This is a genomic window from Streptomyces sp. NPDC056479 (genome assembly GCF_042795335.1).
In the GTDB taxonomy this organism is placed as follows: domain Bacteria; phylum Actinomycetota; class Actinomycetes; order Streptomycetales; family Streptomycetaceae; genus Streptomyces.
Genome location: NZ_JBHTRZ010000015.1, coordinates 1 through 57671, shown reverse-complemented (window position 1 = coordinate 57671; position 57671 = coordinate 1). Strand labels below are relative to the sequence as shown.

Below are 57671 nucleotides of genomic sequence, written 5' to 3'. Positions count from 1 at the left end.
GCAGCTCGGTTGGGGTGGTCAGGTTGGCTCGGGCGGCGGCTCGGGTCAATGCGTCCCCGATGCCCTCGCCAGTGATGCGGCCGGTGGGGTCACCGATGGACCGGCCGTTGCAGTGCATCGGGTGGGCGATGCGGCCGTGCCGGTCTATGCGCAGGGAACAGCGGACTGATCGGCGGGCGGCCGCGGTCGAACAAACACTGACGCCAGGCGCGGAGCGCGCGATCCGGGCAGGTGGCCGGGTTGGAGCCATGCGGAACGCCGAGCGGGGCCGTCATGGTTGACCTTCGGTCGCCAGACGTCGATGGCCAGGCCCTCTTCGGCCTCCGCGACGTCGACCCAGTCCATCAGCTGCAGTTCGTGTCCTCCTACGACGTCGAGCAGGCTCCGGTACGTCTCGGCATCCGCAGCACCGGCGAATCAACGACCCGGGAGGCGCTGGCTTCGGAACGGTTTCAACAGGCCAGCCGGCGACAGCAAAGGGCGCCCATTTCCCGGCCGTTACATGGGAGGCCACGACGTCGTGAGGCGGGGCCGCCGGGATGCCGACAGCCCGCCTCTCTGGAGACCGCGCTGTCGATCGAACTTGTGAAGATCGATCCAACCAGGGAGGCTGCTGAGTACTGTGGCCCAGGTGAGTCGGCTGAGCAACGGGGGCTAGTCGGCACCGAGTTAGAGGGCTAGGCAAAGGCTGCGAGCACGCCGGATCGGTGCGCGGTGGTAGATCGTCGGCAAATGTAGCTGCGTCTGCAGGCATACCGACGCGGCAATAGACTCAACGACCCGGGACGGCCATGGGAAGACGGCAAACAGGATGGTCTTCGGTGCGCTGCGCCGTGGGCTCGGTGCTGGGCGGCACTGCGGTGTTCGTGTTCCTGTTGGCACCTACTGGTCAGACTCCGGTGCCGGCGGTGGAAACCGAAGCAGGGTTCCTTCCGGTCAACTACGCGGTGGCCATGAACGATTCGGCCAGCCTTGCGCCGGAGGACATGAACTCCAAGCGGACCGCGCTGAGCAATGTGTCCTCATCCTCGCAGGTCACGGATTTCGGCTTCGCCGCTACAAAGTCGGGCGACCAGCGGGTGGCGGACCCGATGTGCTCCTACACCACGCTGGACCCGGCGGGCCGTGAGGACGTCGGGAGGTGCGCCGACGAACTGCGCAGCCGCGACAAGGCCGAGGGCACCTACGTCGACGCCAGCGATGACAACCGCACGCACCGCCAGCCCCCGCTCGCGGCGCGGGGTACGACGGAGGGCGGAATCTGGGAGAAGTACTGGTGGACGTTCGTGCCCGGCGCCGTCGTGATCGCGCTGCTGGGTACCGTCGCCTGGGTACGAATGCGCAGGCGACGGCGGGACCCGTACAGGCTGGTGCTGCAGCTGGTCGCCGAGGACGGCACGGTCCTCAGCGAACACAGCGCCGGGCACGGCAACAACAAGCAGTGGTACGAGTTCGCCATCGCCGACGCCCTCCACAGCCCACGCATCGAGCGGCGCGCGCACGGCCCCTACGCCGTCCGGCGCAGCCGCGAGGGCGGAGCGGTGGTGCGCATGGACGGCAGCCGCATCCCGCTGCCCACCCACGGTCAGATCCAGCTGACCGACACGCTGAGCCTCGCGCTCGGCGAAACCCCCTCTCCTTGGCCCGGTGAGCGGGGTCGCCCAGCAGGCGGACTCCCCGGCCCGCCGGGGGCCACCGCCGCCTACGCCGACTTCGGTGACCTAGGGCCCACGGCCGCCGGCCATAGTCCGCCCGGCCCCAGTACCGGCTCCGACGACGACGAGTGGCCCGAGCCGACCAGTGAGTACCCGTGAGTGAGATCGCCAAAGGCGTGCTCGGCGGGGCCTGGGCATTGCTGGTGGGTTGGATCCTGCCAACCGCACTGAACCTGGCAGTGTTCCTGCTCGCTGTCGCCCCCAGCCTCCGTGACATCACGCTCCTGGAGCGGCTGCGCGGCGCGAGCGGTCTCACGGCCAGCCTGGTCCTCGTGACTGCCGCGCTCCTCCTCGGCCTCGTCGCCAATGCCTGCCAGAACGCGCTCTATCGGCTGTTGGAGGGCTACTTGCTGTGGCCGGCCCGAGCCTTCGAAGCGGGTTGCCGGCGTAGCCAGCGGAGGAAAGACTTCATCGCCGACCGGCTGACCGTGCTGCGCTTGGAGCGTCGCGAGAACGAGCAGGGCCCGCTGGGAGCCGAGGATGCGCAGCGGCTCACCCAATTGCTGTCCAACCCCGGCCTCGCCCGTGCCGCCGTCCGGGACCGGCGCCGCAGTGCTGCCCAACGTGCCCTGCTGCGAGAGCTGCTTGCCCGCTTCCCGATCTCTGACGACCAGATCGCTCCGACCCGGCTCGGCAACGCCATCCGCCGCTTCGAAGAGTACGGCTGGGACCGCTACCGGCTCGATACACAGCTACTGTGGAACGAACTCACGGGCTGCGCTCCGGACCAGGTCCGCCGCCAAAGCGAACTCGCCCGGGTCAGCGTCGACTTCTTCGTAGCCTTGCTATTCGGACACGTCGCCGTGGGTGCGGCCGCCACGCTCACCCTGCTGGGCAACCGACCGGACAAGCTGGTCCTGCTCAGCACAATCGTCGTGCTCGCTGCGCTCCTGCCGATTTGGTACCGGTCGGCGGTGGCCGCGACCGACGAGTGGGCAGCCGCCGTGCGCGCCCTGGTCAACACCGGCCGCAAGCCGCTCGCAGCCTCTCTCGGCCTCACCCTGCCGAAATCGTTGGCCGAAGAGCGCGACATGTGGACGATGATCTCGCGGCTGTCCCGCATCCCCTACCACCAGCGAGCGGAGGCCCTCGACCGCTATCGGGCAGAGCCCCCCACCGACCCGCCAGCAGCGGCAATCTAGGCTTGCCAATCGCTGCAGGTAGGCCAGACAGCAGCTGACCGGACTCACCAGAACGACGTCGGCCAAGCACACGGCGGCCGCTGCAGATCGGCAAGTGTGCTATGCCCGACCGCTATTGAGCGCTCCAATGCGAGGCCGGAGCGGACCGCCGACCAGTTCGGTGTACGTCCGGCTCGGGAGCGGGCCCAGGTGGTCGGGGTCAATGCCGTACACGCGGCCGCGCAGCAGCTACTCTTCGTCGCCGTTCATGCCGTCCAGCCGCCACTGACCAAAGACGGCCGCAAGGTCACCACCCCCTCACCCCGGGCAAGCGGCCCGGAAAGCCGGTAGCGCGGTCAGCCGAAGGCCAACATCGCCTCCACGCGGGCCCGCACGGTTTTCATGATCGTCCGGTACTTGGGGTCACTCTTTCGTTGGAGCGAGGGGCAGTTGAAGGTGGAGAACCTCGCAACGGATATTCGCCATTACGGCACAAATCCGGCTGTCTCCGGGATGATGTCGTCATGGGGGTACATCGGGACGCTGCGAAAGACTTCGCGTACTACGCGGATGCCTGGATTTGGCCTGATGACAGGGTCTCGCTGATGAAGACGATGCTCTTGTTTTTCCACGGCATTGCCCTGTCGCTACCCCAAGATCTCGCCGATCGTATGATCGACGGCAGTCCAGAGCTTGCTCAGCCACTGCTGGAACAGGGACTGCTCATCAACCTGGAGCCTGATGCGCATCTCCAGCCCGGCACTGCCTCTGCCCTGGCGCGCGACCTGCAGGCGGTCATCGAACGGTTTGACGGCCTTGATCGCCCCAGTCCAGATGGGTATGAAGATGTTGGCTTCTTCCACTGGGGCGGGATTCGCGCACGACTTGAGGCGGAAGAGCTAACCCGAACGATGGTTGATCGCGGCATCGCCATCCCCCTCAGCGTCAGCAGGGGGCACATTGCCAATGACCTGCACGGTGACGAGCGACTGTACGATGTGGATCCCGCGGTTCGACTGCTGATCCTGAATGCCTACTGCCAGGCTCTCCACAAGGACCTGCGTATGCAGTCCAACGTGATGCTTCAACCCGTAGTTGAGGGCGCTCCCGGGGCGGATGCCAGCGACACGCGGTGGCAGATGCGTCGATCCTTTGCCCACCTCTATGCAGCGGGTACCGCCGACCACGACGCTCGTGGCTACGACGACATCGGTATCGCTGATCGAGGACCTTTGCACGATGCGGTGCGTGTCGTCGCCTCAGATCTGCACGCGGTGTCTGTTGATCTTTCGGCAGTGCCGCTAGACGAAGTGCTGGGCTTCCGGACAGAGCACCACGATGACTTCCTCGCATACGCCCGAGGCCTGCGGGATTTACTCCGTCTCTCCGAGGACCTGAGCACGGATCAGTTCCTGGCAGAGTTGCATGTCCGGCAGGAGCACATCCGCGACGAGGCCGCCGCCCTCAAGAGCGCGGTGCGCAAAGCCTTCGGGAAGGCTGCCCTGGGGGCAGCATTGTCGATCGCCGGAGCCACCTGGACTGCCACAGAAGGCGATCTGGTGGGGGCACTGCTCGCAGCCGCCGGAGCAGGTGTGTCCATCACCCGGCCTCCGCGCCCAGTTACGACCTACTCCTACGTGCTGAAGGTCGACCGAGAGCTGGCTCGCTGACTGCGACACACAAACCCACGGCTCCGTTGCATTAAGTATGTTTGCCAGATCAGCTACGTGGTGATGGGTCAGCGGCTACACATTGAAGCGGAATATCCAGTGCACCGCGGCCACCAGCGGAAACGGCATACAGCGCGGCGCGATCCAGCATCGATCCAGCACGGTGACGGGTTGCCCCGTACGTCAGCCCCCGGCCCCGTCGTGGAGCGTCGCGTAGATCTCGCGGATCTCGGTCAAGAACTCGCCGGCGTGCTCGGAGCGATCGGGTTCCCCAACCACCGGGTCCTGGCCGGTACTCGCTCCCCGCGCATGACCAGGGACGCGGGCCCCACCACCGTGCCAGCCGCCAGCGAGGCACCGGGCAACGCGATGGAGTGCGGCCCCAGCGTGGCTCCCACGTCCACCCGGATCTGGTCCAGCTGCAACACCCGGTCGTGGAAGACGTGCGTCTGCACCACGCAACCGCGGTTGACCGAGGCTCCATCCCCGATACGGACCAGGTCGGTCTCGGGCAGCCAGTGGGTCTCGCACCACACGCCGCGGCCGATCCGGGCTCCGAGCGAGCGCAGCCACAGGTTGAGGAACGGCGTACCGAGCAGCAGCCGGCCGAGCCAGGGCATGGCCAGTTCCTCGACAAAGGTGTCATAGAGCTCGTTCCTCCAGACGAAAGAACTCCATAGTGGGTGGCGGCCTGTCCTGAACCGCCCCACCACAAGCCATTTCGCCGCAGTGGTGGCCAGACAGGCGAGTATGCCCGCGCACAGCAGCACCACTCCCGCCAGGGCCGCGGCCACCAGCAGCCCGTAGCGTACGGCGAGCACCTGAAGTGCTACTGCGACCAGGCTGCCGATGAAGGCCGTACCCATGATCGGTACAAGCCGGCACGCCTCCACGGCTGCCCGGGCGAGCACCAGTCTCCGCGGCGGCGCCCAGGTCCGTCCAGGATCCCCTTTCTCCCGTACCCGGGGCCATGAGAAGCCTGGTCTGCCCAGCCAGGACGATCCGGGTTCGGCATGCGCGGGGACATCTGAGAGCACCCCGACCAGGGCGTCTTGGGGAAGCTCCCGGCCCGGTCTCACGATCCCGGAGTTGCCGACGAAAGCACGCCGCCTGACGCAGGAAAAGCCCAGCCGGAGCCAGCCGCCACGCAGCTCGAACGGCGCCACCAGGGTGTTATCGGCAAGGAACGCCTGGTCGCCTACCCGCATCAGTGCCGGCAGCCCCAGCACGGTGGAAACCTCCGCCAGCCGCCCGACCCTGGCCCCGAGCAGTCGCAGCCACAACGGCGTCAGCAGGCCCGCGTAGAAAGGGAAGAGCGAGGTCCGGGCCATACCCATGAGCCGTGAGACCAACCAGGCGCACCAGGTGACCCTGCCACACGTGGGATGGTACCCGGGAGTCAGAACTCGGCCCGCGAGCCGCACCAGCACGACGGTCAGCGTCGCATAGCAGCCCATCGCCAGCAGGACGAGCAGCGGGGTCAGCAGCAGCAGGTCGAGCATGACGGCGCCGAGGCCATGTTCGTCGCCCACGAAGCGGTTCAGGACCAGCAGCGCCGGTAGGGAGGCCGCCAGTGGCAGCAGCCCCAGGGCCGACAAGGCCGCACTGTAGGCCAGTTCCCAGCGCCGCGAGCGTCGCCGGACCGGCTGCGGCCAGTCGTGGCCCGCCCGCGGGGCACCGGATATCCGCCGTGCCGGTGAGCCGTACCACCGCTCATCCGCAGGCACTTCGCCATCTACACAGCTGCCGGGTGCGACATCCGCCCCGCTGCCCACCTTGGCACCCGGCATCAGCATGCTGCGCGCGCCCACTCGGGCGCCGTCCCCGATCTCGACCCGGCCCAGATGGAGCACATCGCCGTCCAGCCACCAGCCGGCAGCGTCCGCCTCGGGCTCCAGAACACATCCGGAGCCGAAACGGGCCATCCCGGTCACCGGCGGCATGGCGTGCAGATCCACGCTCTGCCCCACCGCGCAGCCCAACGCCTTGGCATAGCGGGCAGCCCAGTGAGTGCCGAGCAGTGAGGCCATACCGAGTACGGTCCCCATTCGTTCAGCCGACCACAGCCGCAGGTGCACCGAGCCGCCACGGGGGTGCGTACCGGGTCGGAACCCGGCGGTGAGCAATCGGCCGACGGCCGCCCCGATCACGACGCGGCCGGGGGCGCTGAACAGAGCCAGCCAGCCCGCAGCGATCAGCCACCATGAGCTCCGTGGGGCCCAGGGCCGCGGACCGAGGAGATTGTCCAGCGCTGCCAGTACGACCAGCAGCCGTATCCCGACCACAGCGCACAGTACGGTCACCACCACGAGCTGCACCGCACCGGTCCAGCGGGGGGTGGGCAGGATCGTGCGCCCGAGCTCGCCGCCGACCTCCAGCTCATCCAGCCGTGCGGCGAGGTCCAACAGCCGGGGACACCGGTAGACATCGGTGACGGAAACCCCGGGGACGCGTTCGCGCAGTGTCGACACCAGCTGCGCGACGGACAGGCTGGTACCGCCGAGAGCGAAGAACTCGCTCTCCTCCTCCGGGCGGAGTCCGAGCAGGCTCTCCCAGAGGTCAGCCAGCCATCCAGCGGTGCCGGTCGGCCGTGGATCCGCCCCCATAGCGGTACCTGCTGACCTGGCATGCTGCTCAAGCAGCGGCCAGGGCAGGGCGTCACGGTCGACCTTGCCGGACGTGCCGGTGGGAAGACCGTCGACGACAGCCAACAGCGGCACCAGCGGCTGGGGCAGCCGGGCGAGCAGCAGGACCCGGGCGGCAGCGGTATCGAAGTACTGGCGGCCGTCCCCCTGCAGGACCAGGTATCCGACCAGGACTTGGCCGCCCGCCCGGGTGGCACGTATGGCGGCCGCGGCGGCACGTACCCCGGGCAGCGACTGGAGCGCGGCATCGATCTCGCCGAGTTCCACACGGCGGCCGGACAGCTTCACCTGCTCGTCCGCCCTCCCGACGTACACCAGTCCCAGAGGGTCGGCGCGAACCAGGTCGCCGCTGCGATAGGCGCGGAGGCTGCGTAGAAAGGGGTGCGGCTGAAACTTCTCGGCGTCCTTGGCAGGGTCCAGGTAACGGGCTGTCCCGACCCCGCCAATCACCAGCTCTCCGATCTCGCCCCAGGCCACGGGCTGGTTGTCCGGGCCCACGACGGCCAGTTCGCAGCCCGCCAACGGCACGCCGATGCGCACGGGCTGACCGGGGACCAGCCGCGCGGCACAGGCCACCACGGTGGTCTCCGTGGGACCGTAGGTGTTCCACAGCTCGCGCTCCGGAGCGGCGAGCCGGTCGACCAGTTCGGCGGGGCACACCTCTCCGCCCAGGACGAGCAGCCGCACTCCCGTGAGGCACTCGGCTGGCCACAGGGCGGCCAGGGTCGGAACAGTGGAGACCACAGTGACCCCGCGCTCCAGCAGCCACGGTCCCAGATCGGCACCGGCTCTGACCAGCGAGCGCGGCGCCGGAACCAGACAGGCGCCGTGGCGCCATGCGAGCCACATCTCCTCGCAGGAGGCATCGAAGGCGACGGACAGTCCGGCCAGCACCCGGTCCCCCGGCCCCAGCGGTCGGTGCCGGAGGAACAACTGTGCCTCGGCGTCCACAAAGGCAGCAGCCGAGCGGTGGGTCACGGCCACGCCCTTGGGACGGCCTGAGGTACCGGAGGTGAAAATGACCCAGGCGTCGTCGGCTGGCCGCGGCTCACACGCCTGGCCGCACGGCACGCGGCCGGGGACCAGACGGACGGTCCCGCTTTCGCCAATGACGGCGCAGACCTCCGCGTCAGCCCAGACGACCGCGGCACGCCGGTCCGGGTCCTCAGCGTCCACAGGGACATAGGACGCGCCCGCGCGGAGCACCGTGAGCACGGCGGTGTAGAGGTCCACGGTTCCGGACGGCACCTGGACTCCGACCCGGTCCCCCACGCCGACACCGAGCACAGCGAGGTCACGTGCCAGCAGGCCGGCCCGGTCCCACAGCTCGCGATAGCTGAGGACCACGCCGTCGGCGTCGAGCGCGGGTGCGTCGGGGTACCCCCATACGGACGCCTCCAGTATGTCGAGCAGGGTATGCGGGGGCATGGCTGGCGCGGCGGCCCAGACCGCGCCCAGCCAGTTCCGCTGGCGCTCCGGGGAGCCCTCCTTGCCGTACCCGTTGGCAGATTGAGATGGCCGTCCGCCCGGGCCGGGCCGCGGATATTCCCGTTGAGTCCAACCCGGCTCCTGAGGCGACTCGGTCATCCAGATTCCTTACGGCGGGGGCTCGATGCGCTCCACGAACACACGCAGCAGGCGCGGGGAGGATGCGGGACTCACGGGCGGAAAGGGCCAGGGGCGGCGCTGCACCGAGCGGGACGGCCCCCAGCCGCGCGGGCACTGCGGCGCGACAGTCCCTCTCAGGTCCAACGGCCCCATATGAACACACGCCTTTCGGGTCCGCATCCAGTGCGCGCGGAGATGGCGGGAGCATGTCCAGTCGGGTGGTGTAACTGGGGATGACCCTCAGCCCCACGCGCGTCCTGGGCAGGTGCATCGTTCGCTTCACGCCCAGCGAGTCTCCGTAGGTCACGAACCCACCGGTCCGACCAGCCCTCGTGTACAGGTCCTGCCAGGGACTTGAACCTGCGGCCAGGCGCATCGTCACCATTTCGCTGTGGTGATCGGACATAGGTCGAGCACCTGGTCTGCCTCGATGGGGCGCGGCAGATTCAGCAGGGCCGCCAACAAGGCTGGTTCGAGGCCCACCGCGGCTCGGGCTCGGGCACGTCTCCTGAGGTCGAGGTCTTCTCGTCGAGGGTCTGCCGGGTGGCACCACGGCGGGATCGGCTTCGCCAGGGCCGACGGCGGGTCCGTGCCGAACGCAGTCGTTGCGGGACTCTTGTGCGTGCGGTCAAGCCGCGTCCTCGTCCACATTCTGGAGACAGGGACACGCCGGAGCGCCACGTCCCTGCGCACGATCTAGACCAGGGATCAGCGTGAATCGGGTGGGAGGGCGCGCTTGAGGAAGTCGAGCCGCCTCACCTGGTCCTCGGCGCCGTGATGTGGACCTCGAATGGGACGAGTGGCCTGCAACACCAGCGCCCAGGTCGGTCAGGTTCCGGCAGCTCATGCAGCGCGTCCTCGACCCGGACCGCCAGGTCCACCTCGTACGGCATGCTCCCCCGTGCGCGTCGTCAGCGAGGCCAGCACCGTACGGGCCCAACCGGCAGTCGTGAGCTGGCCTGTCGACACCCCCCCATGCCGGGCTCCGAGCAACCCATGATTCCTGCCCTGTTGCGGTCGGTCAGCGCCGGAGAGGATGAGTGCCGGGTTTGGGGGCATATTTGGGGTGGGGGTGGTCGATATGCATGGTGTCGGGAAGGTGTTCAACGTCTCGTGCGCAGCGGACGGACGGGAGCGGACTTGAGCCGCGCCAGTCGCCCGATCAGGGACATCTGACTGTGCCCGGGGGACGCCATGTCCAACAGTGACCCGGGCCCGCGGCACGAAGCCTCTGGCGTGAATCAGTGGGCGTGGGCGCGGAAGGGTGGACACGTGCTGCAGGTCGGTGGCGACCTGCACGTGCACGACGGGGGCGGCGCACGGCGAGAGCTGCCCCTGCGTCCGGTGGACATGCTGCCGGCGGCACCGGAGTGCCTGGTGGGCCGTGAGGCACTGGTGGACGATCTGTTGCAGCTGCTTGAGTCGGCGCAAGGATCGGCTTCAGGTGCGGGGGCCGCAGTGGCAGTGGGGATGGCGGGGGTCGGAAAGAGCGCTTTGATCCTGCATGTGGCACACGAGGCAAGGCAACGCGCATGGTTCTCCGTCTGCCTGTTCGTGGCCCTGCACGGATACGTGCCGGGCGAGGCACTGACACCGGGACAGGCATTGGAGTCATTGCTTCGGGGTCTGGGCGTCGAAGGGGCTGAGATGCCGACGGGAGTCGACGATCGGGCGGCGCTGTACCAGGCCGTGCTGGGGCGCTTCGATGACGCGGGGGAACGCGTGCTCGTCGTCGTGGACGACGCTGCGGACGCCGGCGCCATACGTCGTCTGTTGCCCACCCGGCCGCAGCACCGGCTGCTGGCAACGTCGCGTGACCGCCTCGCGTCGCTGCCGGCCCGGCTGGTGAAGATACAGGTGCTGAGCGCGAGCAGCTCGACCTCGCTGGTCACCCGTGCACTGGCACAGGCTGATCCAGCGGACATGCGAGCGGTCAGCGAGGCACGAGCGCTTGCATCGACGGTCGAACGCTGCGGCTTTCTACCCCTGGCACTGCACATCGTCTCCGCTCTGCTTGTCGCCGATCCTGGGCTGCGGATGGAGACCATGGCCGCCGACCTTCGCGACATGACCCGGCGTCTGCGGGCGCTGCGCCATCAGGATGGCGAGGAGATCCTGGCAGTGGAGTCCGCGCTCGAACTCTCATACCGGCGGCTGGAGGCCGGTCCGGCGCAAGCCTTCCGCCGACTCGCACTGAATCCCGGGCCTGATGTGTCAACCGAGGCCGTGGCCGCCTTGACCCAGGTGGGCGAGCGTGAAGCCCGCGCTCACCTGGCCGCTCTGGCAGCGGGCAACCTGCTCGCCGAAGAACCGGTGGGCAGTAGCCGATGGCGCATGCACGACTTGGTGCGGGCGTACGTCATGGGCCTGACGTGCCTGGACGAGGTCGATGAGCGGGCCGACGCCTTCGGTCGGCTTGTGCGCCACTACACCGACTACGCCGAGGACGCGGACTCCTTTCTGCGCACCCTTGGCAACGCCGATGCGGACACGGACGCGGATGCGCCCACACGTTTCTCGGGACGCGTTGCGGCACTAGCGTGGCTGGATGCCGAACACCTCAATCTGGTGGCGATCCTCGGCGTGATCCACCCCGACGATCGGCGGCTCGACGCTGTATGGCTGGCAATGGCCTTGCGGGAGTATCTTCTGACGCAGCGTCACTTCGGTGATGCGGTCCGTGTGCTGGAGCCCATTGTGCCTCTCGCTCGCGCGGCGGGAGGAGTCGCCCAGGCCATAGTGCTCGATTCGCTCGGCAGCGCACTGCACGGACTGGGCCGCTCGGACGAAGCCGTTGATCTCCATGGGCAGGCGGCTACGCTCACGAGCGGCAGGCTGGAACGGGCGACGATCCTCAACAACCTCGGCAACGCTTTACTCGGAGCCCGACGGTTCGCCGAGGCCGCAGACGCCTACCGCCGTGCCGCAGATCTGGCGTCGACCGCAGGCGACTTGGCGTCCGAAGGCAGGGCACTGACCAATCTGGGCCGTGTCCTTGAAATGGCGGGCCTGCACACGGAGGCCGCCGATGTGCTGCGACGTGCCGTCGCGGTCCGCTCAGCAGCCGGCGATCACTACGGCGAGGCCCGGGCGATGGACACCCTGGGCAGCGTGCTGGCCCAGCTCGGGCAGTTGGCCGAAGCCGCCGAACTGTACACGCGGGCCGGTGCGTTCCTCGCGGACTACGGCGATCACGTCAGCCACGTCGTCAGTCTGCAAAACTTTGCCAACAGCCTGTGCGAAGCAGGACAAATACAGCAGGCCATCACCCTCTTCACACGCGCCGTGGAGATCATCACCGCACTCGACGAACCTGACCTCGAAAGCACGGTTCTCAGCAATCTCTCCAGAGCCCTGACCGCAGCAGGTCAGCACGCCGAGGCGATCGCTCGCGCCTCCGAGGCCGTAGAGAAGTCGCAAGGCCACAACTTGCCCGCTACGGAAGGTCGGGCCCTGCACCGGCTCGCCATCGCCCTTGACGGAGCGGGACAGACCGACAAGGCGATCGAAACGCTCGCCGCTGCCGCCGATCGCAGCACCTCATGCGCCGACCGCCACGGCGAGGGCATCGCACTGACCTTGAGAGGTTTCCTACTGGCTCAGGTCGGACGCATCCCCGAGGCCGTGGAGGCCGACGAGCGAGCGGTCGCCGCCCATGCCGCCTGCAACGACCATGCCGAGGAGGCCCGAACCCTGGTCAACCTCTCTCTCGCCCTGGAAGCACTGAACCGCGTCGACGACACGATCGACACGTACGCGCGGGCCGCACACGCCTTCGTCAGGGCAGGCGATCCTGCCGGCCAACAGGTTTCACTTCACATGTTGAGCACAGCACTGCAACAGCAACAGCGGTACGACGAGGCGATCGAAGTCAGGAAGCAAGCCGTCGAGGTGGCCACCTCGCTCGGCGATCAAGAAGATGTTCACCAGCAATGGATGGCGATCGGCTGCTGTCTGGACCAGCAACAGCGCTTTTCCGCTGCAGTCGACGCCTACCGGCAAGCCGTGAGTGCCGCCGACACAGCGGGCCCGACCATGACCACGAACAAGCTCGAAGCACTGAACAGTCTCGGGGTGGCCCTGCTGCGCACGTCACAACATGCAGCCGCCATCAAGGTTTTGAAGCAAGCGGTGACCGTCTCGGACCCAAAGGCGCGGGCGAACGCGCAGAACAATCTGGGAGTTGCGCAACAGACGGCGGGACACCACCGCGAAGCCATCGCCCTCCATCAGCGTGCGCATACCGCCTACCGGCGCCTGGGCGACCTGTCAGGACAAGGCAGCGCACTCAACAACCTCGGTCTCGCGCTGACGGCACAACAGCACTACGCCCAGGCCATGGACGCGTTCACCGAGGCCGCACGCCTGCATGCGATATGCGGCGATCTGACCGAAGCCACCCGGGCCCTCGTCAACCGGACGGCCGCGGAGGCGGCTTTCCGGGGCCAGTTGGAAAAGTGACATGCCCCCATACCCCTGCACCACAAGGCGCTGAGGCGTCGCCTCAGCCGCTCTGCCCAGGCGGCAGATGGACGTCGCCACCGATCTGAATGATGCTGCCGCTGTCGCTGACGGACGCATCCTGGCGTACATAGCGAGGCGGTGTGGGAGTCTCCCCCTGCAAGGGCACCCATTGGTCACCACCCACTTGGGTCACCTGTCCCCGGCCATGGACGCGGGCGTTCTGCACGACACTTCCGACAGCCGCCGACGGCTGACCGCTGGGGCTCCTGCCGATCCATGCCGCGCCCGCAGCGCAGACCGCGCCGGCCGCTGCAGTGGCGAACGCCGTGGCCACCGTCCAGTGATCGGTTCCTGTTCTGGGCAGCCAGCCGAAGAGCGACGTACCCGCCAGCCACAACACGCCGACAAAGGTCACGACGGCAGCAGACACAACCATCACCCAACGCATTCCCACCGACATAGCACCCCCTCATGCCGAATGCACACCCCCACCATGACATCGATCCACGCAGAAGCCGACATTCCACACCATGCGCACTCGGCAGCGGGCACTCTCGGCAGCTCTGCCGGGCCAAGATCAGTCAGCGCGTCCCCGGGAGAGGAACTTGCGGCCACAGGCCGCCGGCGCACGACAGCCGAGCCCCGGGCGCTCAGGTCGCCAACGCCGCCCGGTCCGCCTCCGACCCATCCGCTCAGAGGCCGCCGTGCGCCCGCCGTGGGGGCCAGTCTGCTCAGGCTGCATGCTTGATAAATTCGCCCTACCAGGCACATCCCGACGACCACCCGGTTCAGACTCAGGCCCTGCAGGCCTACCTGGGCTGGCGCAACGCCAACGCCCGCCACCGCGATGTCCTGGCCGCCGAACGCAAGGAACGCGCCCACATCCGCAGCGAGAAGGGCATCCGCTGGGGCGGAAGCCCCCCTCCAAGCAGCCTGAACGAGACCCGGCGGACCTATGCGCTCACAGCATTAGCCAGCCGAACTGACCAGGGTCTCGAAGCCTGAGCTATCGCAGTAGGACACTGCACGCCCCTCAGCCCCAACGTCGCCGCCAACCGCGTTGACGGTGTCATCGAGGATGTGGGCGCCACCGTGTTCCAGGTCTGCCCGGTCAAGCCTCCTTGAGGCCTCGATGACCGCTTGCCCTGCCGATTCGGTGTTATCGAGCTCGGGCGACTGGACACTCTGCCCGTCACTGGTATCGGCGTCTGCTTCGCTGGTTGTTGTGGCGTGCGCCGAATCTTGCCAGGACCCCAGCTTGGTGCAGTAATCCCGTTGCCACTCCTTGGCCTGCGCTGGATCGTCGGACGAACAACCACTCATCAGGACAGCCGCAACGACAACGGCCGCTCCTCGCCTGACTGCTCGCGTAATCCCACAGCTGTGCTGCATGGACATGCCCTCCCCGAAGCTGCCGACACAGAGCATGCATCACGAAGTGTCACCTTGCGCCGACCTCCACGGATCATCAGGACCGGATCGGCAAGGAGTAAGTCCACGGAAAGGGCGCCCGTTGGCCTGTGCGTGCCTACCGGTCTGGACGGCCTTTCGGCGGCACTGTACGCGTGGGGCGAACACACTGCCCTTTCATGCCCGACCTTCGTCCGCTTCGGCCGCCTTGGCGGCTACGGCGGAGCCCTGTGCCAGGGCGCCGGCACGGGCGGCGGCGAGCGTGATCCGCACGGCCTGGTCGGCGGTGCCCTCCCCGATCGGATCAGCACTGACCAACAACCGGAAGTAGATCGGTGCGGCCAGCGTTTTGAGCAACTCGACCGGATCGGTCTCCGCCGGGAGTTCGCCTCGCTCGATGGCGCGTGTGACCACGGGCCCGGCGCGCCGGAACCGGTCGGCGAAGACCCGCTGCCGCGCCTCGGCGATTTCCGGCAGCCGACCTGCGTCGGAGTACATCGCGGAGTGCACCGCCCTGCCCACCGGGCCCGTCATGCTCTGCGCGAGCGCCCGCGCGAGCGCCCGCAGGTCGGTCTCGATGGCGCCGGTGTCCGGGGTTGGGATGTCGGTGGCGAAGTGCTCGGAAAGCGCGTCCACGACCAGGCTCTCGCGATCCTTCCAGCGCCGGTAGACCGTCGTCTTGTGCACCCCGGCCCGCTGAGCCACGCCCTCGACGGTCAGCTCGGCATATCCCCGGTCCAGCAACTCGGCGAGGGTAGCCGCCCGCACCGCCGCCTGCGCCTTGCGGCCGCGTCCGACTGGGCGGGCAGGACCGGAGGACCCCAACTCCATTGCAACTCCTAGTTGCGCTAGTGGTCGATCGCGTGTCAGGCTCCAGCCTATCGCAACTAGAAGTTGCAGTGAGGCGGGTCCCGTCCAGCTGCGTAGCGGACACCTCAACCAATGAGCCGAGAAGGAAAGCCATGCCCAGCGCCTCCCATAACTGGACCCTCGACTCCATCCCCGACCAATCCGGCCGCCTGGCGGTGGTGACCGGCGCCAACAGCGGCATCGGCCAGGTCACAGCAGAGGCGCTCGCCCGCCGGGGCGCCCACGTCGTGCTGGCCTGCCGCAGTCCCCAACGGGGGCAGGCGGCCCTTGACCGGCTGCTCGCCCAGGCACCAGGCGCCCATGCCGAAGCGCGCCCCCTCGACCTGGCCAGCCTTGCCTCCATACGCGCCTTCGCCGACGGCTGGGACCATGACCGGCTCGATCTGCTGGTCAACAACGCCGGCGTGGCGATGGTGCCGTTTGCCCGGACCGCCGATGGCTTCGAGTCGCAGTTCGGGATCAACCACCTGGGCACCTTCGCCCTGACCGGGCTGATGCTGTCCCATCTGCTGGCCTCACCCGACCCGCGGGTAGTCACCGTCAGCAGCGAAGGCCAGCGGTTCGCCCGCTACGACCCGGACAACCTCAACGCCGAACGCCGCTATCGCGCCATGTTCGCCTACCTGCAGTCCAAGCGCGCCAACCTCTACTTCGCCACCGAACTGCAACGCCGCGCCGACGCGGCCGGCCTGAAGCTGCGCAGCGTGGCCGTCGCCCCCGGACTCACCCGCACCAACGTTCTCACCGGCGGCGCCAACGGCAACCGCGGTCGGCTCTATGGAGCGTTGATCCGGCTGCTGGTGCGCGCCGCCTTCCGCCCAACCCCCGAAGGCGCCAAGACCTCCCTGTACGCCGCGACCGTCCCCGACCTGCCGGGCGGAGCCTATGTCGTGCCCGACGGGCCGCTGCAGCTACGCGGCGAGCCCGTCCTGCGCAATCAGGAGCGCGCCATCCATGACACCGCCACCGCCCGCCGGCTGTGGAAGCTGTCTGAGAAGCTCACCGGCGTTCCCTTCCGGCTATCCGACGATGCCACATACACCGCCCACCCAGCCCAAGAGGCCTAGATGAGTGAGCCCGACGCTCCCACGGGTCATACACGATCAGAGATCGTTTGACCCTGGCGCCGATGTTCCATTCGTGCCAGATGCCGAATGTCAAGGCGAGAGGCATTGGCCGATTCGAGGGAACAAGCCGGCGGTTCTCCCGTCGCGCTGTCCACGTCACTCACTGAGTGCAGCAGGCCCGATGACCAAGAGCATCTCGTCCGAGCGGACCTGCGGTTCAACAGGAGCCTACGCATTGGCACCGTGCGGAACTCCGTCGCCTACAAGCCGCACCTCAACGCAGACGCTGCGGTCGAGACCCCGTCCGGCGGCGCTGCATGCGTCGCAATGGATCACCACCCCACCGTCACTCAATGCGGGAAGCGGGCTCGCCCGCAGTACGGCGATTGGCACGAGCGACTGACCGCTTCGCCTACGAGCACCTCAGTGGCGCCTCGTCCCGGACCCTCACGTGGAGGACCAGGAGCGCGACTTCGAGCACGAGCAGGCGGGGCTCACCAGCGAACGGCCTCGAACAGCGAGGCCCCACCACATCGACAGGAGGCCCCGCCATGGCCAACCTTGCACTGATCTACCCGATCGCGGCCGCTGTCGGCGCTACGTACGCGGCCGCCGCATGGGCCTGGCGCCGCTACAAGGACACGGCTCTGGACGGCGTGTACCCGGGATCCCCGCAGCACCAGGCCGCACTCCGGTCGGTCGAGGACCGTACCGCGCCGGCGTTCACCACCTGGCCGGACCTGCCGACCGCGGTGCAGGCCGCGCCCGACCGGGCGGCCATCGACCACTCCGACACCGACACCGACCGGGGCAGCCCATGACACCGAACCCCCGCCACCCCACCACGAGGTGCACACCATGACCATCCCACCCTGATTGCGGCCGCCGTGGTGCTCACCGCCACGGCGGCCGCCGTCATATGAACCCTCCGTGCCCGTAACGGCACGCCGGAGCAAGACCGGGAGCAGGCCGTCGCCCGGCTGACCGTACGGTGCACCACCGCGACGTGCGCCCTCAAGGACGTCTGCGGACCGTCCGCCAGGCGCAGGACGCGCTCGACCAGGCCGACCAGATCCTCACCCACACGCTCGCCCAGGACCCGGAGCGTCCCGCCCGAAGCTCGATCTCGTCATGCAGCTGCTGCATGAGGCTGACACGTTGAAGGTGACCCGGCACGACCGGCTCTCCCGCTCCGTGCTGCCCTGGAGACCCTCGGCGCCGAGCTGCGCGAGCGCGGCATCGGGCTGCACGTGCGTATCGGCTCCAGGTTCGGGCGGCTTCGGTGACCAGCCGCCCACTTGACGCCGTTGTCGACCACGTAGCGGACCGCATCCAGCATCACGCGGTGGTAGTAGACCTCCGGCCACCCGCCCCCTCCTGCAGCAGGAAGGCGCGTTGCTGGATCTCACTGCCGCCGGTGCAGCCGACGGTGGCAGCCATGGTGCTCCCTACTACGTGGGCGAGCGGTTCACGGCTGCTTGGGCGATGCGGCGTCGTAGAGCGCGGCGTCGGACGGTGAGGCCGAGTGGGGAGTTGAGGGTGCGGGCGTCATGGTGGGTGTCGCCGAAGGTGGTCAGGATCCGGTTGAGGCGATGGGTGGTCGTTTCGGTGGTCCGTGGCCGAGGGGCGGGTGTGTGCTGCTGTGCTTCGTCCCAGTGCGGCTGGAAGATCGACGGTTCGCCGTCGAGGGCTCTGATGAGTGCGACGACTTGCTCCCAGGTGCCGCGCATCTCGCCGTGGAGGATTTTGCGGATGTCGTCGGCGCTGACGGCGTGTCCGGTGGCCACTGCGAGGCTGTAGGGGGTGGGGCAGGCCGCACGCTGGTGGAACGTGCGCAGCGCGGGCGGCGGCACCGGGACGGCCGGGATCCAGTTCGGCCAGCCCTGCTCCCCGGTGGGCGCCACCGCGACCGCCGTTGACGGGCGACCCGCGTAGTTCTTCATGGGCAAGGACGGCCGGCCTCGGTGGGGCTAAAACTCAGGGTGATCCGCAGGATTGGTCCTCCGGTAGGGCAGCAGGAGCGTGCCCTTCCCGGGACCTGCTGCGGAGCGCCGACCGACCCCGGCGGCCCGCACGCCAGGCAGTTGTCAGACGCGTGCGTGGCGCGCGGTGGTGGCTGCATGTGCAGCCGCTCGGTCCTTGGGTCCCGCTCCCGCGGCCGGCCCCATGCGCCGCAGCCACCAGCTGGACAGCGCCAACAGGCCGGTGAAGACCACCAGCAGCAGCAATGACGTCCACATGGGCCCGCTGCCGGGGGACGACCACACCGTCACGATGCTCGACACCGCCCACAGCAGCACGCCCGCGGCGTACAACGCACGCATCCGACGCAACTGCCGTGCGACCGGCCAGGACTCCAGGGACTCGCTCTGTGCAGCCATGAGGCGCCGGGTACCCCCGTCGGTCTCTTTCGCACCTGTCGCATCATCAGGCGCTGCGGTGGGTGAGCCCATGCGTCGCACGGCTCCGCCGACGTCTCGTCGGTGTTTGCCACCGACGGCGGGGAAGTCGGGTTCCGCTCGAGGGCCGAGGCGGCCCGAGAGGAAGCGCCAGAACACGGCATGGCCTGGGCGTAGGCTTCGGTCGGCAGGACGCAGGGGGGCGGAGTGAATGAAATCTGAAGCTGCACCGGGGTGGGCGTCGTCGCTCGACGCGGTTGTGGTGTACGCGCAGGGTGCGCTGTGCACCCGGGTGGCCAGGGGAAGCGTCCCGGCGGACGGCCGGGTGCGGGTGACGGGACTGCCCCGGTCGCTGGACGCCGGCTCACTGCGGGCGAAAGTCGTGGGCGATCGCGGCGTGCGCGTCACCGAGGTGCGGGTGGAGATCGATGCCGAACCGTCCGGCACCGACACGGTCGACAGCCTGCGGCAGGAGATGGAGAGGCTACGCGACGTGTGTGCCTCGGCGCAGGGGCGGCGTGACCGGCAGGTGAGCCTGATCGCGGAGGTCGCGGCGCTCCGTCCGGTTCCGCCGGCCCGAAAGCGCGAGGACCCGCCCCGCCGCACGGCCGCCGATGCCTGGCTGCGGCTCGCCGAGTTCGTCGACGAACGGCTGCGAGGGCTCCAGGACCGGCTCTTCGAGCTGGAGGAGGAGCTCCGCCGAGTCCAGCACGAGTTCTCGCTTGCCACCGACCGCTGGATGCGTGCCTCGACCGACGTGCCGTCCGAGCATGTCGCGACCACCGTTGTCGCGGTCCTGACGCTCGACGGGACCGGGACCGGGACCGTGGAAGTGGAGCTTGAGTACGGTGTGCCGGGGGCCGTCTGGGTACCGGCCTACCGTCTCACTCACCGTCAGGGCGACGTCGACGGCACTCTGGTGTTGCGTGCTTCGGTCGCCCAGCGCACCGGAGAGGACTGGAACGGGGTGCGCATCGCCCTCGCCACCGCGGATCTGCGGCGCCGCACCGATCTGCCGAGGCTGCGGTCGATCCGGGTCGGACGCCGGCAGCCCGCCCCCGCGCCCTCCGGCTGGCGCGAGCCCCCTGCGGGGCTCTCCGACCTCTTCTCCGGCTACGACGCGGCGGGCCCCCGTCCCGCTCCGGCCGTCGTACCAGTCCCTGTGGTCGCGCCTGCGCCCGGCCCCGTCCCCCCATTGCCGCCGGCACCGCAGGGGTACGGCATGCCGAGCCCCGAGTCGACCGGCGTCGGCAGCGCTCCTGCAGCAGCCTTCAGCGCCGTACCGCCACCGCCGCCGCCCGCACCGCAGGGGTACGGCATGCCGCCCGCCGCGCTGCCTGAGCCGTCCGGTCTCGCCGGTGCTCCGTCGGCGGTCTTCGACACAGCCGTGCCCCGCCCGGCACCGCCGGCGCGGTCGGGACGACCGAGTGCCGGGTCCGGGCCCGCCGGCCGGGTCGCTGCTCCTCCCGCCATGGCCCCTCCCCCTCTCCCTCCCCCGCCGTCAGCGCCTGCGGCGGCCGGTCCGCCACGGCCGAGCGATGCAGAGCTCGACTACTCCGCGCTCGCGCTGTCAGGCCCCGACGAGCCCGACGGCCGCAGGGGCAGGCTCTTCCCCCGCGTGCCCCACGACCCGGTGGCGGACGAGGACCGCCGTCGCGCCGACGCGGTGGCCGCGCTGCCGTTGCCCGGCCATGCCGTGCGGCCCCGCGAGTCGGCGGGCTCCTTCGACCACCGCTACGACGCCGTCGCCCGCGCCGACATCCCTTCCGACGGCGCCTGGCACACCGTCACCATGAAGGAGATTCCCGTCGGTCTGCGCACCGAGTACCTCTGTGTGCCCTCGGTGGAGCAGACGGTCTACGCCACCCTCGTGCTCTCCAACGCCACCGACCAGGCGCTGCTCGCCGGGCCGGTGGAGGTCACCAGCGACGACGACTTCCTGACGACCGCCGCCCTGCCCACGCTCGCCCCCGGCGGCGTCCGCCGGATGGGGCTGGGACCCGCCGAGGGCATCCGGGTCACCCGCCGCACGAACCTGCGCGAGTCGACGTCGGGGCTGCGCAACAACACCACCCTGCTCGCCCACCACGTCCATGTGGAGCTCTCGAACCGGCTCGCCCAGGCCGTCACCGTCGAGGTCCACGAACAGGTTCCGGTCACCTCCGAACCGGACGTGCGGATCGAGGAACACGCCGACTGGACAACGCCCGAGCAGGACGGCGGACCCGACCGACATGCCCCAGGCACCCGCGTCTGGCGAGTGGACCTACCCGCCGGCGGCAGCGCCGCACTCGACGGGGGCTACGACATCCGCGTCCCGGCCGCCAAGGCCCTGGTCGGCGGCAGCCGCAGGAGCTGACACCATGCCCACGGACACCCCGCCGATCCCCCTGCCTGTCACCGCGGTCACCTGCCTGGAAGACCGCGCCCACATCGAGCGGACCGCCGAACTCGACCTGCGCGCCGGCGTCCAGCGGCTGCGCCTCGGGCCGATCAGCGCACTCGCGGTCGACCGCACCCTCCACGCGGAACTGACGGGCGAGCATTCCGCGACCGTCCTCGACGTACGGATCGTCCGCACCTGGGCACCTCGCGGGCCGCTGCCCGCCGCCGACGATTCCGCCCTGCAGACGCGGATCCGCGTCCTCGAAGAGGAACAGGTCACCGTCGGCCACACATGTGACCGGCTGCGCACCCGTCTCGACCTCCTCGGCCGCCTCGCCACCGATCTGCTGCGGGACATCGCCGAAGGAACGGGTCACGGCGAGACGGACGAGGTCCGCTGGACCCGCGAGCTGGACCGGATCGACGCCGAGCGCGATGCGTACGGCGAGCAACTCCGCGCCGCGCAAGCACGGTTGACGGACGCCGCCGGCGAGCTGGTGCAGGCCCGGCAGGCCATCCACCTCGCTGAGGAGCGACCCGCCGAGCTGATCGGCCATGTCGAGCTGACCGTACGGACCGAGGTCGCCGAGCAGGTCCGGCTGCGGCTGACCCATCTCACCTCGTGCGCATTGTGGCGCCCCGTCTACCGGGCCGTACTGGACGGGGACTCGGTGACGTTGGAGACCGACGCGATGGTCTGGCAGCGCACCGGCGAGGACTGGTCGGACGTACGGCTCACCTTGTCGACGGCCCGCTCGGCGCTGACCACCGACCCTCCGCGGCTGACCGAGGACCGTCTCACCCTCAAGGACCGCTCCGCCGCGGAACGCCGCACAGTCGATGTGGAACTGCGGGAGGAGGAGATCGCGGAGCTGGGTCCGGTCCCGGTGCTCGGCCTGCCTGGGGTGGACGACGGCGGCCAGACACGTGTGCTGCACTCGCCTGCTGCCGTTTCCGTCCCTGCGGACGGCCGCGCCCACCGGGTGCCGCTCACCGCCGTCACCGCCGTGGCGAGCAGCGAGTACTCCTCCTCGCCCGAGCTGTCCCCACTGGTCACGCAGGTTGTGCGGTTCGACAACACCTCTGGCCACTCGCTGCTGGCCGGGCCCGTGGACCTGATGCGCGGCAGCGGCTTCACCGGCCGTGGCACGCTGAGCTTCACCGCGCCGGGCGCTCCGGTCGAGCTGGCCTACGGCAGCCACGACGACTACCGGGTGATCCGGCACACCGAGAAGTCCCACGACACCGCGACGTTGACGCAGCGAACCGTGATCACCCACACGGTCCGCCTGCATGTGTCCCGCTTCTCGGCTCCCGGAGAACGCGGTGAGCAGATCGTCGCGCTTCGGGAGCGCATTCCCGTCTCCGAGGTCTCGGCGGTCGAGGTACGCCTGCGCAAGGAGGCCTGTGCACCGGAGCCCGACGAGGTCGACGCCGACGGCATCGCTCGCTGGGACCTCCGCCTGGCGCCCGGCGGACACGGCACCGTCACCCTGGTCTACGAGATCTCCGCGAGCGGCAAGGTCGCGGGCCTGTGAACCCTGTGTGAGCGGCCCAGTGAGCGACAGGCGGGGACGGAGTCATACCTAGGTCTCTGAGCGGCGGGCTGTGACCAGGAGGTATTCCCAGTCCATGGTGCCATCCGCCAGGTGTTGCGCGGCCAGGCCGTCGAGGGCGGCGTCGAGGGCGGCCACACGATCCGGGTCTTCCGCGATGAAGCGATAGGTGGCAATGGTCGGCCCGTAGCTGGTCTTGAAGAACTCCCGGAACTCTTCGGGCTGTACGAACCGGTCGACACGCAGCGGCTGCCGGCGGGCATCGACGTCCGTCACGCGATTCCCCAGGAGGGAGCGCACGTGGTCCGGGTCGCCCCACAGCGGCGGCGGCTGTGCGCCCGGCGGAGGCGCAGGGGCATACGGGCGCATTGCGGCGAACATTTGCCCGATGAACCCTTGCGGGGTCCAGTTGATCAGGCCGATCTTGCCGCCCGGCCTGCAGACGCGGACCAGTTCGTCGGCCGTTCGCTGGTGGTGCGGGGCGAACATGACACCGACGCAGGACATCACCGTGTCGAACTCTCCGTCCGCGAAGGGCAGCGCCTCCGCGTCCGCGACCCGCCAGTCCATCCGCGCTCCGCGAGCCTCGGCGAGGCGGCGACCGACTTCCAGGAGCTCGGGCGTGAGGTCGGAGGCAACGACGTCCGCGCCGAGAAGTGCTGCAGGGATGGACGCGTTCCCGGAGCCGGCCGCGACGTCGAGGACGCGTTCGCCCGAGCGAACGTCGCTCGCCCGCACCAGCTCGTCACCCAGGCCATGAACCACGTCCGACACCACAGCGGGATAGTCGCCCATCGCCCACATCGCGCGGTGTTTCGCCTTCACAGCATCTGGCGCGGCATTGTCATTGTTCATGTCCCTATGCCTAGCCCCGTGCAGGCCCCGCGGCCAGGGCCACGAGGGTGATTCTCGGGGCATTCGAGGACTTCACCCTTGCCGGCAGAGGCCACCGGTCGTGCGGACCTCGCGACTTGCGCCTTCGACGACGTCGACCGGCTCAGGACAAGGGCGGCAGTTCTCCGCCGGAGGTGCCGTCGTTCCCCGGTGACAGCGACTCCTGATGGCACGCAGTAAGGACCGTCGCTCCACCAGCTGCGCCCCCGAGCCTCGACCAAGGGCTCCGGTCGGTGCCCGAAGCCGGTGGGAAGGGTCGGCACCGGCTTCAGGTCGAAGCCCGACAGGTGCGCGAGTGCAACACCACCCCACCAGCCTGAGTACTGCAGGGCCGATACAACCCCGTGGGCGGACCCTGTGCACAACGAGGTGACGGCTCTCCGCGCACACTCTGACGGGCCCCCAAGGCTGAGTCACGAGCCCAGGAGAGGACCACGAGTTCCTCATTTCCGAATGGCGAATTGGGGGGAACGTGAGGGCATCCGGCCGATGCGGTGCCGCTGTCACCTGGTGGTGTGCAGGGCGGCCGGGGCGTCGGCCTGCTGGAGCTCGGTCAGGAGCTGGTTCTGGCCGGCGAGGAGTTCGGTGAGGATCCGGCGGGCGGCGCGCAGGAGTTCAGCGACGTCTCCTCCGGCGAGCGCGTAGCGGACGGTGGATCCTTCCCGCATGGACACGACGATGCCGGAGCGACGCAGGACGGCCAGTTGTTGCGACAGGCTGGAGGGCTCTATCTCGATGTCGGCCAGCAGGTCCCGCACGGACACCGGACCGTGCTGGAGGAGTTCCAGCACCCGGATGCGTACGGGGTGGCCGAGCATGCGGAAGAACTCCGCCTTGACCTGGTAGAGGGGGGCCTGCATGGATGCTCGCTCCTGCTCGGGTGAGTGGGATTGCGATCGCCGCGATGCGGCGGTGTCGAAGGACACCGCCGCGCCGCGGACCGCTTTCGGATGTCGATCCTTCACGTCCCGGACTCGGCAGGAACGCACATTGGCACCATGCTGATGTGGTGACTTGAAGAAGTCTTCACATGATGGGCAGACGTGGCCACCGGCGTCCTCAGGCGGGCTAGATCTCGATCTCCTCCTCCACGCGCTTGAGTTGGTGGCGGGCCATCGCCAGATTCGAATTGGCCTTGTCGAGGACGAGGTACAGGAACAGTCCGTTGCCCGTACGACCGGTCACCAGGCGGATCACGTGGTACTGGCGGTCCAGCGTGATCAGGATGTCCTCGATCCGGCCCTTGAGGCCCAGCTGCTCCATGGTGCGGACCTTGGCCCGGATGACATCCGTGTTGCCGGCCGCGGCAACGTTCAGGTCCAGGTCCTTGCCCCCACCGAGCGTGCCCAGGGCCATTCCGCTGGTGTAGTCGACCACAGCGGCTCCCAGGGCTCCCTCGACCCCGGCCATCATCTCCTTCAACGACACTTCCACACTCGCCACAGCGCCTCCCATTGTGTGCATTGGACCGCGCGGGCCACTGCCGGCCAGCCCGCCTCGGTGTCCGGACCGTAGGCACGCCGCCCTCACGAGAGGAGAAGCTCTTCGGGACTGACCTTCGACGACCGGACAACGGCGCGACGTGACCGTTCAGCGGACCGCAAGTGCCGTGTCGGGAACCGAAGTTGACACCAGATCCTCAGCCCTCGATCGGCGGAGGCCTGGGCGTGAGGCGTGTTGCTCATGCGCCCTCCGAGCGCCGTTTGTCGCCCCGTGCTCGGTCGTCCCTCGCGCCCTGCCCCTGACCGTCCGCTGAACGTTCTTCGTGGTCAGTTCGCCGCGAGATTCTGAGGAACCGGGCGGCCCGCGGATAGCGGCGCATCGGCCTGGACCCCACCGCGCCGCGAGGCGTACGCCAACGACCAGGGCGCCGAGTCCTCGCTCGTCGCCGTCACCGCACGCTCCAACCCCAGCAAGGCCGACCAGGACCCCGCGCAGTGGCTGCCGCCCGCCGCCGACGTGCACTGCCGGTATGTCGGCGAGTGGGTGGACACCAAGCTCCGCTGGGAGATGGCAGTCGACGACGTCGAGCTCGCAGCCCTGGAAGGCGCGGCGGCCGACTGCCCCTCGGAAACGGTGACGTACGAGCCCGCCCTCTGACGGCTGCTGGGCGTAATGGCCTGTGGTCGGCCCCGGTGGAGCACGTGCCATGGGGCTGACCGCAAGTGGTCGTTAACCGGCCGATCCGGTAGCCAGGGGTACCTCCAGAATGAAGAAGAGGAAGCACATCTTGGTCGAGAGGCCGTGGAAGTCGTCGGGGTAGAGCTCGCGGGCGGCCGGATCGGGCTGTGGCTCGCTGATGACTGCCAAGCGGAAGCCGTGCGCGGTGAAGGCGTCAGTCATCGCGTGCAGCGGCCTGCGCCAGAAGGTCATCGGGGCCTTCTGCCCCACCAGGTCCGCCCAGTTTTGGGTGTAGTTGGTGGTCGCGTGATAGTCCGGCCGGGGATCCTGGATGGCGTAGTCGACAAAGGGGGTGCTGCACCGATGGGACCAGCCGGCCGCCGGGCCTGAGCACGCGCCGCATCTCGGCCAGCGTCGGCCCCCAGTCTTCCAGGTGGCGGAGCACCAGCGAGGCGTGAACATCGTCAAGCGCGCCGTCGGCGAACGGCAGCGCGTCGCCCAGGTCCGCCACATGCAGGGCCGCGTCGGCACCCAGTCGCCCGCTGTGCCAACTCCACCATCCCAGCGCTGGAGTCGAGGTCGGTGACGAGCGCAGCCCGGTCGCGCAGCGCAGCGAAACAAGGGACCGGACCCGCAGCCTGCATCCAGGATCCGGCGGCCGCCCACGTCCCCGGCGAGCGACAGCATCAACGACGCTGTCATAGTCCTTCGCTCCGACCGGAGGTACAGACTGGGCATGGTTTTCGGCGGTAGGCAAGCGGCGGTCCCCGCTCGTCATCTCGGCATATCGCGCTGGCGCCGTCCTGATCATCGACGTCGGCTCAGGAGGCCCCGGTTCTGGCGTCTTCGTGCGAACTCGTCAGTGCCGTGATCGGGAAGGTTCACGGAATTGGTTCGTTTCGATTTCGCGGTGGTGGCTGTGCCGGGAACGCGGCATTCTCGGCCCAGTGGTGTCTGCCAACCCGCTCAGGTTCGCGCCAACGCATGCCCGTGGCCTTCTGGGTGCCGTGCGCGTGGCTGGAACCGCGGGCGTCGTCTCTGAATCGCCTCGGTGTGGGGCCGGTCCACCAGTAATCTCGTTCCCATGTACTCGCTGGAGAACGCGGTCGATTCGATCGCCCACGAGACAGGATTCGCCGGCGTCGTCTCGGTGGACCGCGGGGGCGAGATCGAACTGGCCAAGGCCTACGGGCTGGCCCATCGCGGCACTAGGACGCCCAATACCGTCGACACCCGGTTCGCGATCGCCAGCGGTACGAAAGGGCTGACCGCACTCGCCGTCGTGACCCTCATTGAGCAGGGCGTGCTCCAGCTGTCCACAACCGCCCGCTCGGTGCTCGGCGAGGATCTTCCGCTCATCGACGACGGCGTCACCGTTGAACACCTCCTGGCCCACAGGTCGGGAATCGGCGACTACTTCGACGAAGACGCCCACCGGGAGATCACGGACTACGTGCTGCCGGTGCCAGTGCACGAACTCGCCACTACCGAGCAGTACCTGGCCGTGCTCGACGGCCACCCTGCGAAGTTCGCGCCTGGCGAGCGGTTCTCCTACTGCAACAGCGGGTACGTCGTTCTCGCGTTGATCGCCGAGAGGGTCGCAGGCGTGGCCTTCTCCGAACTCGTGCACGCACGGGTCTGCGAGCCCGCGGGCATGCGCGACACTGAGTTCCTTCGCTCCGATGAACTGCCCGAACGCACCGCCCTCGGCTACCTGCCCTTTGACGGGATCTCCAGGACCAACGTATTCCACCTCCCGGTACGGGGCAGTGGCGATGGCGGGATCTATTCCACGGTCGCGGACTTCGGCTCGTTCTGGCCCGCCCTGTTCTCCGGGAAGATCGTATCGCCGGGTTGGGTGACGCGGATGCTGCTCCCACACAGTGACGTGCCCGCGGAGTCGAGGCGCTACGGTCTCGGCTTCTGGCTCCACCGGTCAACCGACGTCGCGATCCTGGCGGGTTATGACGCCGGTGTCTCTTTCCGCAGCGTGCACGACCCGCGATCCACCCTCACCCACACCGTGGTCTCCAACAGCTCCGACGGCGCGTGGCCGGTCACTCGGCTCTTCGACGACCGCTTGTCCTAGACCGATCGCCCTGACGGTCAGGCGGTGGCCCGGTGAAGACCGGCCGTCCGCCCAGCGGATGTCTTATTCGCTGCGGATGCGGGGCGCGCTCGCGGCGTTGGGCAGCCAGCATGTCGGGGTGGCCTGGTGGAGACCGTCACCGCGCTGCCGGCAGTCACGAAGGATCTTGTACTTCTCCGGCCGGCCGATCACATGCTCTACACGAGCGCGGACCTTTCGGTGCGCGGCATTGTCTTCTTCCTCGCCCTTCAGCAGCGCCCGTCCCGGCCGTTAGCGGTGCGGGACGGCGAGCCCGGTTCTGATGCAGGCGCCGTCGCCGAGCACCGTGACGCCCTGGCACTGCTGGGCCAGGCCCGAGTCCCGCCAGGCCTTCGCATCCGCCGTGGTACCGGGCACCGGGCAGGCCACGGCCACCACCAGGCGCGTATCCGCGTCCACGATGACCTGCACATTCGCCGAGAACCGGTAGTTGCGTGAGGACGCGCCCACCTTACGGTCACGGACCGGGACGAGAGTGCCATCCACGATCCACAACCGCTCGATGCCGTCCTGCGAAGCCCGGACCGGTTCGAGCGCGAGCAGCGGACCAAGATGCTGGATCACCCGAAACACCGTTGCCCGCGAGACACCGAACAACGGCGCGAGCTGCCGCATGGTGAGGTTCGTGCGGTAGCAGACCGCCCACCAGCAGCACCCGCTCAGCCAACGGCAGCCGCCACGGCCGTCCCCATCCGCAGCCGTCACCGCCGCGTTCCCGCACCGCCTTCAGCAGCCGTCCGACTGCTCGACCCACAGCCCGGTGAACGCTTCCACCCACACCTGCTCGGCGCATAACACCGCAGCCATACAAGGAAGTTGCCCTGCTCACGGCCTTCTGCAACACCCTTTGGCGGGCGCCAAGCAGGTACTGAAGGGCCGCCAGTACCTTGCGCGCCCCCCACCCCGCGAGGGCCTCGCACGATCCCAGTCCACGCGGCGGATGTCTGCTGGAGCCTCACGCTGCGCGCGTGTACGGCAAGGACGGCCGATCCGGCCATGGCTGGCGGAATCGCATCGAGCAATGGCAGGAGTTGGGCGACGTCGTGCGGTTGCCCGCCGGTCAGCAGGGGGACCGGAGGGGTGCCGGCTCAGTGGTGAGCCCGGTCGCAAGGCGATAGACGACGGTGACGTCCTGATATTCCTGACCGGGGAGGACCGGATCCGGTAGGTGGGTGCGATCGCTGCGACTCGTCGACTCTCGCTTCCCGGTGCCGGAAAAGCGGACGGCTGTCTTGGGTCCCTGCGTGAAGCGGAGCCGTTCAGCGTGGACTGTCGACCGGAACAAGATGTCCCCCACCGAGCTCCCGGCGCCCGCGCCTCGCGTTCAGGGCGGCTCCTCAGGCTTCCTAGTGGAACGAGGGCGACTGGACCTTGGTGGCAGCTTCCCGTCCTCTCCGCGCACCCGGCGCGTGCGAGTGCTGGCTCGGCCCCGCCCTCCCTCCGCGTCCTTGCGCGCCGCACGCGGCTCGGCTGACTCAGTCTCTTCCCCGGTCTCGTTCGCCGTCTTCGCAGTATCCGCAACAGCGTGGCCGCCTTCCCGTGCCGCGTCGCCTGCGGCTTCTGCCTCACCCGCGACCTGTTCGGCCACGCTCCCCGCGGCGCCGCTTGCCACCTCGCCAGCGCTGCCGACGGTCCGGCTCGCCTCATGACCTACGTCCTCCACCGCGTGCCCGGCACCAGCGCCCACGTCCTGAACGGCCCTCCCGGCTCCCTCACCGACACCCTGCGCGACGGAGCCGGCGCCCCGGCCCACATCCTGGACGGCCGCGCCGGCACCCTGCCCCACGTCCTGTACGGCAGCTCCGGCGCCCTGACCGACGTCCCGGACGGCGGTTCCCGCACCCTGCCCGACCTCCTGGACGGCCCTTCCGGCACCCGTACCCACCTCCCCCACGGCCTGACGGGCTCCGCCGCCGACATCCTCCACGGCGGACCCGACTCCACGCGCCAGCTCGTGCAGGATCTCCGGGTTGCGGTCGAGCGTGGTGAGCACTCGGTCGATGATCTTTGCGACGTTATGAAGACGTACCTTGAGCTGGGCTTGGGCCTCAACGCCCGAGATGCCCAGATGCACCCGCCCGAGCGTGACGTCGGCGCCCACATTCAGTTTCAGCAGATCCAGCACCTCCGCCTGCAGCGAGACATGCGCCCGCAGGTCCTCGACGTCCAGGTCGATCTCGTCGACCTTAAGGATCGGAACATCGAGGAAAACGTCAGGGCTCGCATCCGCTGCGTCCTCCTCGTCGTAAGCCTCCGGATCGGCGTACTCGCCACTGTCCTCAGCGTCGAGTTCGTCACCGTGCTCGTCGTCATATTCCTCAACGGAGCCCTCACCGTTCTCGGCGTTGCCGCGCATCGCCACGCCTCCGCAGTTTTGACGTACTTTTCTACCATTCTGTTCCATTATGTGAATATGCGCAGTCAGTACCGTCCGTCCAGGCCGGAGTGATGGTCGCCGGGCGTGGGCAGGACGAACCACCGTCACCTCGATGCCCCGGCGGCGAATCCAACGCAGGCGCCAGCCCGCCGGCCGGCCGGTGCAGCTGTTGTCTGCTGGTTCACCACCCGTGGGAGGGTCAGGCATATGTCGCCCAGGTGACCAATGACCTCCGACGCAATGTGAAAGAGCAGGAACGTCTCAGCGCGGAGATCGCGTCCCTCCAAGAGCAGCTGGCCGCGGTGCAGCACGACCACACGGTGTTAGTTGAACGTGCAGCAGGCGGCGTAACCCAGGCGCCGGCCGCGCCTGCGGCAGGCCAAGGGCGCCGCGGTGCCCTCGCCCCGGCAGAAGACCGGCTCCGCGCGCGGCGGTAAGCGAAAGGCCCGGAATTCCACCGCCGCACCTCAGCTGATTGGCGAGCCAGTCCTGCAGCTCGCGGTGGCGGAACTGGTAGGCGTTTCCCGAGATGCGCAGCAGTCCGCCCCGGTAGGCCCAGCCGAGGAACGTACCGAGTCGCCAGCGGAGAAGCCGACGCGTGCCAGCAACAGCATGACGTGGCGGGTCCAGGCGTTCGCCACAAGGATGACTGCGCACAGCGACACCACACCCAGCGCTACGCCGTAAGACTCCCCCCAACGAACAAGACTGCGGACATGGCGGGCAACGGCCCCGTTCTCCGCTACGCAGCCCACCGGCACGCGTGCCCGACCTCGCGCCCTTCGCCCTGCCCTGCGCCGTCCCGCCCTGCCCTGCCCTGCCCTGCCCTGCCCTGCCCCAGCGGAGTGGACGTGGGGCGCGGCCACCGCGGTGCAGGCTCACTGGCTGCTCGGCTACTTCGGCGATCCCGACCAGGATTCCGTCCGCACCCGCAGTCATCACCTCGGCGCCCTACAGCTGGCCCCCGACATCCGGCCATCCAGAAAACCCTAGGAAGCGCACGGGAGGCGCATCACGACGCCCTCGCGCCGACGGCACCACCGCGTCACGCGCCAGCAATGCACGGAGCCGCGCTGAGGTCGCCCAGGCCCAGCGACCGTCACTGTCCATGTCCCTCTACGTCGCATGACCTGCCAGTCAACATGTCTGAACACACTGTATGGTTACTCGCACGGTGACCTCTCGGCAGCAGCTCGACGGACGCCAACACCCAAGAAGCAGCCACCTTCTGAAGGCAGGACACAGCCATGACGCTGACAACCACTCCATTCGGGAAGCGCGCCACAGCCGCGGAGGTGCTCGATGGGGTCGATCTGAGCGGACGCCGGATGATCGTCACCGGAGGGTCCTCCGGTCTCGGCGTCGAGACGGTGCGCGCGCTCGCAGGTGCCGGAGCGCAGGTGACCATAGCCACCCGGAACCCCGAGGACGCCAAGCCGCTGGTCGAAGAATTCCCGGAAACGCGGGCCGTCGCGCTCGACCTTGCCGACCTGAATTCCGTCCGTGCCTTCTGCGACGCCTGGAGCGGACCGGTCGACGCCGTCATCGCCAATGCCGGCGTGATGATGCTCCCGACCCGGCAAGTCAACGCACAGGGCTGGGAGATGCAGCTCGCCACCAACTACCTCGGCCACTTCGCTCTGGCTGTAGGCCTGCACTCCGCTCTGAGAGAAGCCGGCAACCCGCGCGTCGTCGTGGTCAGCTCCGGTGCACAGCTGCGCGCGGGGTTCGACTTCGACGACCCGCAGTTCGACCGGCACCCCTACGACCCGTTCGTCGCCTACGCACAGTCGAAAACCGCTGACGTGCTGCTGGCCGTCGGAATCAGCCGTCGATGGGCGACGGACGGCATCACCGCCACCGCCTGTGCGCCCGGATGGATCCACACCAACCTGGCACGTCACATCGACAGGGCCACCCTGCAGTCCCTCGGCGCCATGGACTCGGATGGCAATCTCATCACTCCCGACTACTACAAGACCCCGGCTCAGGGCGCCGCCACCACCGTACTTCTGGCCGCGTCGCCTCTTCTTGAGGGCGTAACCGGACGGTACTTCGAGGACAACCAGGAATCCGAAGTCGTCGAGGGCGGCGCCGAAGTCATGGCGGGCGTGGCGAAGTGGGCGGTCGACCCCGACGCCGCCGACCGACTGTGGGACTACGCTCTCCCCGTAATGCGTTGATCCACTGCTCCCCGCGCACGACGGGGCAGATGCCCCGGCAGCAGCAAAATCGCGAGCGTGCTCTCTGCCCGTGATGGACGCCGTACTGACGGACTGCTCCCGTCGGCCGGGCTCCTCCACGAGCCGTGGATCGTACGAGAACGAAGACACACCAGAAGGTTCCTGATGAGACCCGTGACCCGACGCCAGGCCGACCACCATGCCGCTCGCTCGGCCGCGACCGTGGCCCAGGTCATGTCCACCCTTCAGCGGCTCCTCGATTCGGGCGAAGCCTTCTCCGAGATCAGCGTCCAGCGAATCCTGGAGGAGGCCGGGATCTCCCGAGCCACGTTCTACGCACACTTCCAGAGCAAGTCCGATGTCCTGGTACGGCTCACCAACGACCTGCGGGAGTCACTGCTGGCACTCGCACAGCAGTGGAACCCGTCCGCCGGCCCCGACACGCTCGCCCAGTTCTTCGAAGAAGTGATCAAGATCCACCGGGCCCACCAGAGCGTGATCACTGCAGTCCGCGAGGCGGCCGCCTATGACCCCACGGTGGATGACTTCTACACCGCCGGCCTCGAAGGCTTCGACGAGACAGCCCTGCAATCCCTGCTCTCCGACCAGGCCGCCGGCCTGACCCCCGCCAACCTCGACGCCGTCTGCGCCAGCCGGATCATCGTCTGGGGTGGCGCTCAAGCCATCGCCCACCAAATCCGCGTCGATGACGGCAGCGGCGACACCGCCTTCGCCCGCGAACTCGCAGAGATCTGGTGGCACGGCGCCTACCGCCGCCCCAGCGAAACCCAAGACAGCACCTGATCAGCATTCAGGACGCTGTTGCCGGGTTCTCCTTTCAATCGCCACGTTGGTGCGGACTCCCCGGTGAATTCACGGCTCGGCCGTGCCTGGGCGGCTGTGGAACGGGCGACGCGTGTCGAATGGCCATCATTCCACCCGCCCCCCGCTCCGGGCAGCGGATGTCGTGCCGCAGGTGATCCCCAGCACCCAGCGGCCCCTTTGCTCGCCACACGGGCGGCAGGCCTCGCATCCCGGGCGATCCGCTCGAATTCCGGTCGCGCGTAAAAACGTTGACTGGCAGTCGATGACCCCGTCAACCCACTGGAAATACCAGGGTTAAGTGTGAGCCAGCCATAGTGGGCACGCCGGGCTCCCAGCTCAGGCTCGGATGCAGGGTAGCCACCATCGCCTCGGTGCCCCCGTCGGGGACGGCCCGCGCTCGTAGTGCGCGATCCGCCTCGCATCGTGGTGCCCACCCGGGCCCAGTACGGGCGCAGGGCGTGGCCGAAGCACCCGCGCAGGGCCGTGCCGAGGCGACCCAGTGTTCCGGTGTCACCCTCGGCGAAGAACCTGGTCCACGTCCCCGGGCGGCGAGCCTCCCAGAACCCGGTCACGTCCCGCCGCAGTTGCAGACGCCGTGTGGACCCGGGCGGCCTCGATGCCCGTGTCCAGGTCACCCGGCCCAGCGCGCGTAAGGAAGTCGGCCAAGTAGCCGCGTGCGGGGCCAGTTCGAAGAGAATCCGGACGGTACCGGGCAGACGGGCGCGCACATGCCGCTTCCACGGCCCGAGCAGGACCGCCCGGTCGACTCCCCCGAGCAGTCGCAGGCTCACAGCACCTCCCACATCGGATCCGGGCCGCCAGCCAACCGGATCCGGGCCATGCCGGCGTCCGAGAAGTGGAACTTCAGCATGAGTCCCTCGGGGGCTGTCACGCGCCGCGGTCAACAGCTGCGCGCATTCGTCCCGCCTGCCTTCGAGGTCCCGCTCGGAGGCGGTAGTTCGAGTGGCACTGAGGCAGCCTGCCCCGCCGCTCGTGGCGTCCGTCGACTAGGTCTGCTGCCCAAGTCTGTTCCGCACGCCTGTGACTTTCACCGACGCCTCGGTGGTCTTGGGGCCATCCGCTCCGCTGTCCACGGAGAACGGAGCGGGGGCGGGCTCCGAGTTCAGGGCGTAGCGCACGGCGGTCAGGATGTCCTCGGTGTCGGCGCCGAGCGCCCGGGCGGCGGAGGTGAAGTCCCGCGCCAGAGTGCCGAGTTGGTGGGCGTCGTGCGCGTACGGCCCGGACGGGAGCGCCGCCACCCGCGTGCCCGCGCCACGGCGGGTGCGGATCAGCTCGGCAGCCTCCAGCTCGCGGTAGGCGCGGGCCACGGTGCCCGGCGCCAGATCGAGGTCGGCAGCGAGCTGGCGCACGGTCGGCAGGCGCTCGCCCTCGGTCAGCCGGCCGGTGCGAATCAGGGCGGCCAGCTGGGCGCGGATCTGCTCGTAAGGCGGCACCTGGCTGGTGGTGTCGACGCGGACGGTGCGCTCACTCATCGTCGAAGGTCCCCTCGTCTACTGCCTCGTCGTCAACCGCCCGTGGTGCCACCACGGTTACCAGGGACCAGCCGAACGAGAACAGGCTCAGCAGACCCAGGGGACAGATCGCCACGATGGTGACGGCGCCCGGCAGACCGGCGCAGGCCCTTTCCGTGAGCGCGATGAGAAGCATCAGTACGACGAGTAGCACCTGACTCGAGACCAGCAGGCCCCAGGCTCCCGTGATCGCCCATGCGCGGTCGCGGCGCTGCTGGTAGTCGCCCGGTCCGTAGGCGATGCGGCGCAGGGCCCAGATGCAGGCGGGGGTTGCGACGGCGAGGGCGGCGAACATCGGGCCGCTGTAGTACAGGCCGGGCCAGGGACCGAGGGATGTGCGCATTCCTTCGCAGGTGACGGTGATGACACGCCCCGCTGCGCCTATCCGGTCGGGGCCGGAGGAGGCCGTGACGGCGCCCATGACCAGCAGAGCGACGAGGGAGGCGGCCTGCAGGAGAAGCAGGGGTGCCATGCGGGGCGGGATGTGGTCTCGGACCAGACGCGGGGCGAGACTCGCGGTGCGCACCGCCTCCTGGGGACGCAGGGTCAGGGCGTCGCCGAGCATGACACCTCCCACCGCGCACAGGCCGAAGGCAGTGATGGCGAGCACGAGGGGGGTTGTGATGTCGCCGCTCTCCATCGTGACCAGCTGCTGCGCGGCCACGATACCGATGGCCAGGCCGGACCAGCGGGCGTAGTGGTCGGCGTGGTCGAGAAGCCGGGACTGGAGCGGGACGCTGTTGAGCACGTGGAGATCCCCCAGATCATCTTGTACTACACGGTGGGTACAAGATGCCCTGGTCGGAATCTTGTGTCAAATGCTCGATACAAGCAGACGCCGGCAGTCCACCTGGGACTTCTGCGTCGGCCGGGTTCACCCGGCTGCTGGCGCGCCAGCAGGGCTATGGCCCGGCCCTCCAGGCCATGTGAGTTCGGCCCGGAGATCATCCGACAAGGGACTCCGTACCGAGGTGCCCTCGTTCGGCTGGCCAGTGGTTTTCATCTGGGCCGGAGCGTGACCGGCCATACCTGCGGCCCATCCGTCCTCCACAGCTCTGCATCAGCGATGCATCTCGACGGCGCACACTTTGGTCATCATGTCCAGACACGCATATGGGAAAGTCGCACCAGTTCGGTTCCCTGCCCGGCGCGTGCCGGCACAGATGCAACAGCGAGTGGGTCTTTCCCAACCTCGGGTTGACGCGGCCGGGCCGAGGGGCGAAGGCGTGGTGAGACCAGCGCGAGCAATTCATTGACCGGCCGGCCTGGACTGGCGTGCGACCTGGCCTTGGTGCGACGACCCCGCCAAGACTTCTCCCGCGGCCACCGCACCTGCCCGCTGAGCCCCAGCAGCCAGGCGGCTGAACAGGACAAAACCAGAGGACCGGGCGGTGCTCTAGCCATCGCGTGGAGTTTTGTCAATACCTGACACGCCAGCAGAAGTGTGAAGGAGTGTCAGACCGGTCCCCCGACCGGCTCAACCGTAGGGCCAAGTCACCTTCAGTTCCGTCTTTCTGATGGTCCATCACCAACGCGACCTTGAGCTTCCGAACGCCCGATCGGCCCCTTCCCATCGCCCTCCAGAAATTTCTGAGGTGGCGACAGAATTCGGCATCAGTATGTTCATTCATAGTCGGCTGGCTCAGCCGACACCCTGAGAGATGGAGAAACTGAATGCCCGTGAGAAGGAGAGAGGGAATGCGTACGCGTACCGTTGTCACGATCGCAGTATCGGTGGTCGTCACCGTCGTTGCTGCAACCGGCGTGAACTATGCCGCGGCTTCCAGCTCCGCCCCGAAGTCCGCACCGTCGGTGCAGGAGGCCGCCGCCTATGTTCCCCAGGGAGGCGACGGCCAGACGCACTTCAACGACCGGTACGACCGCAATGACCGGAACGACCGGAACGACCGGAACGACGATCATGGACGGGTCTTCGTCAACGAGCGCACGTTTTCCGTCGAGCCGGGTGTGTGCACCGCCGTGATCAGCAGCCCCGCGACGAGCTTCAATGTCCTGAACGAGAGTGACAGGGTCATCGAATTCTTCACTGGGATTACCTGTGACAACGGCTCTGCGATTTCGAAAATCGGGCCCGGAAACTCCAACAGCGCAATCGCCGGCACGCCGGTTCTCGACGGAGCCACGGTGCCATTCGCGCTTGTGGGCAGCTTCCGGGCGATCGACAAGCGTTACTGACCCTGCGCCGACCAGGGCAGCAGCAAGCCTGCTGGTGTGGCACTTGGACCCGGCCCTCCGTAATGGGGCCGGGCCATGCCCATCGAGCAGCGGCCGGCGGTCGACGCGACCCTTTGCACTCCCGGCCGGACTTCCGTATTGCCCCCTGGTCAACGTGCTTGGCGGTGCCTGGTGTCCCGGGGCGTGACATACGCGTAGCGGTCGTGGGCACGCCGTCCCGCCCACGGATGTCCGCGCCGCATCCAAGGACAGCGCCGGGTACCTGGTATGCACCGGGCGGTGCTGGACGAACTCGGGGCCCGGGGCGAGGTGGACTGGACCTCGGCGATCGTCGACGCGGCGTCCGGTCGCGCCAAAAAGGGGGGATCGCTGCAGCCGACGCCACAGGCCGGCCTCGGTCCCTACCATGAAGCGGCGATCCGCGGTGGCGGGCGACGTGCCGAACGTCGGCGGCAGATACCGCCAGACACGGCCGCTGGTCGGCGCATACACCACTGCGGTGCACACGGCCCGCTCGTCACACGGAGCGGCCCCACCACTTTGCGGACGAGCAGCGGACGACGGCAGCAACGGGGCGGCCGGCTCCCAGAGTTCATCAGGAACCGGACGCTTCGACAGATCAGCACGCACTACCGGCACCATGCCGCACGAACATCACGTCACGTGAGACAACCTCTAAGCCTTGACTGGTGCGGCCGACCTGGCGGCCTGCTCGATCTTGGCGAAGTAGGCCGCGCGGGCTTCCTCGTCGATCGGCTGCTCGTTCTCGGCGCGTACCCCGGTCCGGCCGTCGAGGCCCTCGCGCAGGATGTCGGCGTGCCCGGCATGCCGGATGGACTCGCCGAGGACGTGGACCATGATGGCGAACAGGTTCGTGTTGGGGTAAGGCTCCGCCCACCACGGCACGTGGCCGGGGGCGTCCAGGGGAAGCTCGTTGATCGTCGCGTCCGAGTGTTCCCACACGCGCCGGTAGAAGGCGATGATCTGATCGCGGGTCTCGTCCTCGGTCGCCCACTGATCGCTGCCGTCGGAGTCCTGCCACCGGCACAGCGGTTCCGGGGAAGGGCGGTCGAAGACCTCCCCGAAGTACCTGGCCTCGACGGTGGCCACGTGTTTGACCAGGCCGAGGAGGTTGGTCCCGGTCGCCGTCAAAGGCCGGCGGGCGTCGTATTCGGACAAGCCGTCGAGTTTCCAGAGCAGCGCCTGGCGGTCCCGCCGCAGTCTCCCGTGCAGGTTGTCCTTCGCGAACTCATCGATCATGCGGCATGAGCCTGCCACGGGCTGCTCGTGGTCTCAAGATCCCGTACGTGGTCCACAACGACGGCCAGAGCCGAGACCTGGCCATGGCCGCCGCCCTGACCTGCTACAAGCAGCTCGTCGAAACTAGCCACGTGAGACAAGCCATCGCGGCCCGACACGCTGCGTCCGAAGTCAGTCAACCGCCGAGGTCAGGGGGTCCGGCCGGGCCAACGTCCGGGACAGCGGCAAGCTGTCCCGTGCGGCAACGATCCGACGCACTCGCAGCTCGGCACGAGTCCGCGGACGGTACTTGGGCTCCTTGCCGCACCCGCAGACCGATCGCCCTTCGTAACGCAGCCCTTCACCCAACACCGCGGCCACCACAGACCACCCGCGGACATCACGCCTGGGCGGCGGAGCGAAGTCATGACCAGCGCAAATGAGGGGCCGAGCACAGTTCGGGCAAGGGTGCTCACGCCGTGAATCTGCATGCTGCTTGAAGCTGACACGGCACGAGACGCACGCGTAGTGCAGCTTGTAGTAGGTCATGGCGTAGAAGCACACCGGATCACCGTACCGAGCAACCCGTCAGGCAGACCACCCGGTTCCATGGGCCAACGGTCTGCCATCAGAAACGGCGTCTCAGAGGACCAGCGCGTCGCTGCGGGTGTGCCCGCCCCGGTCCGCGGGAGGTGTTTCGGGGCCGGGGGTGACGGGCGTCAAGGTCGAGGGGGTCAGGAAGGCGTGCCGCGCCGCCGCCCCTGTCCCGCACACGTGCGAGCTGTGGGGGATCTGCTGGTGCTGCCGCGTGTCCGTCGACCCCGCGTCACCGCAGGCGTGGTGTCGCTCGCGGGCCTGCTCCGCCGGCGGCACGCCCCTGCAGACGCAGGCGCCCCCGGCACGGCCAGTGCGCCGGGCGCCCGCCCGGCGGCGACAGCGCGACTCACAGAGCCGGGGTCCTTGACATGCAGTCAGGGTCCGATCCAGAGGCGGTGTCAACGTCCGACACACCCCAGACGCACCGACAGGGTGAACACCACCCCCTTCATTCACCGCGCTGGCCTAAGCCGCCCGTCAAGCCGCATGCAACGACAGCCAGTTGAAAGCACGTCAGGAAGATGCGGACATGCCCGCCCACCGCCCCGCATACGTCCGATTGGCCGCTTCGCGTCACACCTTAGAGATCTTCGGGATGCCGTCAGAAATGGCCCTCACTAGGTTCAATCCCAGATCGGCAGTTCAGCCGATTCCCCTGAAGAAGGAGAAGCCAGACATGCAGACGCGTACCGTCGCCCTGATCGCCGGCGCCTCGGCAGCCGTGGCCATGACCATCACCGGCGTGACCTACGCCTCCGCGGACGCCCCCCAGTCCGCCTCGTCCGTCCGCCCCGCCTCGGCCCCCCTCGGCGGCGACCACGAGTGGAAGGACGGATACAAGAAGCACGACGGCAAGATCCAGATCAACGAGCGGACCTACTCGGACGACCCGGGAGCCTGCGTCGCCGTGGTCCGCCCCGCCGGCACCACCTTCAACATCACCAACAACACCGACCGGACCGTGCAGTTCTTCGCCGCAGACAACTGCGACGCCGGCGGACCCGCCGCCACGGTCGGCCCCGGCGGCTCGAGCTTCGGAGTCGCCGGAGCCATCACGAGCAGCTTCCGCGTGGTCGACTAAAGACACCGCCGCGGCAACCCAGCCCTGAAACATGGCGGCTGGGATGCGTTCAGTCGACACCCCCGCGTATCTGGAGCCCTGGCCCGCCGTAATCGGGCCGGGGCTCCGGCACACGGGTATTTCCTTCAGAAAGATCGCGGAGGGGTTTGCATGATGCGTGCGGCTGACAAGGCGGTGCGGCCGCTTCCCCTGTCCTGGCCCGGTGGGACTCTTCGCCATGGGTGATGCCTCCATGGTGCAGGCGCAGGCGCTCACGCCGGCTGTCCCGCACGTGTCCGACCGGCAGCTGTCTCCGGGCGTACGCCCGGTCAGCGTGGACGCGGACGGTGTCACGCTGTCCGCTTTGATGAGCGAGCCCGCTCACGGCCCGGCCCGTGCGGTGATCGTCGCGCTCCACGGCGGGGGTATGAATGCCGGGTACTTCGACGGCCAGGCGCACCCCGATGTGTCCTTGCTGGCATTGGGTGCGCGCCTGGGCTACACGGTGCTGGCATTGGACCGCCCCGGCTACGGCGCATCCCTCGGCCGCTTCCCCCACGGGCAGACCCTGACCGCGCAGGCGGCGACCGTACGGGACGCCGTGGCCGCCTTCACCGCCCGCCACGCACCTGGCGCCGCCACCGTGCTGCTGGGGCATTCCTTCGGAGCCAAGGTCGCCTTCGCCATCGCCGCGGACAGCAGCGTGCGGGAGGTACTGGGCGTGGAGGTCTCGGGATGCGGGCGCAGACTCGCCGCCCATCCCCAGCCGGCCGGCCCAGAGTCGGGACCGGGCCTGCGGCAGTTGAACTGGGGGCCACTGGGCCTGTATCCCGTCCAGACATTCCAGAAGAGCCGGACCGTGGTAACGCCGATGCCTGAACATGAGGCCGACTCAGTCAAGAGCTGGACGCGACTGTCGGACACGCTCCTGCCGCGCGTACGGGTACCCGTACGACTCACCTTCGCCGAATACGAGGCGTGGTGGCACCACGATGATGACGCGATCGGGGATCTCACCGCGCGGCTGTCCGCAGCCCCACGCGTCGTAGTCGACCGTCTGCCGCACGCCGGCCACAACATCAGCCTCGGCTGGACCGCCCGCGCCTACCACCTCAAAGCCCTCGCGTTCGCGGAGGAATGCCTGGCCCACACGCGCACACGCCATCCCGGCGACTGCGCGGGCGGTGAGACGGGGCAAGCCGTAAGAGCCTGTTCCTGAACCCGAGAGCATCACGATCGCTGACGCCCAGGTCTCGGCGGCCCTGATCTCCCGCAGCTACGGCGGCCCTGACCTTCACCTCCGCAAGCTGGGACCACTCGATGGCCGCCAGCAAGGGCGACGCGTTCACGCCTGGAACTCGGTGAGATCGATGGCGTGAACGAGCAGCGGATAGGCATACACCGGGTGCGCCGTCTCTCGCTCGGGCACCATGCCGAGCTTTCGGATGACGTTCTCGGAGGCGTCGTCACCCACCCGGTTGATGCTGATGATGCGGTCGAGGCCGCGGTCCTGGAGCGCGAACTCCAGTGTGGCGTGGGCGGCTTCGGAGGCGTATCCCTGGCCCCAGAACTGTGAGCCGAGCCGCCAGCTGATGGCTACGGCGGGTAGTACCTCCGGCAGGAACTCGGGCACGGACAGACCCGTGAAGCCTGCCAGTTCACCCGAGGCCAGTAGTTCGACGGCGAAGAGTCCGAAGCCCTCCTCGTCCCACTCCTCCTCCCACCGCTCGATGGCCTGTGCCGTGTGGTCCAGGTCGCGCGCCGAGCCGTCGTCAATCCAGCGCATGACCCGCGGGTCCGCGTTGATGTCGGCCATCGGCGCGAGGTCGTCGTCATGCCAGCGACGCAGGACGAGGCGGGGTGTGCGGATCTCGGTCATGACGCCCATCCTGCCGAAGGCAAGGGCCTCATCGCTAATCCGGCGCTCGCCCGTGCTGCCGCTCTGGGATCGAAAGGCGTCAAGCCGTCTGCACCGCACGCCGTGACGGGCGAAGCGGTGGGACGACGGCCGGCCAGAGGACGTGCCACTTCGGCAGCGCGGTCGAGAGATGAGGCCGATTTCGGCGGCAGCCCGCCGCAGCACCAAGAACGTCGAGAGCGTATGGGTCCGGCCGCCCGATTGAGGCTTGCGATCCGGGCCTGCCTGCCTGGGGGCATGGTCCGAAATCTGCCGCAGGCCCGGGCGCCGTCGTCCAGCAGCCGGTAAGTCATGGCGATGCGGACGTGTTCCCGGCGGAGACAGTGAGGTGATTTTCGACTTCATCTAGGCGCTGCCGCGCCCGTGGCGACGAATTGGGTCACCAGCCGGACGGTGCTGCCGCCAGCCGAGGGAAGCGGCAACGGACGCCCGCGTGCCCGCAGGCCTTACAACTCCGTCCAGTGCCATGGTGCATAGGCCTCCCGGCACACTGAGGGCCTGGCCCCGCACTCCGCCGTCATGCCAGGCCCTCACCGTGCGCTCCGCGGGGCGCAAGCGGTGCGGCAAACGGGTGACGCATCGACCACCCGACCGGGGCTGGGTCGTTGACCGGACATGGCCTTTGCACAGCGAAAGACCCCGAACTCCAAGACACGACCGGCCAACCGACGAGAGGACGCCCGCGCGAGGTGCGGGCGACTGCGGGAAGCAGACGCCGTGGCACATCAAGCCTCGCCAGTCGAAGCGAAACATACCGGCGCGCCATGGACGTTGCCGCGGGTGTTGAATACGCGTTGCGGTCGGGGCCGACGGTGAGGGCGGCAAGGACGGTGATGATCGCGCTGGCAGCCGTCACGATCGTCGCAGCGGCGGTGTCGGTCGTTTTGCCGGCGTGACCGGGATCCACCCCGGCACCAGTCCCGGACAACAGGTCACATGAGTGCGCGGACAGGCGCCTGTATGAGAACCACCGTCCACCACAACAGCGATGGCCCGCGGCGCGGTCCGCGCTCGCCGGCCTGCCCGCCCTCACCACCGCCGCATCCGGCGTTTTCGTTGTCCGCCGCCCCTTCGGGAAAGGCCCGGCGGTCGCGACGCCGCGCCCGGCAGGGACGGCATCCCGGCTCCCCCCGGCCGGTGGCGGACCGCTGCGGTCTGCCACGGGGGCGTCTTCGAGACTGCAGATCAGCGGTCCTGGGCGGCTGCTTCGGCCTGCGAGTCGGCAATGCCGAGGTTGGCATAGGCGACCGGGTTGGCGTACTCCCAGACCTTCACGATCCGGCCGTCGGCGACGTCGATGCGGAAGATGTAGACGTTGTTGTACACGAGCTTTTCCGCGCTGGACAGGATGTCGCCGTTCGCCTGGAGGAACACCGAGCTGGCGTCCTCGCTGACCGTCCAAACCTTGTCCAGGAAGGCGACGTGGTCGAACTTCGCCGCGACCGACTCGACGTAGGCGAGGACGGCGGCGGGGCTGTCGAAGACGTACCAGGGCTCGGGGGTGCCCGCGATCGACAGCGGGATGACGAAAGTGGCCTCCTCCGCCAGCAGGGCCGCCACCGCGGCCGGGTCGCGGTTTTCGAACGCGGTGATGAACGCCTGGGCGGTCCCGAGGGACCTCTGGTGCACGCTGTTCATGATCATTCCTTCGTGGTGGTGGGGTACGACCGCTGTCTGCAGCCGCATGGGCAGGAAGGGCAGACAGGGTCACCAGGGCACGGAGCCGGCGGCGCCGACGAAGGCGGGGCTGGGCGCGTTCGGCCCGGCGGTGACGGCTGCGACGATCACCGCCGCACCGTCCTCGACACTCTGGGTACCCTGATGGCCGTTGAGGTCGGTTGCGGTGAACCCGGGATCGACCGAGACCACGCTGATCTGCGGGAACGCCTGTGCATAAACGGCACTCAGCATGTTCAGCGCGGCTTTGGAGGAGTTGTAGGCCAGCAGCGGCGCCCACGCCTGGAGGATATCGGTGTGGGCGGCCGGGTCGGCGTTGATCGTCAGCGAGCCCAGGCTGCTGGAGACGTTCACGATCGCGGGACGGGCCGCGGCCTGCAGCAGGGGCAGGAAGGCGCGGGTGGTGCGCACGGCCCCGAAGACGTTGGTGTCGAAGACCTGCTGCAGGTCGGCGGCGGTCAGCTCGTCGGCCGAGGCGGCCGGCCCGGCGATGCCCGCATTGTTGACCAGCTCATCCACATGGCCGGCCTCACCACGCACTCTGGCCGCGGCGGCGGCGACCGACGCCTCGTCGGTGATGTCGATCAGGAGAGGGCGCGCCCCCAGGGCCTTCGCGGCCTGCTCGCCGCGGTGTGCGTCGCGGGCACCGGCATAGACGATGTGGCCCAGCTCGATCAGGCGGCGGGCCGTTTCGAAACCGAGGCCCTTGTTGGCCCCGGTGATCACGGTGACTGTTGTCATGCCACTGAGCCTGCGCGCTGCGGCGACGGACAGGGAGAGCCCTGCCCAGCGGGGGGCCGGCCAGTACCAGGCTGGTACACCGCCTAGCGGCGGACAATGGGACGCGTGAACGACGATCCCGCAGCCCTCGGCCAGGCCCTGCGCCACTGGCGTGACCGCACCAGCCCCAAAGACCTGGGCCTGGCCCTCGGCGGTGTCCGCCGCGCCCCCGGGCTGCGTCGCGAAGAGCTCGCCCAGCTCGCCGGAGTCTCCGTCGACTACGTCGTCCGCCTGGAACGAGGCCGCGCCACCTCACCCTCTGCGCAGGTCCTGGCCTCACTCGCCCGCGCCCTGCGCCTGACCGAGGCCGAACGCGACCACCTCTACCTCCTCGCCGCCCAGGCACCACCCACCACCGGGCAGATCTCCCCCCACATCCCGCCCAGCGTCCAACGCCTCATCGACCAGTTGAACGCCAACCCGCTCAGCGTGCACGACGCCGCCTGGAACCTTCTCTCCTGGAACCCCCTGTGGGCCGCCCTCACAGGCGACCCCTCACCCTGGCGCGGCAACGAACGCAACATCGCCTGGCGGCACTTCACTCACCTGCCCACCCGCGTCACCCACACCCCTGAGCAGCAGACCCGGTTCGAGACAGCCCTTGTCTGCGACTTGCGATCCTCCGCCGCCCGCTACCCGAAGGACACCCACCTCACCACACTGATCACCAGTCTTCGCAGCGCCAGCGAACGCTTTGACGACCTGTGGGACTCCCACGCCGTCGGCTACCACACCAGCGACAGCAAAACCGTTCACCACCCCGACCTCGGCCCTGTCACCGTCGACTGCGACACCCTCACCGTCCCCGGCAACGACCTGCGCATCGCCATTTGCTCGGCACCACCGGACACCACCACAGCAGAACAGTTCGCCCTGCTCGCCGCCATCGGCACCCAAACCCTCACCTGACACACCCCACCGCCGAGGCGGAACACTCCCGCGCCAAAACCCCACACGCCACGTCACTCCCGGCGGCCGGCCCTCACCTGAGGTCATGCCGTTGCGTACCGCCGGTCAGCTGTATGCCCGCGCGCCTTTGCGATCACCACGGGGCGGGGGCATAGTGTGAAACGAGCCCAGCCGGGTGTTTCCACGTGGAGGAACCACCCGCGCCGGAGCCCCGGCCCGATTACGGCGGGCCGGGGCTCTCGGTGACACGATGGCCGGACCTTCATACCTTCTACGGTGACCTCTTCAGGGGCAGGCCGTCGGCGAGGTGCCGCTTTAGTCGATCACACGGAAGCTGCTCGTGGGGGACCCGACGCCCGGGCCGCCGACACCGAAGCTGGAGCCACCAGGCCCGACCGTGGCGAGGGGCGCGCCCGCGTCACAGTTGTCATTGGCGAAGAACTGAAGCGTCCGGCGCGTGTTGTTCGCGATGTTGAAGCTGGTGAAGGCCGGGCGGACCACAGCGACGCACACTCCCGGGTCGGAGGAGTAGGTCCGCTCGTTGATCTGGATCTCTCCGTCGCCCTTGTGCCCGTGGCCCTTCTTGTCCCAGTCGTGGTCGCCGCCGAGGGGAGCCGCGGCCGGGCGGACGGCGTCGCGGGCCGACGAGGCGGAGTCGGCGGAGGCGTAGGTCACTCCGGTGACCGTCACGGCCACAGCTGCCGCGGAGGCAGCGATCAGAGCGGCGGTGCGCTTCTGCATGTCAGATCTCCTTCTTTCACGAAACCGGCTGATCTGCCGATCTGGAAATGAACCTACTGACGGCCATTTCCGACGGCACCTCAAAGATCACTAACGTGTGACGTACAGCCGCCAACCGGACGTACGCAAGGGAGTTTCCGACCATTACTGATGGCCCGTCACACTCCTGCAATCACGGGCGACTTGAGGTCTGGTTTAGGCCGGGCCAGTGAATAAGGCGGTCGGCGTCACCCCACCGCGACACTCAGAGCGTGTCGGACGTTGACACCACCCTTCGAAGCAACCGCCGAAAGCGTGTCAAGAACCGAACCCCCGGCCCGGCGGGTCCCGCCGACGGCGCGTGCGGCACCAGAACGTTAGGCCAGCGCGACGGCGGGTCCGTCAGCGCATGCGATGGCGGTGGCTGTGGCTGTGGCTGTGGCGCCTGCGATGGCTGCGGCGGGGACGGCGAGCTACCGGCGGACATGGCCGCTGCCGGCGAGGTGCACCGGGCTCCCCCGCGCCGGCGGACGCGCCCGGATGAAAGCTGCGGACCGGCGCTGCCTCGCGCGGGCAGCGCACCCGCAAGAGCGGGTGCCGGGAAGGCGAGTGCGCTGCCTGTGCCGGCGGCAGCGGCCGGACCCCCGGCTGGGCCGGGGGCCGTATGTGTGAGGCGGCTCCGCTGATCCGGGGAACGACACGCCTATCCGGGCATCAGATCATCACCATCGCATCTGATTTGCCATATTTTCCGGTTACCCGCTGTCTTTCCCTACGGAATGCCAAGGCCTGCCCACCCATGCCCGACGCACGGAACCGGACACACCCCACACGCGGCCCCAGCGCGCACACACTCAAGGTCTGCGCCGCCTGCGCCACCGCAGCCCTCGCGGCATCGCTCGCCGCCTGCACCCCCTCCGGCCCACCCGCCCGCACTCAGCACCCCTCCGTACGGGCGGCGGCACCGGCCCACGGCCCAGCGCCGCGCGCGAAGCGAGGCGCAACGCTCGCCCGGGCGCTCAAGCCCCTCCTGCCCGAAGGCGACACACGCCTGGCCGTGGCCGTACTCGACCTGGACAGCGCCGACCAGGAAATCGCCTCCTACGGAGCCAAGGAAGCGTTCGACACCGCCAGCATCAGCAAAGTAGGCATCCTCGCAGCCCTACTGCTCCAAGCCCAGGACGAAGACCGCAAACTGACCGCCGCCGAGCGCGCCAACGCCGAGCAGATGATCCGCGCCAGCGACAACGACGCCGCCAACACCCTGTGGCAGACCATCGGCCAAGCAGAAGGCCTCGACGCCGCACACACGCGGCTGGGACTCAAAGCCACGCAGGGCGGCCCCGGCACCAGATGGGGCCTCACCCAGACCACCGCCAAAGACCAGGTCCAACTCCTGCGCGCGGTCTTCACCCGCGAACCAGCCTCCTCCCCCCACCCGCCGAACGGACTGAACCAGACCTCCCGCGCCTACATCCACCAACTCATGGACCACATCGCCCACGACCAGGACTGGGGCGTATCCGCCGCCGGCTCCCCCGGCTCCCACTGGGCCCTCAAAAACGGCTGGGTCCAACGCAGCACCACCGGTCTGTGGGTCATCAACAGCACCGGCCAGATCACCGTCCACGGCCACCGCTACCTAATCTCCGTCCTCAGCAGCGGCAACCCCACCATGAAAAGCGGAATCACCCTCGTCGAACACGCGGCACGAGCCGCCATCGGCGCAGCCACCACACACGCCAGACCCTGGCCCAAGCAGAACCCCTGAACCAGCCCTGACAGAACCCAGCCCACCACCCCACACAGACACCCGAACACAGACCACACACGACCCGCGCCCCCCCACGCCCAGCACCGGGCCCCCGGTCACCCCCCTACGCCGCCCAGATCGGGGTCCTCGACCGGCCGCGCCCTTGATGCAGCGTCTGGGCCTGCGCCGGCTGACCCGGCACTCCGCTGAGCACACCCGCGTGGGCCCCACAACCTGCCCCGCTCCAACGCAGCGATAGCGCTCAACAGCCTGGACGCCGCGCTGATCACACTGCTGCACGGCCTGCCCGCCGATGTCGCGCACCCGGCGATGCTGCTTGTGCCGCTGCTGGCCGAACACCTTTCCCGGGCGGCTCGACGTGGGAGCGACTGATGCTCCAACTCGCCGACCAGGTCACTCAGACCTGCAAGCGCACCGCCGACGGGAACAACCGGTCGGCCAACCGTCCCACCCTCACCGCACACCCGACGCGCCACCCTGGCTACCCTCAAGTCCTCATGGCACCAGGTCCGTTGAGGACAGCCGAGGTTGGCCGACAGGTGGCGGTTGAAGGACTGGCCCCGGTGGAATACAACAGCGGTCTTCAGAGGGGTCCGGGAGAGCGCACGTCCGTAGACCGGCCGTGCCCGCATCGGTGCCCAGTTTGCGAGGCACCGCAGGGTCACTCTAGGTACCTTGCCGGGTACGAGCGGTTGCATCGAGGGAAGGGGAGTCCCTCGATGCGTGTCGAAGGTGGTGTGGGGTGCGACGGAGGCTCTCCAGGCAGGGAACCGCGACGGGGGCGTCGACACTGCTTGCATTCGGAGCAGGTGCGCTGGCCAACCTGGCGACGTCACAGTGGACATGGACGGTGGGAGTGTCCCTGTCTGTACTGGTCGTGGTGTGGGTGAGCTTCGAGGTGTGGCGGGTGGACGGCGAAGCCGACCCGAACCGGCAGGGCGCAGCGAACGGCGGTACTCCCGGTTCTGAGAGGCACCGACGGCCCTGGATGGCACCTCCGCTGGACCGGATCGTGGAGCGGCCAGAACTGGCCAGCCAGCTCATGGCCGCACTGCTCGCGCCCGAGGCCACCGAGGTGGGGATGACCACGGGGCTACGCGGCGCCGGAGGGTTCGGCAAGACAACGCTGGCGGCCTGGGCATGCCACCAGCCCCGGCTGCCCGAGCGCTATCCGGGCGGTCTGCTGTGGGCGACCCTCGGCCAGGAGATCCGCGGTGCCGATTTGGCCGAGCGGATCAATGACCTGGCCTGGGTGCTGAGCGAGCGACGGCCTACGCTCTCGGACCCGGACGCAGCGGGAGCCGAGCTGGGGCGGCTACTCGACGAGCGGGCAGAGCCGGTGCTGCTGGTCGTTGACGACGTCTGGCACGAGTCGCAGCTACGGCCGTTCGGATTCGGAGGGCGGGAGTGCACCCGACTCATCACCACCCGGATTCCCGACCTGCTCCCAGCCAGCGGGCAGCATCTCGTGGTGGACGCCATGTCCGCCGAACAGGCTCGGCTGCTACTCACCGGCGGCGTGGCCGGGCTCCCCGCCGAGACCGCCGAGGGACTGGCCAAGGTGGCCGGCCGCTGGCCCGTCCTGCTCAATCTCGTCAACGGCGCCCTACGGCGACGTATCGAGCGGGGCGAGTCGACGCGGGACGCGGCCGAGCACGTCATGCGGACCTTGCTCGCCGACGGACCCGGTGCCTTTGACCCGGCACGCCCAGCCGACCGCAGCCGCGCCGTGGCGGCCACCGTGGAAGCGAGCCTGACCCTGCTCCAACCGGACGACCGCAGCTGCTGTCTGGACCTGGCCATATTCCCCGAAGATGTCGACATCCCGCAGGACGTGCTCCGGCTGCTGTGGCCCGGCTTGCGGGTGGATGCTCTGTGCGAGGAACTCGTCGGACTGGGACTGGTGGCCGACTACAGGCTCGACACACCCGGGCCCCGGCTGGTGCTGCACGACGTCATCCGCGCCTATCTGCGCACCCGCCAGGGACGTGACGCACGCAGCGAGGCGCACCGTCGTCTGACTTCCGCCGCGACCACACTCCTGGCCCACCACAACAATGAGCCGAGACCGTGGTGGACCATGCCGACCGACGCCAACTACCTCTGGCGGTACCTGCCGTATCACCTGGCCGCCAGCGGTCAGCAGGAGGAACTGGCCACGCTTGTGTGCGATCTGCGCTGGGTCGAGGCGAAGACGCGCCGGCTCGGTTCCGTGGTGGGTGTCGTCGCGGATCTGGAGCTGTCAGACACGCCCACCGCCCGAACCCTGCGGCAGGTCCTCCAGCACGCCGCTCACCTACTCGGACCGATCGATCCGCCCGAGGCCTTGGGGGCGACACTGGCCAGCCGCCTGCACCAAGTGCCGGAGCTCGAGACCGAACTCCACTGTTACCAGCAGACCCTGCCCAGGCCCCGGCTTGAGCCGACCTGGCCCCTGCCGGACCAGCCCGATCCGGACCAGCCGCAGCGCACCGGTCACAAGGGCGCCGTGACGAGCTGTGCCTTCTCCACCGACGGCACCCTGCTGGCTACCACCAGCAACGACCACACAACCCGGCTGTGGCGGGTATCAGACGGGACCGAACAAGCCGTACTGTCCGGGCACACCGGTGGGGTATGGGACTGCGCGTTCTCTCCCGACGGCACCCTGCTGGCCACCACCAGCAACGACCACACAACCCGGCTGTGGCGCGTGGCCGACGGGACCGAACAAGCCGTACTGATCGGTCACACGGACTGGGTGACCAGTTGCGCCTTCACACCCGACGGCACGCTCCTCGCTACCACCAGCGAGGACGGCACCGCACGGCTGTGGCAAGTCGCCGACAGCACCATCGCTGCCGTACTGACCGGACACACCAAAGGGACCACCGGTTGCGCCTTCTCCCCGGACGGCGTCCTGCTCGCGACGACCAGCAACGACCACACAACCCGGCTGTGGCGGGTGACCGACGGGACCGAGCACGCTGTTCTCACTGGACACACGCGCATGGCGGACAGCTGCGCCTTCTCCCCGGATGGCACGTTGCTCGCCACCTCGGGCCATGACGACACGGCACGTCTCTGGCGGATCTCCGACGGCACTGAGCACGCCGTGCTCACCGGCCATTCCAGCTCCGTGTACAAGTGTGCCTTCTCCCCCGACGGCACCTTGCTCGCCACTGCGAGCGCTGGCGACGGCATCCGCATATGGCAGGTGCGCGACGGCACAGTCAAGGCGCAGCTCACCGGGCACACGGGCTGGATCCGGGGCTGTGCGTTCTCGCCCGACGGCACGCTCCTGGCCACCACCAGCAACGACCAGACGACTCGACTGTGGCGGGTGACCGACGGCACCGAGGTCGCCGTCCTGGCTGGCCACACCCGGGTGTACCGCTGCGCGTTCTCGCCCGACGGCACGCTCCTGGTCACCACCAGCGACGACCACACGGCCTACCTGCGCCAACTGCCCGACGGTGCAGACCGGGCCGTGCTGACCGGTCATACGGATCGCGTATACAGCTGCGCGTTCTCCCCGGACAGTCGGCTGGTGGCTACCACGAGCAATGACCGCACAACCCGCCTGTGGCACGCCGCCGATGGATCTGAACACTGTGTCCTCACCGGCCACGGAAACTGGGTAACCGGCTGCTCCTTTTCTCCGGACGGCACCCTGCTCGCCACTGCGAGCCAGGACAAGACGGCACGCCTGTGGCACATCGGGGAGGCCAGTACCCGGGCTGTCCTGACAGGCCACACCGAGGGAGTGACCAGCTGCGCCTTCTCACCGGACGGCTCGCTCCTTGCCACTACCAGCGGCGATCGGACCGCACGGCTGTGGCACACCGACGACGGCAGCCCACACATGGCTCTGGTCGGCCACACCGACGCAGTGACCAGCTGCGCGTTCTCGCCCGACGGCACCCTCCTTGCCACCACCGCCGACGACCGCACCGTGCGATTGTGGGACATGGCCGACGGCACAGCCCGGGTCGTGCTCACCGGACATTCCAACTGGGTGGAGAACTGCTCTTTCTCCCCGGACGGGATTCTGATCGCGACAACGGGTCGCGATCAGACCATCCGGCTCTGGGACGTGACCACCGGCCGCTGCCACTGCGCGCTGCGCCTCGCGAGCGATCTCACCGGGCTGTGCTGGCACCCGGACGGCGAGCTGATGTGCACCACAGGCGGGGCAGGCGTGTACGTCCTGGCCTACATGCGGTGACTGGCATCCGACGTCCCTACGCCCTCACTTGGTGCCCACGGTCCGGAGCACCGTGAGCACCAGAGCGCGGGTCACCTCCACGATTTCCGGAACCGAAACCTGCTCTTGCGAACTGTGGGCGACACCGATGTCACCGGGACCGAACTGCAGGGTCGGGATGCCCGCGGCCGCGTAGAGCCGCAGATCACTGCCATACGGAGCACCGCGTTCGGCGGCGACCGCGCCGTGGTTCGCCGCGGCGTGCGCCTCCCGCACCACCCGGCGCAAGGGATGCCCGGCGGGCAGACGACCGCTGGCGAACTGGCCGCCCGGCCAAGTCACCGTTGCCGGGTGGTCGCGCAGCCAGGGGTCAGCCGCACAGGTCCTGGCCACGCAGTGTTCCAGCGCGGCTCGGGCCGTCGCAGGATTCTCATCGATGCGGACGCCGAACCGTCCCTCGGCGACCAGCAGGTCGGGCACACTGCTGGACCAGTCGCCGGCGTGAACCGTGCCGACGGACAACGCGTACGGGATCGCATACTCGGCCATCAGCGGGTCGGTGTCGGTGTTCCGCTCTGCCTCCAGTTCCGCGAGGGCCCGGTGGATGGGCACATACGCGTCGATGGCGCTCACGCCCGCGTCGCGGGAGCTGGCATGAGCGGCCAGGCCCGGAACGGTAATCCGAAACGTCAGCGCTCCGGCATTGGCCGTGATCAGGGTGCTGCTGGTCGGCTCTGTGATGACACAGGCATCGCCCCTGTGGCCGCGCTGAAGCGTGCCGAACGCGCCGAGTCCGCCGTCTTCCTCACCCACCACAAAGTGCACCGCCACCCGGCCGCGCAGCCTGGCTCCGGTAGCCCGGATCGCCTCCAGCGCAGCCAGATGTGCCACCAGTCCAGCCTTCATGTCACAGGCGCCCCGGCCGTGCACCGTGTCCCCGACGACCCTTGGCACGAACGGGTCTCCGCCCCACCGCTCGAGATCGCCGGGCGGTACGACATCGACATGCCCCTGGAGGATCAACGTCGGTCCATCACCACCGTCCTCCGTCGCTCCCACAAGCCCCCACGCCTCCTGCCGAGGCGCTTCCGAGCCAGGGAAGTCCTGATGCGCCAGCAGTGTGGGAAGGTCCATGGACCACAGGTCGACGTCCAGCCCGAGCCTGTCCAGGCGCCTGGCCAGATGGTGCTGGATCTCGGACTCGGCCGGACTCCCGCTCACACTCGGGATCGCGATCAGCTCCAACAAAGTTCGGGCCAGGGCGGCCTCGTCGATCGCGGCAAGTGCGGCCGCCTCCTGGGAACTCAACTCGACACTGAACACGTCGGCGGTCATGGGCGGTTGCTCCTGTCACGGCTCAGTGCGTCACGACGGCACGGTGCTGGCCCCCTCCGGATCTTAAGGCCCGACAATTAGGCACTCAATCTCCATATTTAGCCGTCTTGCAGTGATCTTCCGCGTACTTCGCGCTCCCGAATTCTTCGAGAGGCGGTCGACGCGGAGCCGATCCAACGTGGTGGCCTGGCGGCGTAGTTCACGCTCGATCCACCAGCTGCTGACCGGGACGGTCTCCAGCCCGGTGTTCATGTTGATGATCAAGTGCGGGTTGGCGGTGTTCGGCCAGCGCCGGCGCCCGGTGTCGTCGAACTGGAGGGTGCGGATTGCCCCAAGACGGGCTGTGTGGACCGCGGCGAGAGCGGCGGCCTGCGGATTTCAGGAGAACTCATAAGGTGACACACACGGAGCGTCGGCGAAGCATCACCGGATGAGGGGGAAGGGGCAGGTCGGTTGCAACCCACTCGGCGACGAAGGCCGACCCGGCTGTGACGGGCCGCCGGACGGTGTCGCCGACACGGACGACGCCCTGAGTGATCCGCCCTCCGTGCAGTGGCAATTCGTCCTTTCCCGTGTTCACGGCTCCACCTTCTCGTGCCCTGGCCGACCCGCTTGGCATCTGGCAGAGCGCCGAAACACAGTCACAGAGCGAGCAGGACGCGCTTCCATAGGAGTTGGGAGCCGGCGCGGCCATATATCTGTCGCTTGAGCATTTTGATCCGGTTGACGTGTCCTTCGACGACGCCGGGCTTCGAGGCGAGGGTGAGCCCGGCGACGACGGCGGTAGGAGCGATCGCGCTGTTGCACTGGTTCCGCCGCCTGCGCATCCGCTGGGAGATGCGCGGACATCCACCCCGGGTTCGTCGCCCTCGGCTGCGCGGTCATCTGGGGAGAGCCTGCTCGATGCGTCAGAACGCACTCACAGCGGTCAGGCCCGCGCAGCCTCACACCCGGGATCTCAGACGTCGACCTCACAGCCCGGCGCGGACGGGCCCAAGCTGTTCTCGACCAGCCGGCGAATCCTCAACAGGCTCCGCAATGACCGCCACGCGCGGATTACGTCGAGGTCGACGTCGGTGCCATAGCCGGCGACGACGTCGCCCAGGTGCTGCTTGTGTACGAGCGTCAAGGTGGCGAGGTCGAACCCCATGAGGCGGCACGCCAGGACCGCTGACCAGCACGAATCAGGATGACGGACCCTTTGCTGTGCGTGATCCCGAGCGGCTAGGGTCCAACTACGAGTGATCGCATAGTCGTCGAAGCGTGCCGTCCCACAGCGGGCTCGCGTCGGCACAGGGGGATAATGTGAGTACAGAGCCCGATTCCGTGGCACCCATATCCGGGCCGAACACCGGCCCGGATCCCCGGACCAGCTACCGCCTGGACATGCCCGTGCCCGCCCCGGACGGCCCCACCGACGTCCGCGACTTGAATCCCGCAACCGGGACGAAGCCCGACCCCGGCTTCAACCACAACGGGATCCAGGCCATGTCGGCCGGCACCGGCCCGGGAGGCGCCACCGGCCCGAGCAGCACCCCCGCCACCCAGACTGGCGGCACCGACGACAACGGTTACGGCGTGAGCAACGCCGAACTCGGCAAGATGGCCGACGAGTTGGACCTGGCCGCGCAGATCCTCGAGAAGGCCGACAAGGGCCTGGCGGAATCCGACACCACAGCACGGGTCCACAAGATGCTCACCAGCGGACGCATGCTCAAATCGACGACGGGCGACTGGGACGACGAAATCACCCGCCTCGCCAAGCAATGCCGCTCAATGGCCGACAAGATGCGCCAGACGCACACGAATTACACGACTCAAGAAAACCGTACGGCGCAGGATTTCCAGGCGATCCTTGCTTCGCTCGAGGGGGACGCGTAATGGCATCGCTCGCTGACCGGCCCGAGGGCGAGGACCACGAGCATGCCGATGCGGTCGAGCGGCAGGACATCACGGTCGGGGAACTGGAAGACGTACGTCCGGAGGCATGGTCGCGGGCGGCCGGCGAGTGGGGCGACCTGGCCGCGGCGGCCACCGAGGCCCGGGACCACGTCCAGAACGTCCTGCTCAAGCTGCCCTTCGTCTGGACAGGACCGACCGCGATGATGGCCCGCATCCAACTGTCTGTACTGCATGACGAATTGACCATCGCCCACCGCGAGTCAAAGGCTGCCGCAGCCACGCTCGAAGCGGCGAAGAGCGGGTTCGAACTCGCACGCACCTGGCTCGACGAGGCCCAGGAGATGGCCCGGTCGAAGGACCTGACCCTGCACGACAGCGGAGGCGTCACCGTCCCCGAGCGGGACTACCCGCCCAACGACCCGGACAGCGCGGGGGCGGCCCGGCAGGATCAGGAGAACGCTGACAGCCTCCTCACGCACGCGACCGCCGCCCTCAGCTACGCCGCCGACGTCAACGAGCACACCGGCTACGAACTCGAACGCATCAAGAAGGCGGTGGCGTACACCGTCCTGGACGACCGGACCAAGGCTGCAGTCAAGGCCGACACCGAGGGCGCCAAGAATCTGAACCGCGTCTTCTCCGGTGCGGGCGGAGTGCTGCTCCCGCCGCCCGCGCCCGACAAGGGTTCCGGCGATTACAACACCCGCGAGGCCACCGACGAGGATCGTGCCATCAAGAACAAGATGGGCTTCTTCGCCATGGGCTCCCCCGCGGTGCTCGGCGGCCCTCAATCGGCCAAGCACATGCTGCACTACCTCTCCAACACCGGGGAACCGCTGGACATCGACGTGGACGCGCTGATGGACGACCTCCCGGACATGAATCGCAACGTGGAAGCCCAGCTCGCGGAGAACGCCCCCAACTGGGAGGCGCAGGCCCTCGCCGAATACGAGCGCACCGGGAAGCCCGTGAAGTACGTCCAGCAGACCGGCTGGCAGGGCTGGACCGCCGAAAAGGACCCCGACTGGTATCACGCGGTCGGCTCCTTCCACTACAACACGGTCGCCCAGGTTGAGGTCGTCCCGGGCCCGGACGGCGAGCCCAAGACCACCATCCGCTACCAGACCCACGTGTACGACCGCTACAACTGGGACGCGAGCAAGGCGACTCCGGTACCCGCGATGGGCAACGTGTCGGACGCCCAAATGGCCCGGCTCCACCAGTCGGGTCAGGCCAAGGAGTACGACATGGGCGGACAGAGCGAAGTACGCACATGGAACGGATGAGTACGCTCACGGGCCCCACGAGGCCCCGTCGGCACAGGTGGTTGATGTGGTTCCTGGCCTTGTGCGTCGTGTGGACGCTCGGTGCGATCGCTTGGGCGGCTGTCGCACTGCTCACGCCGACCGATGACGGTCCCCAGGAGGCAGCGGAGCGCAAGGCGGGGATGCACCACGATCAGCATCAAGCTGCGGGGCGCTACTACATCCCGACCTACGCCAAGGTGGAGAAGGACGGCACCGCGGTGCTCCGGTACGAGGTGGGCAACAGCCAGGACTCGAGCATCAAGGACTTCCTTCGTACGTACGACATCACCGCCAAGCCGACTCGCCCCAGCCCGTCCAAGGTGACGTACTCCGACCGCTTCGGCGGCATACGGCGAACGTTCACGGTCACCTACAACCCGTCGCCTGAGCCTGGTGGGTACGACTACGCGCGGATCACCGTCAGAGCCAGGGGCGCCGACGCAAGCTGAAGGGCCGGAAACAGGCCAGCAGATCGGGAGCCGTCAGCCCCGAACCCTTGTCCAGCCGCAACGCATCGCGGCGAGGCCGACAACGACAGTCGGCCTCGCCGTCGAGCAGATGCCTACTACTTGGTCGTGGCCAACGCGACGAGCGCGTACGAATCTCCGACGACGCAGGCGGCATCCACCTGCTGTCGAGCATCGCCGCAGGTCACTCGCGTGTCACGAAGGCGTGGGCAGACACGGGCTACCGCACCAAGGCCGGCGACTACGGCGACGCCCTCGGCATCGACGTCGAGATCGCCCGCCGCGACCCCGAGCACTTGCGGAGGCAGCATGACGCCGTGTCTGGCTGCGGCAGGAAGGACGAGGCCCCTCCGCCATGCCGGAGGGGCCCGTTTCGGTCTCGAGCAGGAGGCTCGGCCGTGAAGCCTGGGCAGCCGGCTCGTACATCACCGTCTGTGTCTGGCAGGCGGAGTCGGCGTTCTCCACCAACGAGCTTCCGGGCCCGGACGGTTGAACCGCCCGGGCCCGGGTCCATGTTCCGCGGTCAACGGTTCGGCGGTGCGTCGAAGTGGGCCGTGGCCAGGACGGAGCCGTCCGCGTTCAGCAGGCTGGCACCAGACACGGTCTCCGGGGCGACCGGCGTGGGGGCTCCCCA

Annotated in this window: 38 protein-coding genes and 9 pseudogenes; 24 read left to right on the top strand and 23 right to left on the bottom strand. The window is 68.6% G+C overall.

The features are described from left to right. Positions 1-953 precede the first annotated feature (953 nt). The 3 genes from ACFQ6S_RS41830 to ACFQ6S_RS41820 all read left to right on the top strand — a co-directional run bounded on the left by ACFQ6S_RS41830 (position 954) and on the right by ACFQ6S_RS41820 (position 4506). Positions 954-1814: a hypothetical protein gene (locus ACFQ6S_RS41830; protein WP_383421267.1), complete on the top strand. Its 861-nt coding sequence runs from the start codon at positions 954-956 to the stop codon at positions 1812-1814. Beyond that, positions 1811-2857, top strand: coding sequence for a hypothetical protein (locus tag ACFQ6S_RS41825; protein ID WP_383421265.1), 1047 nt, complete (start codon positions 1811-1813; stop codon positions 2855-2857). The genes ACFQ6S_RS41830 and ACFQ6S_RS41825 overlap by 4 nt, the downstream gene beginning before the upstream one ends. A 584-nt stretch (positions 2858-3441) precedes the next feature. Beyond that, the gene (locus ACFQ6S_RS41820) at positions 3442-4506 is read left to right on the top strand and encodes a hypothetical protein (protein ID WP_383421262.1); all 1065 of its coding nucleotides are present in this window, start codon (positions 3442-3444) and stop codon (positions 4504-4506) included. A 233-nt stretch (positions 4507-4739) separates the two neighbouring features. Here ACFQ6S_RS41820 and ACFQ6S_RS41815 read toward each other — a convergent pair whose 3' ends face one another. Then, positions 4740-8579 (bottom strand): Pls/PosA family non-ribosomal peptide synthetase, encoded by a 3840-nt coding sequence (locus ACFQ6S_RS41815; RefSeq protein ID WP_383421259.1) that lies wholly within the window; start codon positions 8577-8579, stop codon positions 4740-4742. A 1452-nt stretch (positions 8580-10031) separates the two neighbouring features. Between ACFQ6S_RS41815 and ACFQ6S_RS41810 the strand changes: the two genes are divergently transcribed. After that, positions 10032-13220: a tetratricopeptide repeat protein gene (locus ACFQ6S_RS41810; RefSeq protein ID WP_383421256.1), complete on the top strand. Its 3189-nt coding sequence runs from the start codon at positions 10032-10034 to the stop codon at positions 13218-13220. A 43-nt stretch (positions 13221-13263) separates the two neighbouring features. Here the strand turns inward: ACFQ6S_RS41810 and ACFQ6S_RS41805 are convergent, their stop codons facing one another. Beyond that, positions 13264-13683 carry a hypothetical protein gene (locus tag ACFQ6S_RS41805; protein WP_383421253.1) on the bottom strand — a complete coding sequence of 140 codons (420 nt, stop codon included), beginning with the start codon at positions 13681-13683 and terminating at the stop codon, positions 13264-13266. 317 nt (positions 13684-14000) lie between these two features. Between ACFQ6S_RS41805 and ACFQ6S_RS41800 the strand changes: the two are divergent. Continuing rightward, positions 14001-14144, top strand: a pseudogene (locus ACFQ6S_RS41800) (IS630 family transposase); the annotation flags it as partial. A gap of 666 nt (positions 14145-14810) precedes the next feature. Here ACFQ6S_RS41800 and ACFQ6S_RS41795 read toward each other — a convergent pair. Next, positions 14811-15464, bottom strand: a complete 654-nt coding sequence (locus tag ACFQ6S_RS41795; protein ID WP_383421249.1) for a TetR/AcrR family transcriptional regulator — start codon at positions 15462-15464, stop codon at positions 14811-14813. A gap of 131 nt (positions 15465-15595) precedes the next feature. Here ACFQ6S_RS41795 and ACFQ6S_RS41790 point away from each other — a divergent pair, with 131 nt between their 5' ends. Both ACFQ6S_RS41790 and ACFQ6S_RS41785 read left to right on the top strand, forming a co-directional pair. Further along, positions 15596-16570, top strand: a complete 975-nt coding sequence (locus ACFQ6S_RS41790; RefSeq protein WP_383421246.1) for an oxidoreductase — start codon at positions 15596-15598, stop codon at positions 16568-16570. Positions 16571-17121: 551 nt separating this feature from the next. Beyond that, a complete protein-coding gene (locus ACFQ6S_RS41785; RefSeq protein ID WP_383421243.1) occupies positions 17122-17391 on the top strand; it encodes a hypothetical protein in 270 nt (89 codons plus the stop codon). A gap of 630 nt (positions 17392-18021) precedes the next feature. On the opposite strand, the gene ACFQ6S_RS41780 is transcribed toward ACFQ6S_RS41785, so the two are convergent. Continuing rightward, positions 18022-18513 carry a hypothetical protein gene (locus tag ACFQ6S_RS41780; protein WP_383421240.1) on the bottom strand — a complete coding sequence of 164 codons (492 nt, stop codon included), beginning with the start codon at positions 18511-18513 and terminating at the stop codon, positions 18022-18024. A 144-nt stretch (positions 18514-18657) separates the two neighbouring features. Further along, positions 18658-18951: a hypothetical protein gene (locus tag ACFQ6S_RS41775; protein WP_383421237.1), complete on the bottom strand. Its 294-nt coding sequence runs from the start codon at positions 18949-18951 to the stop codon at positions 18658-18660. A gap of 229 nt (positions 18952-19180) precedes the next feature. Between ACFQ6S_RS41775 and ACFQ6S_RS41770 the strand changes: the two genes are divergently transcribed. Together ACFQ6S_RS41770 and ACFQ6S_RS41765 are read left to right on the top strand one after the other, a co-directional pair. After that, positions 19181-21328 (top strand): DUF4139 domain-containing protein, encoded by a 2148-nt coding sequence (locus tag ACFQ6S_RS41770; protein WP_383421234.1) that lies wholly within the window; start codon positions 19181-19183, stop codon positions 21326-21328. A 4-nt stretch (positions 21329-21332) separates the two neighbouring features. Next, complete coding sequence (locus ACFQ6S_RS41765; protein ID WP_383421231.1) at positions 21333-22892, top strand: DUF4139 domain-containing protein; 1560 nt, start codon at positions 21333-21335, stop codon at positions 22890-22892. Positions 22893-22940: 48 nt separating this feature from the next. Here the strand turns inward: ACFQ6S_RS41765 and ACFQ6S_RS41760 are convergent, their stop codons facing one another. The 3 genes from ACFQ6S_RS41760 to ACFQ6S_RS41750 all read right to left on the bottom strand — a co-directional run bounded on the left by ACFQ6S_RS41760 (position 22941) and on the right by ACFQ6S_RS41750 (position 25247). Further along, on the bottom strand, positions 22941-23765 hold the full coding sequence (locus ACFQ6S_RS41760) for a class I SAM-dependent methyltransferase (RefSeq protein WP_383421228.1): 825 nt from the start codon (positions 23763-23765) through the stop codon (positions 22941-22943). Between the two features lie 542 nt (positions 23766-24307). Next, on the bottom strand, positions 24308-24664 hold the full coding sequence (locus ACFQ6S_RS41755) for an ArsR/SmtB family transcription factor (RefSeq protein WP_383421225.1): 357 nt from the start codon (positions 24662-24664) through the stop codon (positions 24308-24310). A gap of 208 nt (positions 24665-24872) precedes the next feature. Beyond that, a complete protein-coding gene (locus ACFQ6S_RS41750; protein ID WP_383421222.1) occupies positions 24873-25247 on the bottom strand; it encodes a hypothetical protein in 375 nt (124 codons plus the stop codon). Positions 25248-25613: 366 nt separating this feature from the next. Here ACFQ6S_RS41750 and ACFQ6S_RS41745 point away from each other — a divergent pair. Beyond that, positions 25614-25904 (top strand): annotated as a pseudogene (locus tag ACFQ6S_RS41745) (HNH endonuclease); the annotation flags it as partial. A 72-nt stretch (positions 25905-25976) separates the two neighbouring features. Here ACFQ6S_RS41745 and ACFQ6S_RS41740 read toward each other — a convergent pair. Beyond that, positions 25977-26612, bottom strand: a pseudogene (locus tag ACFQ6S_RS41740) (class I SAM-dependent methyltransferase); the annotation flags it as partial. 397 nt (positions 26613-27009) lie between these two features. Here ACFQ6S_RS41740 and ACFQ6S_RS41735 point away from each other — a divergent pair. Beyond that, complete coding sequence (locus tag ACFQ6S_RS41735; protein WP_383421219.1) at positions 27010-28014, top strand: serine hydrolase domain-containing protein; 1005 nt, start codon at positions 27010-27012, stop codon at positions 28012-28014. 63 nt (positions 28015-28077) lie between these two features. On the opposite strand, the pseudogene ACFQ6S_RS41730 reads toward ACFQ6S_RS41735, so the two are convergent. From ACFQ6S_RS41730 to ACFQ6S_RS41720, 3 genes and pseudogenes are all read right to left on the bottom strand, one after another. Further along, positions 28078-28860, bottom strand: a pseudogene (locus tag ACFQ6S_RS41730) (transposase family protein). Positions 28861-29025: 165 nt separating this feature from the next. Then, a pseudogene (locus tag ACFQ6S_RS41725) lies at positions 29026-29138 on the bottom strand (IS5/IS1182 family transposase); the annotation flags it as partial. Positions 29139-29377: 239 nt separating this feature from the next. Continuing rightward, positions 29378-30409: a hypothetical protein gene (locus ACFQ6S_RS41720; RefSeq protein WP_383421216.1), complete on the bottom strand. Its 1032-nt coding sequence runs from the start codon at positions 30407-30409 to the stop codon at positions 29378-29380. A gap of 1268 nt (positions 30410-31677) precedes the next feature. Here ACFQ6S_RS41720 and ACFQ6S_RS41715 point away from each other — a divergent pair. Both ACFQ6S_RS41715 and ACFQ6S_RS41710 read left to right on the top strand, forming a co-directional pair. Then, the gene (locus ACFQ6S_RS41715) at positions 31678-32613 is read left to right on the top strand and encodes an SDR family NAD(P)-dependent oxidoreductase (protein WP_383421213.1); all 936 of its coding nucleotides are present in this window, start codon (positions 31678-31680) and stop codon (positions 32611-32613) included. Positions 32614-32778: 165 nt separating this feature from the next. Beyond that, positions 32779-33417, top strand: coding sequence for a TetR/AcrR family transcriptional regulator (locus ACFQ6S_RS41710; protein WP_383421210.1), 639 nt, complete (start codon positions 32779-32781; stop codon positions 33415-33417). Positions 33418-34553: 1136 nt separating this feature from the next. Here the strand turns inward: ACFQ6S_RS41710 and ACFQ6S_RS41705 are convergent. After that, positions 34554-34931 (bottom strand): annotated as a pseudogene (locus tag ACFQ6S_RS41705) (GntR family transcriptional regulator); the annotation flags it as partial. Next, a complete protein-coding gene (locus ACFQ6S_RS41700) occupies positions 34924-35718 on the bottom strand; it encodes a hypothetical protein (protein WP_383421207.1) in 795 nt (264 codons plus the stop codon). The gene ACFQ6S_RS41700 and the pseudogene ACFQ6S_RS41705, both read right to left, overlap by 8 nt. 950 nt (positions 35719-36668) lie before the next feature. On the opposite strand from ACFQ6S_RS41700, the gene ACFQ6S_RS41695 reads away from it, so the two are divergent. Then, a complete protein-coding gene (locus tag ACFQ6S_RS41695; protein WP_383421489.1) occupies positions 36669-37166 on the top strand; it encodes a hypothetical protein in 498 nt (165 codons plus the stop codon). A 384-nt stretch (positions 37167-37550) separates the two neighbouring features. Here the strand turns inward: ACFQ6S_RS41695 and ACFQ6S_RS41690 are convergent. Together ACFQ6S_RS41690 and ACFQ6S_RS41685 are read right to left on the bottom strand one after the other, a co-directional pair. Beyond that, positions 37551-37808 (bottom strand): annotated as a pseudogene (locus ACFQ6S_RS41690) (transposase); the annotation flags it as partial. A 33-nt stretch (positions 37809-37841) separates the two neighbouring features. Next, the gene (locus ACFQ6S_RS41685; RefSeq protein WP_383421204.1) at positions 37842-38426 is read right to left on the bottom strand and encodes a DinB family protein; all 585 of its coding nucleotides are present in this window, start codon (positions 38424-38426) and stop codon (positions 37842-37844) included. A gap of 1252 nt (positions 38427-39678) precedes the next feature. Between ACFQ6S_RS41685 and ACFQ6S_RS41680 the strand changes: the two genes are divergently transcribed. Further along, the gene (locus tag ACFQ6S_RS41680; RefSeq protein WP_383421202.1) at positions 39679-40083 is read left to right on the top strand and encodes a hypothetical protein; all 405 of its coding nucleotides are present in this window, start codon (positions 39679-39681) and stop codon (positions 40081-40083) included. Positions 40084-40315: 232 nt separating this feature from the next. After that, positions 40316-41281 carry an alpha/beta hydrolase gene (locus ACFQ6S_RS41675; RefSeq protein WP_383421468.1) on the top strand — a complete coding sequence of 322 codons (966 nt, stop codon included), beginning with the start codon at positions 40316-40318 and terminating at the stop codon, positions 41279-41281. A 126-nt stretch (positions 41282-41407) separates the two neighbouring features. Here the strand turns inward: ACFQ6S_RS41675 and ACFQ6S_RS41670 are convergent, their stop codons facing one another. Continuing rightward, the gene (locus ACFQ6S_RS41670; protein ID WP_383421199.1) at positions 41408-41941 is read right to left on the bottom strand and encodes a GNAT family N-acetyltransferase; all 534 of its coding nucleotides are present in this window, start codon (positions 41939-41941) and stop codon (positions 41408-41410) included. 803 nt (positions 41942-42744) lie between these two features. Between ACFQ6S_RS41670 and ACFQ6S_RS41665 the strand changes: the two genes are divergently transcribed. Beyond that, positions 42745-42876, top strand: a complete 132-nt coding sequence (locus tag ACFQ6S_RS41665) for a hypothetical protein (protein ID WP_383421196.1) — start codon at positions 42745-42747, stop codon at positions 42874-42876. Positions 42877-43165: 289 nt separating this feature from the next. On the opposite strand, the gene ACFQ6S_RS41660 is transcribed toward ACFQ6S_RS41665, so the two are convergent. Together ACFQ6S_RS41660 and ACFQ6S_RS41655 are read right to left on the bottom strand one after the other, a co-directional pair. Further along, positions 43166-43618: a nuclear transport factor 2 family protein gene (locus ACFQ6S_RS41660; protein WP_383421192.1), complete on the bottom strand. Its 453-nt coding sequence runs from the start codon at positions 43616-43618 to the stop codon at positions 43166-43168. A 69-nt stretch (positions 43619-43687) separates the two neighbouring features. Then, positions 43688-44398, bottom strand: a complete 711-nt coding sequence (locus ACFQ6S_RS41655) for an SDR family NAD(P)-dependent oxidoreductase (RefSeq protein ID WP_383421191.1) — start codon at positions 44396-44398, stop codon at positions 43688-43690. Between the two features lie 96 nt (positions 44399-44494). Between ACFQ6S_RS41655 and ACFQ6S_RS41650 the strand changes: the two genes are divergently transcribed. Continuing rightward, entirely contained in the window at positions 44495-45346 is an 852-nt protein-coding gene (locus tag ACFQ6S_RS41650; protein WP_383421188.1) for a helix-turn-helix transcriptional regulator, read from the top strand. 315 nt (positions 45347-45661) lie between these two features. Here ACFQ6S_RS41650 and ACFQ6S_RS41645 read toward each other — a convergent pair whose 3' ends face one another. Beyond that, complete coding sequence (locus ACFQ6S_RS41645) at positions 45662-46087, bottom strand: hypothetical protein (RefSeq protein ID WP_383421185.1); 426 nt, start codon at positions 46085-46087, stop codon at positions 45662-45664. A gap of 778 nt (positions 46088-46865) precedes the next feature. On the opposite strand from ACFQ6S_RS41645, the gene ACFQ6S_RS41640 reads away from it, so the two are divergent. Further along, positions 46866-47837, top strand: coding sequence for a serine hydrolase (locus ACFQ6S_RS41640; protein WP_383421182.1), 972 nt, complete (start codon positions 46866-46868; stop codon positions 47835-47837). An 859-nt stretch (positions 47838-48696) separates the two neighbouring features. Then, positions 48697-52047, top strand: a complete 3351-nt coding sequence (locus tag ACFQ6S_RS41635; protein ID WP_383421179.1) for an NB-ARC domain-containing protein — start codon at positions 48697-48699, stop codon at positions 52045-52047. Between the two features lie 24 nt (positions 52048-52071). Here ACFQ6S_RS41635 and ACFQ6S_RS41630 read toward each other — a convergent pair whose 3' ends face one another. From ACFQ6S_RS41630 to ACFQ6S_RS41620, 3 genes and pseudogenes are all read right to left on the bottom strand, one after another. Further along, the gene (locus ACFQ6S_RS41630) at positions 52072-53361 is read right to left on the bottom strand and encodes an ArgE/DapE family deacylase (RefSeq protein WP_383421176.1); all 1290 of its coding nucleotides are present in this window, start codon (positions 53359-53361) and stop codon (positions 52072-52074) included. 641 nt (positions 53362-54002) lie between these two features. Continuing rightward, positions 54003-54188 (bottom strand): hypothetical protein, encoded by a 186-nt coding sequence (locus ACFQ6S_RS41625; protein WP_383421486.1) that lies wholly within the window; start codon positions 54186-54188, stop codon positions 54003-54005. A 131-nt stretch (positions 54189-54319) separates the two neighbouring features. Further along, positions 54320-54505, bottom strand: a pseudogene (locus ACFQ6S_RS41620) (aminoglycoside phosphotransferase family protein); the annotation flags it as partial. 242 nt (positions 54506-54747) lie between these two features. On the opposite strand from ACFQ6S_RS41620, the gene ACFQ6S_RS41615 reads away from it, so the two are divergent. From ACFQ6S_RS41615 to ACFQ6S_RS41600, 4 genes and pseudogenes are all read left to right on the top strand, one after another. Next, positions 54748-55242, top strand: coding sequence for a hypothetical protein (locus ACFQ6S_RS41615; RefSeq protein ID WP_383421173.1), 495 nt, complete (start codon positions 54748-54750; stop codon positions 55240-55242). Next, complete coding sequence (locus ACFQ6S_RS41610) at positions 55242-56549, top strand: hypothetical protein (protein ID WP_383421170.1); 1308 nt, start codon at positions 55242-55244, stop codon at positions 56547-56549. The genes ACFQ6S_RS41615 and ACFQ6S_RS41610 overlap by 1 nt, the downstream gene beginning before the upstream one ends. A gap of 44 nt (positions 56550-56593) precedes the next feature. Continuing rightward, on the top strand, positions 56594-57019 hold the full coding sequence (locus ACFQ6S_RS41605) for a hypothetical protein (protein WP_383421167.1): 426 nt from the start codon (positions 56594-56596) through the stop codon (positions 57017-57019). Between the two features lie 152 nt (positions 57020-57171). After that, positions 57172-57327: pseudogene (locus ACFQ6S_RS41600) on the top strand (IS5/IS1182 family transposase); the annotation flags it as partial. Positions 57328-57671: the final 344 nt, after the last annotated feature.

What these genes read in the sequence shown, in the direction of transcription:
- ACFQ6S_RS41735 (WP_383421219.1), top strand. Translation starts at nt 27,010, where the DNA reads ATGTACTCGCTGGAGAACGCGGTCGATTCGATCGCCCACGAGACAGGA.
- ACFQ6S_RS41775 (WP_383421237.1), bottom strand. Translation starts at nt 18,951, where the DNA reads ATGGCTGCACAGAGCGAGTCCCTGGAGTCCTGGCCGGTCGCACGGCAG.
- ACFQ6S_RS41770 (WP_383421234.1), top strand. Translation starts at nt 19,181, where the DNA reads ATGAAATCTGAAGCTGCACCGGGGTGGGCGTCGTCGCTCGACGCGGTT.
- ACFQ6S_RS41780 (WP_383421240.1), bottom strand. Translation starts at nt 18,513, where the DNA reads ATGAAGAACTACGCGGGTCGCCCGTCAACGGCGGTCGCGGTGGCGCCC.
- ACFQ6S_RS41660 (WP_383421192.1), bottom strand. Translation starts at nt 43,618, where the DNA reads ATGAACAGCGTGCACCAGAGGTCCCTCGGGACCGCCCAGGCGTTCATC.
- ACFQ6S_RS41755 (WP_383421225.1), bottom strand. Translation starts at nt 24,664, where the DNA reads ATGCAGGCCCCCCTCTACCAGGTCAAGGCGGAGTTCTTCCGCATGCTC.
- ACFQ6S_RS41630 (WP_383421176.1), bottom strand. Translation starts at nt 53,361, where the DNA reads ATGACCGCCGACGTGTTCAGTGTCGAGTTGAGTTCCCAGGAGGCGGCC.
- ACFQ6S_RS41785 (WP_383421243.1), top strand. Translation starts at nt 17,122, where the DNA reads ATGGCCAACCTTGCACTGATCTACCCGATCGCGGCCGCTGTCGGCGCT.
- ACFQ6S_RS41820 (WP_383421262.1), top strand. Translation starts at nt 3,442, where the DNA reads ATGAAGACGATGCTCTTGTTTTTCCACGGCATTGCCCTGTCGCTACCC.
- ACFQ6S_RS41670 (WP_383421199.1), bottom strand. Translation starts at nt 41,941, where the DNA reads ATGACCGAGATCCGCACACCCCGCCTCGTCCTGCGTCGCTGGCATGAC.
- ACFQ6S_RS41685 (WP_383421204.1), bottom strand. Translation starts at nt 38,426, where the DNA reads ATGATCGATGAGTTCGCGAAGGACAACCTGCACGGGAGACTGCGGCGG.
- ACFQ6S_RS41665 (WP_383421196.1), top strand. Translation starts at nt 42,745, where the DNA reads ATGGACGTTGCCGCGGGTGTTGAATACGCGTTGCGGTCGGGGCCGACG.
- ACFQ6S_RS41655 (WP_383421191.1), bottom strand. Translation starts at nt 44,398, where the DNA reads ATGACAACAGTCACCGTGATCACCGGGGCCAACAAGGGCCTCGGTTTC.
- ACFQ6S_RS41650 (WP_383421188.1), top strand. Translation starts at nt 44,495, where the DNA reads ATGGGACGCGTGAACGACGATCCCGCAGCCCTCGGCCAGGCCCTGCGC.
- ACFQ6S_RS41760 (WP_383421228.1), bottom strand. Translation starts at nt 23,765, where the DNA reads ATGAACAATGACAATGCCGCGCCAGATGCTGTGAAGGCGAAACACCGC.
- ACFQ6S_RS41765 (WP_383421231.1), top strand. Translation starts at nt 21,333, where the DNA reads ATGCCCACGGACACCCCGCCGATCCCCCTGCCTGTCACCGCGGTCACC.
- ACFQ6S_RS41615 (WP_383421173.1), top strand. Translation starts at nt 54,748, where the DNA reads ATGCCCGTGCCCGCCCCGGACGGCCCCACCGACGTCCGCGACTTGAAT.
- ACFQ6S_RS41695 (WP_383421489.1), top strand. Translation starts at nt 36,669, where the DNA reads ATGCGTACGCGTACCGTTGTCACGATCGCAGTATCGGTGGTCGTCACC.
- ACFQ6S_RS41815 (WP_383421259.1), bottom strand. Translation starts at nt 8,579, where the DNA reads ATGCCCCCGCATACCCTGCTCGACATACTGGAGGCGTCCGTATGGGGG.
- ACFQ6S_RS41710 (WP_383421210.1), top strand. Translation starts at nt 32,779, where the DNA reads ATGAGACCCGTGACCCGACGCCAGGCCGACCACCATGCCGCTCGCTCG.
- ACFQ6S_RS41610 (WP_383421170.1), top strand. Translation starts at nt 55,242, where the DNA reads ATGGCATCGCTCGCTGACCGGCCCGAGGGCGAGGACCACGAGCATGCC.
- ACFQ6S_RS41790 (WP_383421246.1), top strand. Translation starts at nt 15,596, where the DNA reads ATGCCCAGCGCCTCCCATAACTGGACCCTCGACTCCATCCCCGACCAA.
- ACFQ6S_RS41625 (WP_383421486.1), bottom strand. Translation starts at nt 54,188, where the DNA reads ATGCGCAGGCGGCGGAACCAGTGCAACAGCGCGATCGCTCCTACCGCC.
- ACFQ6S_RS41605 (WP_383421167.1), top strand. Translation starts at nt 56,594, where the DNA reads ATGTGGTTCCTGGCCTTGTGCGTCGTGTGGACGCTCGGTGCGATCGCT.
- ACFQ6S_RS41795 (WP_383421249.1), bottom strand. Translation starts at nt 15,464, where the DNA reads ATGGAGTTGGGGTCCTCCGGTCCTGCCCGCCCAGTCGGACGCGGCCGC.
- ACFQ6S_RS41675 (WP_383421468.1), top strand. Translation starts at nt 40,316, where the DNA reads ATGGTGCAGGCGCAGGCGCTCACGCCGGCTGTCCCGCACGTGTCCGAC.
- ACFQ6S_RS41715 (WP_383421213.1), top strand. Translation starts at nt 31,678, where the DNA reads ATGACGCTGACAACCACTCCATTCGGGAAGCGCGCCACAGCCGCGGAG.
- ACFQ6S_RS41680 (WP_383421202.1), top strand. Translation starts at nt 39,679, where the DNA reads ATGCAGACGCGTACCGTCGCCCTGATCGCCGGCGCCTCGGCAGCCGTG.
- ACFQ6S_RS41830 (WP_383421267.1), top strand. Translation starts at nt 954, where the DNA reads ATGAACGATTCGGCCAGCCTTGCGCCGGAGGACATGAACTCCAAGCGG.
- ACFQ6S_RS41805 (WP_383421253.1), bottom strand. Translation starts at nt 13,683, where the DNA reads ATGTCGGTGGGAATGCGTTGGGTGATGGTTGTGTCTGCTGCCGTCGTG.
- ACFQ6S_RS41720 (WP_383421216.1), bottom strand. Translation starts at nt 30,409, where the DNA reads ATGCGCGGCAACGCCGAGAACGGTGAGGGCTCCGTTGAGGAATATGAC.
- ACFQ6S_RS41645 (WP_383421185.1), bottom strand. Translation starts at nt 46,087, where the DNA reads ATGCAGAAGCGCACCGCCGCTCTGATCGCTGCCTCCGCGGCAGCTGTG.
- ACFQ6S_RS41640 (WP_383421182.1), top strand. Translation starts at nt 46,866, where the DNA reads ATGCCCGACGCACGGAACCGGACACACCCCACACGCGGCCCCAGCGCG.